Here is a 56,972-nt window from a genome sequence, read left to right on the forward strand (position 1 = left end):
GACGCAGGCGCAGCAGGTTATGGGCAGCAAACCGCAGGGTTCGTGCAGTGGTGGTTGCAGATTTTATCGTCATGGGAGATTCCTTGTGCAAAGGTTTACTGGAAGTGGCTGGTTAAGGTTGGGGCGCAGTCATCGTTAAAAATGCGTCCTCTAAGGAGCGATTCCGAATTGTGATGTTGCGCGCCGAGGTGTGGTTAAGGAGGTATCTTGCAAGCGCATCAGAGTCACTGGTTACCATGCGGGCGTAGTCGCCAGACTGGGAAATCTCGGTAGAAATCGGTAGCTCGTCTGTAGAGGGGACTGGCCCTGCGAACTTCGCCTCGACAATGCGCTGGGCCGAATGCTCGCGAAAATCCTGGGCGCTTGCATCCGCACGTAGTTTGCCTTCATGAAGGAGAATAATCCTTTGCGCAAAATTGTCCGCCTCCTCCAGATAGTGGGTGGCAAAGACAATAGTTCGTCCCAACTCTGCCTGGCGGCGCATGGTGGTCCAGAACTCGTGGCGAGCATTAGCATCCATTCCTGCAGTAGGCTCATCGAGCAAGAGAACGCGGGGATTGCCTAAAAGCGCGAGCGCGAATCGCACACGCTGTTGCTCGCCGCCAGAACATTTGCCCACCTTTCGGTGAAGGATCCGTGTGAGGTCGGCTTGTTCGGCTATATCCCTGACTGGCAGGGGATGCGGAAAGGTGGCGGACATCATCTGCAGGGTGTCCAGGACTGTGAGCTCGGGCAGGAGGCCGCCGGTTTGCAATACGGCACCGATTTCTGAGCCTTGGACGGCGGCCCGTGGGGTGCGGCCAAGCACGGCAATGTTGCCTGCGGTGGGGGTGGTGAGCCCTAGGATGAGGTCAAAGAGGGTGGTTTTACCTGCACCATTGGTGCCTAGGAGCCCTACGATCTCGCCTTGGGAGATACTAAATGAAACCTCGCTCAGCGCACGGACTGGCTCTGAGCCCCTCGTGGTGAAAGTTTTACTCACTCCGGAAACTTTTATGGCTGGTGTGTGTTTAGCCCTTAGGTCTGTCGTGCTCATACCTGAAAAGTATCCGGGGCCAGCCAGAATAGTGAATAGGATCTGTCATGAAATTTTCATGACAAGTGTCATGGTGCGATAGGCTGGGTGAGTGCTTACTACTCTCGCAGCGGCCGCTGGGCTATTTGTGGCCACCAATATCGATGACATTGTAGTGTTGTCCCTCTTCTTTGCCCGTGGTGCTGGGCACAAGGGTACAACTGCCGCAATTTTGACGGGCCAGTATCTCGGTTTCCTCGGCATACTGGTGGCCTCTTCCGTTGTCGGATTGGGCTTCAACGCCGTTATACCGACCGATCTCATTCGCTACTTTGGCCTCATCCCGTTGTTATTGGGCCTGTGGGCGGCGTGGCAAGCATTCCGAGGTGAGGATGACGATGAGGATATTTCCGGCAAAAAGCTGAGCACGCTGGCGGTCGCCGGAGTCACTTTTGCCAATGGAGGGGACAATATCGGCGTATACGTGCCCGTTTTTACTACCTCTACGCCGGCCGAAGTAGCAGTTTATTGTGCCGTCTTTCTTGCGCTTGTAGCCCCACTTGTTTGGGCGGCGCGGTTTGTGGCAACCCGGCCAGGAATCGCCGAAGCGCTGGAGAAGTGGGAGAGTGTGCTCTTTCCCGTGGTGCTCATTGCGCTGGGAATCGCGATTTTGCTTGCAGTATAAGAAAAACCAGCACCGTGTAGGTGCTGGCTGCTTTTTGTCGGGCTAACAGGATTTGAACCTGCGACCCCTACACCCCCAGTGTAGTGCGCTACCAAACTGCGCCATAGCCCGCCGTCGCACTGTGCGACTCATCTAGATTACATCAGTAGGATTCTACTGTGAAATTTGGGGTGTAACCTGCGTTAAAGCTCGCCGGTGGAATACACCCACGTACCGTCGAAGCGGCGGAACGAGGAACGTTCGCGCTGCGAACCGACAGCTGCTCCCTTATAAAACGCCTCAAATTCCACTACGCCGGAACTATCCATAAGGCCGCCGCCTTGGGTATCTAGGATATCGAGGCGGTAGAACCTAATGGGGGAGTCTGCCAAGTCGAGGGCCTCAGGTCGAGTGACAGGATCCCACGTGCGCAGCAAGTACTCCTCGTCGCCGGTAACAAAAGCGCTAAACCGGGAGCGCATGAGCGCTTCTGCGGTGGGCGCATTGCTACCGGCATGGTACTTGCCGCAGCACTCGCCGTAGGAAAGGCCGGTGCCACAAGGACAGCGGCGCGAGGAGTCATAAGCAGGCATTAGTGTGCGTCCACGATGGTGACGTTGCCTAGCATGCGCTCGACATCAGTATCCTTCGCGGCAGAGTGCAAAATTGATACCTCTTCCGCTGAGAGGTTACCGGCGAGTTCGATACGGCGCTCGAAGCTGGCAGGGCCGGTTTGGATGATGCTCACATGGACGTCGTCAAGCGCGAGCTTTTTGCCGGCCTCCTTGATTGCTTGGGTCGACGCCGCGGCGAGGGCAGACATAAGAAGGCCCTCGGCGGTAAAGCCCTTGCCCTTGCCGCCGTTCTTTTTAGTGCGGTCGGCGCTAAGGCTATGGTCATTGTGGCGCACGACCACGCCGAATTTGGTGCCGGTAGCCGGCTGCGCAACAGCGGCGTCGGTACCTACTTCTTCCGGCGTGTAATCGGGAACGATAAATTGCTCGGCCCATGCCCCGATGAGGTCCGCTGCACGAGCGGCCGTACCTTGCTTGGTGAGCAGGTGGTCGGCCTTGTCGAGGGAGACCAAGGACTTGGGGTAGCGCGTGAGGAGGAAGATATTCTGCGCATTATCGATACCCACGGTTTGGTCGATGGGAGAGTGCAACACCATCAAGGGCTTGCGTAGCTTAGGCAGATATTCCTCGGGGTTGGTATCTGCCAAGTCCTCCAAGAACTTGCGGGAGATGATGAGCCCGCGGCCGCCGAGGACGACTTCTACTTCACCATTGGCGTCGACCTCGCCAATCTTATCCGCGTAGTGAAGCACGGAGTGGGCTGGATCAAACGGGGCGCCGAGGGTAGCTACCGCTTTGAGGGACTTCATGGTCGTAGCTGCCTTCAAAGCGGCGGCTCCGCCCAGCGAGTGGCCCATCAGCAATTGGGGTGCAGAATAGTGTTCCGTCAGCCACGCGGCTGCGGCGTGGATGTCATCGACGTTTTGGCTAAAGGTAGTATCGCCGAATTCACCGGCGGACTGGCCCAGGCCGGGAAAATCAAAGCGCAGCGTGGCGATGCCGAACTCGGTGAGCTGCTTCGCGGTGCGGGCGGCACCAGGGGTATGGCGGGAGCCGGCGAAGCAATGGGCAAAGATGGCGTAGGCGATCGGGGGAGAATCCGGGAAGTCGATGGTTCCAGCCATCTCAGTACCCCGGCTCGAAGGCAGCTTTACATTGACGGATTGCATGAGAACTAGAATAACGGGCCTCTTTCCCGCAAGCCATACGAGGTTGACTACAGTCGATAGGAGCAATCCATTTAAGGAGGATGAGTCATGGGCGCGTTTGATTGGTTCTGGAAGGCAATGGGCTCGCAAAGCGAGCGTAATAATAAGAAATCCAAGGCCATCGTGGGTTCGGCAGACGAAGCTGCCCGGACATTGAGCCAGCACGATGACGCAGCTGTGGCCCAGGCCGCGCGCGATGCCGTTCAGTCCGGTGAGATAGTGGACAAGGCGCAGTTCCTCGCGGCCCTGGCAGTGGCCTGCGAACGCACCCTGGGCATGAACCCCTTTAACGTGCAATCACAAGCGGTCCTGCGCCTACTCACCGGAGACGTCATCCAGATGGCCACCGGTGAAGGCAAGACACTGGTGGGTGCCATGGCTGCCACCGGCTTTGCGCTGACCGGAAAGCGCGTCCATGTAGTTACCGTCAATAACTATCTTGCTGCTCGCGACGCCGAATGGATGCGCCCCGTAGTGGAGTTCTTTGGCCTGAGCGTTGCCTCGGTAACAGAGGGCATGACTCCGGACGAGCGCCGCGTTGCCTACGCACAGGATATTATCTATGCGCCCGTGAACGAGCTAGGCTTCGACCTGCTGCGCGATAACCAGATCACTGACCGTTCCCACACCGTGCAGGCCGCCGGGGATGTTGCCTTGGTGGACGAAGCCGACTCCGTCTTGGTAGATGAGGCCCTTGTGCCGCTGGTACTTGCCGGAAACCGACCGGGCGAAGCACCCACCGGACATATCACCAATGTGGTTTCCCACCTGCGCGAAAAGCTGGACTACATCATCTCTGAGGACGGCCGCACCGTTCAATTGACCGAAGATGGTGCGCGCCGTGTGGAGCAAGAATTGGGCATTGATTCGCTCTATTCCGAGGAGAATATCGGCACCATTTTGGTGAAGGTTAACCTTGCCCTGCATGCCAAAGCGCTGCTTATCCGAGACATTCACTACATTGTGGTTGACGGCAAGCTGCAGCTTATCGATGCCTCGCGGGGCCGCGTTGCCGACCTGCAGCGCTGGCCCGATGGCCTGCAAGCGGCGGTAGAGGCCAAGGAAGGCCTGGAAGTCTCTGAAGGTGGGCGCATTCTCGATACCATCACCTTGCAAGAACTTATGCGGCGCTACCCACTGGTGTGCGGGATGACGGGCACCGCGGTGGAGGCAACCGATCAGCTGCGCCAGTTCTACGGTCTGCACGTCTCTGTTATTGACCGCAATAAGCCGCTGCAGCGGTTTGATGAACAAGACCGTATCTTTGCGACGGTCGAAGATAAATCTGCCGCTATCGTGGAAGAAATCGCAGCCATCCACGCCACGGGGCAACCCATCCTGGTGGGCACGCAGGATGTCGCCGAATCGGAGGATCTGGCAGATGCACTGGGCAAGCGGGGCATTGAGGTTAATGTCCTCAACGCCAAAAATGATGAGCAAGAGGCGCGGATAGTCGCCGAGGCCGGAGATATCGGGCGCGTTACCGTTTCTACCCAGATGGCCGGTCGTGGTACTGATATCAAGTTGGGCGGCGCTAGTGAGGCCGACCATGACGCAGTAGCGGAACGTGGCGGCCTTGCGGTCATCGGTACCTCGCGGCACCGCACCGCCCGCTTGGACAACCAGCTGCGCGGCCGTGCGGGCCGGCAAGGAGATCCGGGGCTTTCCCTTTTCTTTGTCTCCTTGGAAGATGACGTGGTTCAGCAAGGCGGCGACGGCGAAACTGTCCGCGCCCAACCGGCGGAGGACGGACGTATCGAGTCCAAACGGGTCAGTGATTTTGTAGCGCACTGCCAGCGCGTGACCGAGGGGCAATTGCTCGAGATCCATGCCCAGACGTGGAAGTACAATCAGCTTTTAGCTGATCAACGCATCATCATCGATGAACGCCGAGCCAAGCTTTTGGATACCGATCAAGCCTGGCAGGAGCTTTCCCAACGCGCCCCAGAGCGCGCAGCAGAGCTGGCGGAGGTTCCCGAGGAAGCTCGCGTTAAGGCCGCACGCGAAATCATGCTCTATCACTTGGACCTTGCATGGGCCGACCATCTGGAGCTCATGGACGATGTCCGTGAGTCCATTCACTTGCGCGCTATCGCCCGCGAGACGCCGATCGATGAATACCACCGCATTGCGGTAAGGGAGTTTAAGGACTTGGCCCAGCGGGCCGTCGAAAAGTCGGTGGAAACCTTCCACACAGTGCTTATCGACGCCGCCGGGGCGCACCTTGATGACGCCGGCCTAGCCCGCCCGAGTGCTACGTGGACCTACATGGTTTCCGATAACCCCCTTGCGGGCAAGGGAAATTCCGTGCTGAGCGGTATCGGAAACATTTTCCGGTGAAATAAATCTCCACCAAAGGGTCGCGGACCCAAATAAGTCGCTAGTATTGTCATAAGTAACTCGTAACTAATCCCCGGAGGTAACAATGAGCGAGAACACCGGAACCCCGGAACCACAGGTAGAGACCACATCTGTATTCCGCGCAGACCTGCTCAAGGAGATGGAAAACGGCGCGAATGGCAACGAGACTGCCGTTGCCGGTACCGATAACCTGGCAGAGGGCCAGGCACTATTGGTGGTCAAGCGCGGCCCGAATGCGGGTGCCCGCTTCTTGTTGGACCAGGCGACTACCACCGCTGGCCGCCATCCCGAGGCGGACATCTTCCTCGATGACGTTACGGTATCCCGCCGTCACGCGGAATTCCGCAAGAATGACGATGACAAGTTTGAGGTAGTTGACGTCGGATCCCTCAACGGAACCTACGTGAACCGCGAGCCACGCAACTCCCAAGTGCTCGAGGTGGGAGATGAAATCCAAATCGGTAAGTTCCGTCTGGTTTTCATCGCTAACCAGAGCTAACTCTTTCGTAGACCGGCCGCGCTTCCTTTCTAGGAAGGGCGGTGTAGTCTACGTATGGCACGATAAGAACTTTTTCAGGACCCCTAAGAGATAGACACAGTGAGCGCAGCAGATTCTTCGGCAGCAGCAGTACGCCGTACCAGCCCCAAAGCTAAAAAGGCTAAGACTATGTCCATTGGCGTGGTTTTGGAGACGCTGAATCAGCAATTCCCAGACGTCACGGTGTCCAAGATTCGCTTCCTTGAATCAGAGGGGCTTATTAGCCCGCAGCGCACGGCCTCGGGCTACCGCCGCTTCACTCAAGAAGATGTGGACCGGCTGCGTTATATTCTTACTACTCAGCGCGATAACTATACGCCGCTAAAGGTTATCCGTGAGCAGCTAGAGGCCATGGATTCCGGTCAGGTCACCGCCATTGTTTCTGCGGGCCATGCCGAAACCCTCCTGTCCCCGCAGCAGTTTAAGGCCCCTGTCGTCACGCGCTTGACTGATGTAGAGGTAGCCACGCAGGCGGGGTCCAGTGAAGATGACGTCGCATCCTTAGTGAAGTACGGACTCATTCGCCCAGATGCTGCTGGGTTTTTCAATACCGATGACGTGGCTATTGTCTCAGCCGCCGTGGCCCTCAAGGCTTTTGGTTTCGGTGCCCGTGAGCTTAAGTCCCTGCGCAATAACGCGCGCCGGCAGGCTGACCTGATTTCCCAGGCCGCAGCTCCAGTGGCACACTCAAACTCTGATACTGCACACCAGAAGGCGGAAGAAATCTCCCAGCAGATGACCGCGCTCGTGGTGTCTTTGCATGCGACACTGGTGAAATCAGACCTACGTGACGAATACCAAGCTTAATACACCGTCATTTCCATCTTTGTGGGAGAGTGGTAGTCATGAGTGATGTAACCCTAGAGTTCCACGGAATCCACCAAGTCGGTCCTGAAGATGATGTCTGCGCATTGTTGCGCTGGCCAGAGGAAAACCGCTTGATCCCCGTGTGGATTTCTCCCATTGAGGGCATGCAATTGGCCGCCGCTTTAGATGGGCACCAGCCAAACCGGCCCAACTCGCACGACCTGATCTGCGAGATCCTTGAGGCAACAGGCGGGGTGGAATCCATAGACGTTGCCAACTACCACCAGGGAACGTTCATGGTAGACATTAAGGCTGCGAACGGCGAGGCTTATTATGCTCGGGTTAGCGATGCGCTAGCTGTATCCGAATTTTTCAATGTCCCCATTTCTGCCGAGGCGGAGCTCCTCGCGCAGGTATCCGTTTATGCCAGTGATGCGGATCTGAAAGAATATTTCGACTTGGAGATTTCTACCCCTTCTCAAGATGATTCGGAAACTGGCAGCGAAAGCGCGGAGTCTTCCACATCGGCATCAGGGAATGCGCAGGCAGATGCGGATTTCGAGGCCATGATGAGATCTTTGGGAATGGAAGAAAAGGATTTCCTTTCGGGGGATGATGAAGAAAAAAGTTAATGACACGCGTGTGACTAATGGTGACAATGTGGTTTTAGAAGTCTAAAGTTGTACTTGAAAGTTGAGCCGGCAGCGCTTGACGGGTGCATGCGCTTGGCTTTTAATTGATCTTTAGAACTTCCAACAAACCCCATTGGAGTAATTACGTGAGCATTATCGAGGACTCCCAGTCCGAATCCACCTACGTGCAGGAATCACTTTTTGATGTCGGACCTGATGAGGAAGTGGGCTACCGCGTGCCTATTGCCTGCCAGGTTGCCGGCATTACTTATCGCCAGCTGGACTATTGGGCACGCACCAACTTGGTCAATCCGTCCATTCGAACGGCACGTGGTTCTGGTTCCCAGCGCCTGTATTCCTTCAAGGATGTATTGGTACTCAAGATTGTTAAGCGCCTGCTAGATACCGGCATTTCCCTGCAAAATATCCGTTTGGCCGTTGAGTCTCTGCGGGATCGTGGTGTCAATGATTTGGCAGAGCTCACTCTCGTATCAGATGGCACCACCGTGTATGAGTGTCGTTCTAACGATGAGGTAATCGACTTGCTTGCCGGTGGCCAGGGCGTCTTTGGTATTGCAGTTCCTGGTATTTTGAAGGAACTGTCCGGCACCATTTCTTCTTTCCCTTCGGAACGCATCGAAGACTTCGCCGAGGACAACGTCGTCGGGCTCGACGAGCTTGCTGCCCGTCGCAAGCGCAAGAGCTCCTAGGCTTCGAACATAAGAATCCACCCTATTTCCCGGCTCACGGGGAAATAGGGTGGATTTTTGATCTCTAAACAACAAGCAGCCTACGTTAAGTGACCCCTCGGAACCTTGTATCTCTGCGCGTCGCCGGGCCCTAGCCCAAGGCGCTCCGATCCGGTTTTTAACACGGGCTCGATTATTGAAGTGCCACCTGTGCCTAGCTGTCGGTACCTTTATGGAGATAGAAGTAAAGGCACCGAACATAATTGTCCGGTGCCGAAGGAAAGGGCGGTTGGATATTAAACGCCTGCGGCCTTAGTTATAGCGCCAGTAAGCTTGGCTTCCTCCGCTGAGTCAACGGTGGTGAAACTATCGGCTGCGGACTTTAGAGCCGCATCCACGTTGCCTTCACCTACGTGCACGACACTGAGGGAAACGTCCTTCGAAGCAGCGTCCTTAAGTGCAGCCGTAAATTGAGCATCATCCATGTCTTGCTCGGTACCTGTAGTCACCACGAGCACCCGCGCCTTGTCGCCGCTACCTGCAGCTTGGTCGGCAGCGTTAGCTACAGCCGCTACAACAGCGCTACGCGTTTGTGGAACACCGCCGGTACCAAAGCCTCCGAGCGTGCCGGATACGGCATTGCCATCACCAAAGCCCAAGTTCTGGCGGTAGCCAACCGTTGCCGTCTCAGAGATGGGTGAAGAATAATTCCACAAGGACACAGCCCCGCCGTCAGCAGCTAGGTCAGACGCGGTGGTGCCCAAGGCCTGGGAGACAGGACCGTAGATGGGAGCCATTGAGGAGGAAGTATCCAAAAGAAGTAGGGTATTTGCAGCCATCGTTAGGTCGGGCTTGGGTTGTGCTGCGGAACTAGAAGCTGGGGCGGAGCTCCGTGGAGAGGAAGAACTGGTAGGCGCGGCGGAAGTGGGGACACTGGAGGTCGTTTTCGTGGTCATCTCCGTTGTAGCTTCGCTGCTGCTTTCAACAGCTGCGGGAGCAGCGGTATCGTCCTCATCGGCATTGTCCGTACCTCGCAAGAGGAAGGCCACCAAGGCGATGATGGCCAGAAGCGCGATGACAGCCACTGCAATAACCCATCCCGCTACCGCGAAGGTATTTTTCCCATTTGAATGCCGTGCCATGTGGTGTGTTCCTCCCAAGCAAACTGCCGTTGTTAGTGGCTTATTGTAGCGGGGCGAGTGCCTGATCTATCACAGCGACAAGCCTGGCTCGCAGCGGTTCGGCCTTCTGCGCCAGGGAACGCTGCCGAGAGACATATTCGGCTTTGCCTTCAGGGGTTTCGATGGGCACTACACCGAGACCCCAATCACGGCAGTCATAAGGAGAGGCCTCCATGTCTAGGATGCGTGCTTCAATCGCCAAATCTAGGCAGTCAAGGAATAGCTTGCCGGGAACCAAAGGGCCTAGCTTCCACGCCCATTTATAAAGATCCATCGTGACGTGTACGCAGCCCGCTTGGTCATTTGCGGGCTGGTCTTCGCGGTGCAGCACGGTGAGGTTAAGCGGACGAGCTGGTGGGGTGAAGAAACGGAAGGCATCGTAGTGGGAGCACTTAATTGAGTGTTCATCCACAACGCGGTTTGTGCCTTCTGCACCTAGGCGCAAAGGAAGCGAATGGCGCGGGGTGTCTGTGTGGTAAACCATCGCCCATTCGTGCAGGCCAAAGCAGTCAAAGTGGGCGGGGTTGCTTGCAGAGTGGCGAAGAAGATTCGAGATATAACGAACCGAGCTACCGCGGCGTTGTAGAAAGCCAGCCACATCGACGGTTACGCCGTCTGGGGTGGCGTGGTAGTCGCGCCATTCGGCGTGTGGGGGAGTGCCTTCTAGCGCTATTCCTACACCCGGGTGCCAACGCTTCAAGTGGGAAGGCCGGACGGGGTAGTACTCAAAGAGAAAATCGAAGACAGGGTGATAGCTGCCAGGGTGGCGGAAACGCTCTAAGCGGTCGGTGGCTTGCTTTTCGTGTTGTTGCAGCTGAGCTTGCCAATCATCCGGGCTCAAAGTGTGCACGAGGGCATTCCTCCTTGTCTTAGCGGCCGCGGCGACGGGTGTTTCTACTACCTGGGCGGCGGCGTTGAGATGGGGATTTCTTCTTTGCGGGCTTCGCTTGGTTCTGGGGCGTGGCCTGCCCAGGCGGGGGAAGGGCGGGACCATTCGGTTTGCGAGCACCCGTTACCTCCTTGAGTACAGGTGCACCTGCAGGATTATCGCGGCTAGAAATATCGTGCTCAGTAGCCGTGACCCCTGCTTTGTTAATAAGCGCTGATACTTCCTTGCGTTGTTCATCCATGACCAAAGTAACGACGGTCCCCGCCGCGCCGCCACGTGCCGTGCGCCCAGCGCGATGGAGATATGCCTTGTGTTCTGCGGGTGGATCGATATGAACGACGAGGGAAACATCCGCAACATCGATACCGCGCGCGGCAATATCTGTGGCAACCAGCACGGGGACGCTGCCATCGCTAAAGCCCTCGATGGCGCGGGTGCGCGCGCCTTGCCCCTTATCTCCATGTAGCGGATAAGCATTGATGCCAGCACGGCGCAGCTTTTTGACTTGCCTATCCACCCCGTGCTTCGTACGCATGAACATGATGGTTTTGCCCTGGCGAGCAGCAATTCGCAAGGCTACTTCATTCCGCGCCGGACGGTCACCGACGAAAAAGAGATGATGGGACATGGAGTCCACCGCAGCTTGAACCGGAGCAGTGGAGTGGACAATAGGATCGTGGAGGAATTGCTCCACCAGCTTATTGACGTCCCCGTCGAGGGTCGCCGAAAACAGCAATCGCTGACCTGTTGCTGGGGTCAACCGCAGGAGTTTGCGTACCTGGGGTAGAAAGCCCATATCGGCCATTTGATCGGCCTCATCAAGGGTGGTGATGCGGACCGCATCCAAATACAGCTTTCCCTGGTTTATGAGATCTTGGGCGCGGCCAGGGGTGGCGACGAGAACATCGACGGGGCGTGCCAGCGAGCGGATATGGTGATTGATATTTACCCCACCCACCACGGCGAGAACTCTCAAGCCAAGCGTTGCCGCAGGTTCATCAAGACGCTGGTAAATCTGGGTGGCCAACTCCCGGGTTGGCGCAAGAATGAGCGCACGGGGATGAGCGGGCTTGGAAGCACCCGTTCCGGCAAGGCGCGCGAGCATGGGTAAACCGAAGGTAAAGGTTTTTCCGGAACCGGTAGGGCCGCGGCCGAGTACATCTTTGCCCGCGAGGACGTCGGGAATCGCGGCGCTTTGGATGGGAAATGGTTCGGTGATGCCTTGGTCACGCAATACGTGCACTAGGCGCTGGGGTAAGCCGAGATCGGCAAAGGTAGTCATTGTTTACCCATACTATCGGCAGTAAGGCGGATCGCCGCATTCGTGTGGAAGCGCCTGCTAAATATGGGAAAGGGCCCCGAAGGGCCCCATCAAAGAAATACGAATCTAGTCGATTTGGGTCAAGCTGCGGTCGCCAGACCACTCGATGTGGAAGGCACCTGGCTTATCGGTGCGCTTGAAGGTGTGTGCGCCGAAGAAATCGCGCTGGCCTTGAATCAGGGCGGCGGGAAGGCGCTCGGCGCGCAGGCTGTCATAATAGGAGAGGGAAGAGGCAAAGACTGGGGCCGGTAGGCCCAGCTGAGTGGCAGCGACGACTACTCGGCGCCACGGATCGATGAGGTCTTCCAGCTCACCCTTGAAGTAAGGATCGAGGATGAGGGCAGGAAGGTCTGCATTATTGTCGTAGGCTGCGCGGATGCGATCCAAGAACTTGGCCCGGATGATGCAGCCGCCACGCCAGATAGTAGCTAGGTCGCGAGGGTCCACATCCCATCCGAATTCCTCGGATCCAGCCTTGATCTCATCGAAGCCTTGGGAGTAAGCAATGAGCTTGGCCGCATAAAGGGCGCGGCGCACGTCTTCAATAAACGCGGCTTTGTCCACGTCCAGCTCCTTGATAGTGCCGGCAGGCAGCTGGCCTTCTTGGGCAGCGCTGCGCTGCGCGGTGGAGGAGGAAAGCGCGCGGGCGAAGACCGATTCGGCGATGCCGGTAATGGGAACACCGAGCTCCAAGCCATTGATGGCAGTCCAGCGGCCGGTGCCCTTTTGGCCGGCGGCGTCTACGATGACGTCGACAAGCGGGGCACCAGTCTCCGGATCCTTTTGGGCCAAAACCTCGGCGGTAATTTCAATGAGATAGGAGTCAAGGTCGCCGGAGTTCCATTCGCGGAATACCTCTGCGATCTCGGCCGGCGCCATGCCTGCACCGTAACGCAGTAGCTGATAAGCCTCGCCGATGACCTGCATATCGGCGTATTCGATACCATTGTGGACCATCTTTACAAAGTGGCCGGCGCCATCTGGACCAATGTGGGTAACGCATGGAGTGCCATCAACATTAGCGGCGATGGACTCAAGAATCGGGCCAAGAGTCTCCCAGGATTCCTTCGGGCCACCAGGCATGATAGCCGGGCCATTGAGCGCACCCTCCTCGCCGCCAGAGATGCCAGCACCCACAAAGTGCTTGCCGCGGGCGGCTACGTCCTTCTCGCGGCGAATGGTGTCCGTGAACAGCGCGTTACCGCCATCAATAATGACATCGCCCTCATCCATGGCCTCAGCCAGCTGATCGATGACCGCATCGGTGGCCTTGCCAGCCTTAACCATGATGATTGCCTTGCGTGGGCGCTCCAAAGAAGCCACGAAGTCCTCGATGGTCTCCGAAGGCACGAAATTGCCTTCCTCACCGTGAGCCTCAATGAGCGCATGGGTCTTTTCAGGGCTGCGGTTGTAGACCGCTACGGTATTGCCGTTGCGGGCAAAGTTACGGGCCAAATTAGATCCCATGACCGCCAATCCCACGACGCCAATTTGAGCAAGTTCATTCTTATCAGTCATGCTGCCTATCCTACGTCACTGGGATGCGGTGCTGTCATCAATGGCTAGGCTGGTGGACTATGTCGGATACGCAGAAACTCAATGACTTGCTTCACCTCGCTCATACGCGGGTACTCACTGCAGAAGAATTGGCGTCACTTAATGCCCTCAATGGCGGCCTTGCGGAATTGATAGGGCTGCAATTTACCCATATAGGCCCGCGCGAGGCGCGTGCGAAACTGCAGGTTAAGCCCGAGCATCATCAGCCCTGGGGAGTGGCCAATGGCGGGCTGTACTGCTCCATTGCAGAAACCGTGGCCTCCATCGCGAGCGTGGTGGCTGCCGACGCCCCCGCAGTAGGAGTGAATAATTCCAGTGACTTTATCCGCTCTACGGGACAGGGGGAACTGGAGGCTGTGGCCACACCAGTGCAGCTTGGTGGGCGCACCCACCTGTGGAGCGTTGAGATGCGCCAAGGCGGGGAGCTCATTGCCCGCACCACTTTGCGCACCATGATTTTGCGTTAGCTCACCCGCTCGGCAGTAAAGGACATCCCGTGGGAGGATAGCCGTTCCAAATACGGCTCAGCTAGTCCGGTGGCCGGGGTAAGCACGCCTCCTGTGCGGTCAGAGTCGGCGCGCGATTCGAGAAGGCAGAGTGCAGCCTGGCTCAGCATCATGGCGGTAACCTCGTAGCCAGGGTCGCCTTGTGCTGAGACGGTTGCATGCCAGCGCTCGCCGTCCTCAGTCACGCCGTGGTGGCTGACTTGGAAATGCGCGCCTTCAAGCCCAGGCGTGGGCAGGACCTTTTCCACCACGGGGCGCAAGCGTGATTGGGTGCCATCAAAAAGCAGCTTGGTGGCGAGTGCCAGTCCATAGGCCCGTGCACGACCGGCTAGCCCAGTCCCTGCAAACCACGCTTCCTTATAAAACAAGCGCTTGCCCCACGCCCGCCCAAGCAGAGCGTTGGAGCGGCGCACCACGCGGGTATTAAACATGGACATGAAAAATGGACCCACCCAGCCCACGCCGTCGACTTCTTTGATTTCGAAGTCATTTTGGAGGCCGTCTAAGCGTGGCCCGGCCTTGGGATCCGGGTCTAGTGAGTAAGGATTGTGCAGGTTGCGGGCCACATCTTTATCCGCGTGCGCGGCATGCGAGACCTGCAGGGAAGACTCGATGGTGCCCGGTGAGATTCCGCCTTTGAGCTTGTCGACGACCATCTGCACCCGTGCAAACGGCTTTCCTGCCGCCTGGTAGAGATTGAGCATGCCAATATCCGAGGGGACGGAATCGAAGCCGCAGGAATGAACGATGCGCGCACCTGTAGATTCGGCCACGGCATGGTGGGAATCGATGCTGCGGCGAATAAAGGGAACCTCACCGCACAGGTCAACATAATCTACGCCATGGCGCGCGCAGGCGGCAACGACGTTATCCCCATAAAGGCTGTAGGGTCCGATCACGGTGATTAGTACCTTGGTATGTTCCACCATGTGCTCCACAGCGTCGGCATCATCGGCGGCGGCGATGGCGATGTCCCAGTGCTGATTGAGTTCATCGCGCAGCGCGGCTAGCACCGGTCGGTTCCGGCCGGCCAGAGTCACAGAGGGCGCGTTAATCGAGGCAAGGTAGCGCGCCACCAATTGCCCGACAAGCCCGGTGGCACCATAGACAGTGATATCGCTCATAGTATACGAGCGTACCGCAGTCTTTAGAGCCAGTGGTTCTTTCGGAACCAAGCCCACAGGCCCACAACGACCAAAATCATAATGATGATCGCCATGGGGTAGCCCAAAGCCCAATGCAGTTCCGGCATGATGTCGAAGTTCATACCGTAGATACCGGCCACCAGGGTGGGCGCAGCCCACATGCCAACGACCGCAGAAATGGTGCGCATATCTGAGTTTTGCTGCATGGTTACCTTGGCCACCGAGGCATCGATAAGCGAGGTAAGGCGCTCATCGAAGCTGGAGACCTGGTCTTTGACTACGAGCTCGTGGTCGTTGACGTCGCGCAGATACGAGCGCAATTGCTTAGAAATCAGATCCTTGTGGTCAGAAACCATGGATTTCAGTGCCACCGAAAGTGGGTCGATGGCATGCTTCATCTCCAGCACCTCACGCTTGAACATGTAAATGCGGTCCACATCAAACTTGAGGTTAGGGGTAAAGATTTCTTCTTCCAGCTCATCGACCTCAATGCTGATGAGACGAGAGATCTCCGAGTAACGGTCCACCATCATATCCAGGATCTTCCAGGCCATAGCCACTGGGCCAAGCTCCACCAGATCCTGCTCATCTTCCACCGTGTAGGCCAAGTTGGGAAGCTTTGCCCCGTGGCGCACGGTAATGATGAAGTTGGAACCCATGATCATCTGGATCTCACCGGTAGAAATGATCTGGCGCTTATCCGTTACTTCATCATGGTCGCGATAGTTCACGGAGCGGGCGACGACGAAGAGCTGGTCATCGTAGCGTTCGAGTTTGGGACGCTGGTGAGCCATAACTGCGTCTTCCACGATGAGTTCGTGGATGCCAAACTGTGAGGCTACCTTGGTCATCTGAGACTCATAGGGCTCGTGCAGGCCCACCCAGATAAAACCACGGCCATATTCTTCGATAGCTTCCAAAGCAGAGCTGGTGGAGTATTCACCGGGAAGCGACTCGCCATCAACAAAAACGCGGCAGTGTTCAATCGCGCGTTCCGGCGGTACCGGCAGGGAGGTGGGCTTACTTAGAGGCTCGGGTTTCTTGCGGCCCCTAAAGGGTGAAGGTACGGATGGCATCGTTTCAGCCTCCTTTGCGCGGTAGTGCGGACAAGTTCGCAAAAATTCGACGGCGATTTTATGCAGCGGGTAAATCTTACACCGAAGGCGGGTAATATAATCGAATCTATGCCTACGTGGAAAGAAGTAACCGAAGCTAATCCCGAGCACTCCCATAATTTTGCCCGCAAATGGAAGCTGCTTGCCGCACAAGGCAAGGACATCAATGGCGAGGCCCGGCTTATTGATGCCATGGTCGAGCGCAACTCCACCATCCTCGACGCCGGCTGTGGCACTGGCCGAGTCGGTGGCGAATTGCTTCGCCGCGGCCACAGCGTCGTGGGAGTCGACGTAGATCCCATTCTTATTGAGCACGCAGAGCACGACTTTCCGGACGGCCACTGGTTCGTTGGAGACCTGTGCGAGGAAGAGGTGCCGGAAGGCCCCTTTGATATCGCCGTGTCTGCCGGCAATGTGATGGGCTTTCTAGCAAAAGAAGGCCGCGAGCCCGCTTTGCGCAATATCTTTAATTCTCTCAAACCAGGTGGTCGCCTGGTCACCGGCTTCGGCGAGGGCCGGGGCTGGGAGTTCTCCGACTTTCTTGATATGGCGCAGAAGGTGGGCTACCGAGTCGACTTCACCTTCTCCTCGTGGGACATGAAGCTATTCTCGGAGCATTCCACCTTCCTCGTCGCCGTCCTTTCGCGTCCGGGGTCGGACCTTCTGGCCTAAAAGCGCCTATCGGCTTGGTCGAAGAAATCTACCTCATGGTGGCTCGCTGTGATGTAGGCGCGCTCGGCCCGTGTACGAGTGCGCTCATCCGCCCCGCTGAGAGCCTGCTCGACAATGTCGAGGCTGGCGCGGACTCCGTTGAGGAAGTCTTCACCGCCGTACATGGAAAGCCAGGAGTGATAGGGATGTTCTGGGGAATCGAAATCTGCGAGGTGTAGGCCTACCTCTGCATAAAGCCAGTAGCAGGGCAATACTGCCGCAGCGCCTACCACGTAGTCATCCGTATGAGTTGAACGGATAAGGAAGTCCGTATAGGCGCTAGTAACCCTAGAAGCTGCGGTAGTGATGCCCTCTTGGAGCCAGCCGCGGTGCAGCTCGGCCTCAACCGCCAAGCAATCATGCGCTCCTTCAGCCCAGTGCAGTCGCTGTGCCGCTGCAGGGGCTAGGCTGGCTAGGCGAGCCAAGGCCTTGGAGTAGGCGTTGAGGTACTGGGCATCTTGGTCGAGATAGAACCCAAAGGCTTCTTTATCCAAAGCGCCCGTTCCCAATGCCCGAATAAAGGGCAGAGCCTTGATAGCCTCCCAGTGATTTCCCGCCAGGTCCCACAGACGTTGCGTGTGTGGTCCGGCCGCAGGAACGCGGGGCTGCTCGACTTTTTCTGGTTCCTTCAAGCTGCCGGAAAGGTAGGGCTGTGGCAGGGTAGAGGCCGCCCGCATGAGGCGCTGCGAGCGGTGCAGGTGGTCCACGGGACCGTGCCCTTTGCCCACCTGGAGCGCATCCGCGTGCACAATGGCTTCGTGCAGCCAGTGGGTGGACCACGTAAGCGCTGCGGTGTGGCTATCGCCGGCTCCAAGCCGGGTAGCCAGAGCAGAGGAGAGGGAGCAACCTGTGCCGTGCGTATTCTTCGTGTCCACCCGGCTCGAGGAGACGCGGTGAACGGACCCATCCGGATTCACTACCGCATTGTCTGCGATATCGGAATCGAGGTGACCGCCCTTGACCACAACTGCAGTAGAAGCTTCCTTCGCCCATTGTTTAGCGGTGGCGATGGCCTGCTCGAGGTCGCCTGCCTCCTCGGTGTTGGTGAGAACAGCCAATTCTTTCAAGTTTGGGGTGATGATATCCACCCGGGAACACAGTTCTCGCACGGCCTGTTCGGCTTCCTGCTCCAGCAGCCTATCCCCGCTGGTAGCCACCATGACCGGATCCAAGACCACGGGAACATCCTCCGGCAGGCGACGTAGGAAATCTGCGACCTTGGCGGTAATGGCGGCGTCAGCAAGCATGCCAATCTTTACCGCGTCTATCTCCACATCGTCAATGACTGCTTCTAGCTGCTCTTGCAGAAATTCCACTGGCGGGACATGTACGCTGCGGACGCCCTGGGTGTTTTGGGCTACCAAGGCTGTTACCACATTCATGCCATATCCGCCCGCAGCAGCAATGGACTTTAGGTCAGCCTGGATGCCCGCTCCGCCCGTGGGATCAGTACCAGCGATGGACAGTACGCGGGGATAGATTCCCTTAGCCATGGAAAGCCTCCTTTAGTCGGGCGGCTGCTGCTGCAGGATCCTTGGCCGCCATGATGTCGCTGACTACGCAAATGCCGGCAAAGTCGCTTCCCGCCAGCTCGTGCGCGTTATGGTCTTTAATGCCGCCGATGGCGACGGAATCAATGCCGCGTTCCCGTGCGGCGCGGGCGAGGGCTGCTGCTGCATCTGGCCCCATCCCCGCCGGGGCGTTCTTCTTTGTGTTCGTCGAATACACAGGGCCGATACCGATGACATCCGGGCGGGCGTCATCCGAAATGGCAGCAAGTTCGGCGTGGTTGCCAATGGACAAGCCGATAAGTTGCTCATCGGACAGCATCCCTCGGGCTTCACGAAAGGCCATGTCATTTTGACCAATGTGTAGATGGCAGCCGAGTTTTGCTGCTACCTCCACGCGGTCATTGATAAAAAGCGGAACATTGCCGAGCACGGCCAGCAGCTCGCGGGCGGTGTGTTCAATCTGCTCATCACTAGCTTCCTTATCCCGCAGCTGGACGACGCTAACCCCACCGCGTACAGCTTCCTTCACGATGCGAACCACGTTTTCTCGCCCGCCTGCCAGATCTGGATCTGTGACAAGGTAAAGCGACCAGTCGATTGCCATTTAAACCCCTTCGACGTCTGTGAGCTTGATTAGTCCCTCGATGTCCGCCGTCGGGACATCGTAGAGCGCGTCCAGCCAAGCAACGGCAAAGGAGCCTGGCGCGTGGTGCTTTTCAGCTGCCACGCTGCCTGCGGCTCCCACGTGTGCGTGGGCCGCGATGATTGCTTCGAAAGGATCCTCCCACGCCGCCAAATATGCTGCGCAGATAGCACCGAGTGAACAACCAGTACCAATGACGTTTTGGAGCATCGGATGACCGGAGTGCAGGAAGGCAGCGCGCGTGGTTTCACCTGCGTGGACGATAAGATCGCGTGGGCCGGAAATGGCTACTACGGCGCCAGTGTTCTGGGAAAGCGCTAGTGCGGAATCTAACGCGGCTTCTACTTCATCAGTAGATTCGACGCCGCGGCCGCCCTGTCCGGTACCCGCGAGCGCAATGATTTCTGAAGCATTACCGCGGATCGCCCCTGGGCCAAGGGGCAGCACCTCATGCATGAACTCGGTGCGGTTGGAGAGACCGCCGGCACCTACCGGATCGAGTACCCAGGGGGTCTGTGCGGCATTCGCACCCGCGATGGCCTCGCGCATGCCGCCGTATTGTTCGGAGCTAGGCGTGCCACAGTTGATGAGAACACCGCCGGCTACCTGTGCAAAATCGCGGGATTCCTCCGGAGTATCAACCATCGCCGGGCTGGCGCCAACGGCCAGGAGGGCGTTGGCGGTGACGTTGGAAACGACCTTATTGGTCAAACATTGAATAAGTGGTGTGGACTCGCGCACGGCATCGTGCGCGCGGAGAAAACTATATCCCACAACTATCCCTTCGCTAGTTCTAACTGAGTGCAGGTTCGATGGGTATTTCTCAGCCGCACTGTGTGCGGCACCCCATGTTGCGTTTCTCAGCCTAACAAAGGTCACGGAAACTATGTGCGAAAATCGACGCTCCAGTGCCCAGTTGGGGTGGTGCTATCGCTATCAATGAGTCGCGACAGGAAAATAGAAAATCGCCGCCCTTGCCCTGCATTGAGGCAGGAGGGCGGCGATGCGGTCGAGGAGTAATTACTTCTCGTTCTTGTTAATGATGTTGCGCGCGATGCGCTGCTGAGTGGTGATTTCTAGGTTGCCGCGGTCGCGGGAAAGAATATTGGTTGCCCAGTTCACCAGCACTGCCAGGCGACTGCGCAGGCCAATCACATAAGTCAGGTGCAGGCCCAGCCATGCTACCCAGCCAGCGAAGCCACCAAACTCGGTCTTGCCTAGCTTAACGACGGCGTTGAAGCGCTTGACGATTGCCATGGAGCCCTTGTCAAAGTAATCAAAGGCTTCCTTCTCATTGGCGGTAGACTCCTCGTCCACCTTTGCCTGAATGAGCTTAGCGACGTGCGCGCCACCCTGGATGGCAACCTGTGCGAGGCCAGGCAGGCGGTTGAGGGAGATCATGTCACCGACCATGTAGACGTTATTGTGCTCGCCCACGGTCAGGTCCTCATTGACGGAGACACGACCAGCGCGGTCTGCCTCGACGCCAGCCTGCTCGGCCACCATCTTGCCCAGTGGGGAAGCAGCCACACCGGCGGACCAGATCTTGGTAGCACCCGTCAGGGTGGTCTCTTCCTCGGTCTTCATGTCCTTATAAGTGACGGTATCCGCGGTCACATCGGTCACCATGGCGTTGAGGTGAACCTGTACGCCTTCCTTTTCCAAGGTGCGCTGTGCCTTGCGGCCCAAGCGCTTGCCAAACGGCGGCAGTACCTGTGGGGCGCCGTCAAGCAAGTAGATCTTGGCGGAGGTGGTCCCGTAGTTTGAGTAGACATCGTTGAGGGTGCGGTTTGCTAGTTCGGCAATCTGGCCGGTCAGCTCGACGCCGGTTGGGCCAGCACCAACGATGATGAAGGTAAGCAGGCGCTCGCGCTCCGCTGGGTCATCGGTAAGCTCAGCCTTCTCAAACGCGGAAATGATCCGAGAGCGCAGCTCGAGGGCATCGTCCAAGGTCTTCATGCCTGGGGCGAACTCTGCAAAATGGTCGTTGCCAAAATAGGACTGACCGGAGCCCGCTGCAACCACCAGGGAATCATATGCGTAAGTGCGGGAGAACTCATCCTGCTCGGCAGTGACGGTCTGGTCAGCCAGGTTGATATCGGTAACCTCGGCGTTGACGAAGTGAACATTATCCTGATCGCGCAGCAGCTGGCGGGTGGACGGGGCCACCTCACCGGCGGAAATCATGCCTGTTGCTACCTGGTACAGCATCGGCTGGAACAGGTGGTGGTTCTTCTTATCGATGAGAGTGATTTCTACATCGGCGTTCTTTAGCTTCTGGACGGTGTTGAGACCACCGAAGCCAGCGCCAACCACGACAACGTGGTGACGGCCACCATTGGGACGATAAGCGGTATCAGTCATGGATTTATTGCGACCTTCCTCAAGAAAGCTAATGTTTTGTACCCATTCAGTGTAAACACTTCTAACAGAACGTGCATACTCATTGACTGATAAACTTCCGTGCATCGTTATTATTTTCGCGGCAGGAACCATTGCGCCTGTGCGGAGCGCCTAAGCCGAGGTGCGTGCCAAGCTGACTAAGGTAATTGCCGATAGTGACTTCCTCCGCCCACCAAGGAGCGCACCTGGCATTATGAGTTTTATCCGCCCCGAGCATTTGAGCTCCATCGATGCAGATTCCTGGCCCAATGTGGCTACAGTCCCTTCATCTCGTTGGCCTGGTTTAAAGGCTCGCCGTGCAGAGGCTGAATTTGCCAAGGCTTGCGATGACGCCGGATTGGAACTCGACTTGGAAGTAGAGGGCGGACCAGATCTCAAGGTCGGACACGATGCCTTGTTTGAACGAATCGCCGCCAGTGGATGGCTGGGGTTCGCAGAAAGCTTTATGGCAGGAGAGTGGTCCGTCAGCTCGTCCTCCCAGCTGGTAAAAGTGCTTGGGCGGTTGCTGGGGGTGGGATATCTTCCCAAGGCCAAGATGCTAGGCGCCGGCAATTCGGAGCCAGGGGAGTTGCCGATGGAGTTGGTCCGGCTCTATTCCGGTGATGGTTTAAGCCATGTGGGTGGCATCTTTTCTAGCGGTGTGCCGACGACCATTAGGGAGACAGTAGAAAGCTATAGCCCCAAGGCCGGCCGCAAGGAACCGAAAAGCCACTTCGTGGATGTCACGACGCTAAGCGAGCCCACGAGTGTGGACAGAGATGATTTGGGCGATGCCCAGCGTCGCGCCGCTGATTGGCTTCTCGACGTCACTCGCACCGGCGCCGGAACCCACCTATTGGTGTACCCAGCCGCTGGAATGCAGCCTGCCATGCGCGCAACCAAGCGGCGCGCAACGGTAGACGTATTGACCAGCGATGTAGAGCAGATAAGTCACATGCGTGAGGCGCTCGTGCTCGAGGGGGCAGATGATTCCATCCATGTGGAACGCATTCCCGGGGTTGTCCCAAATCCCAAGCAATGGCGCGGACACTATGACGCAATCGTCACCGTGGAAAAGATAGAACAGCTTAGCCCACAGGAGCGCAAAGAGTATATTCGCGCAGTCGACCGGTTCTTAACCCCTAATGGCCGGGCAGGAATTCAGTCCCTTGTGGCGACCGAAGCAATGACCGACGCCGGAAAGGCGTCGATTCAGGCCTTGCGTGCATATGTGTGGCCTGCACTGGACTATCCGCTTACCGCGGAGCTGCACCAGCTCGTCGATAAGAACTCGAACCTGCGCATCGTATCGGAAACACACGTGGGGACACACTACCTAGAATCTTTGCGTCAGCAACGATCCTTTTTTGATGGGCACCTGCGGGAGGCCGCGGCGGCTGGGTTCGACCCAGTATTCCGCCGCCTGTGGACCTTCCAATTTGCCCTCCGCGAGGCCTTAATGACGCTCGGAATGATTGACGCGGTGCAATTCGGATTGGCCCACCGCAACCGTGGGGGACGACGCTAGGCGGGCGGTAGCTCGTCGAAGTTTTTCATCAGGTCCGCGCTGGGCACAAAGAAGTTGGTGCCAGTAAGAGCGGTGGAGAAGTCTAGAATGCGGTCGTAGTTCCCCTCCGGCTTGCCGATGAACATATTGCGCAGACGTTCCATGACGTTTTCTGGATCCTTTGCATAGCCGATGAAGTAAGTACCCATCTCACCAGCAGCAAAAGAACCAAAGACCATATTCTCGCGGTAGATATCTTCCTCAAGGTCGTTGAGAGCAACGTGAGAATTGGAAGGCTTAATACCATCATCGAGCTCGATATCGTCAGCCTTGGTGCGACCAATGACCTTTTCTTGCTCTTCAGTGCTCAGCTCGTTCCACTTGTCGAGGTCGTGGATATATTTTTGTACGGTGACATAGGAGCCACGAGGGTAATCGGCGGCGTCGTCAAGCAATACGGTATCCAAAGCTTCCTCGGCGAGGGGATTGGCGGTGCCGTCTACAAAGCCGAGCAGGTCGCGCTGGTCAAGGTATTTAAACCCCTGGGTCTCATCGATGACCGTTGCAGCCTCACCCAGCTGATTGAGTACCTGGCGAGCCATTTCGTGGCACAGGTCATAATTATTGACACGGAAGTGCAAGAGAATATCGCCCGGTGTTGCCGGTGCCTTATGTGCGGCGTCAATAGCAGCAAATTCCTTGAGGTGTTCGGGCATAGGTGCGCTGGTCAAACGAGGCCACATGGAGGCGCCAATGCCGACTACGGTATAAAGCTCGCCGTCGTTATAACGGAAGTTTACGGACTTAAACAGTCCAGCGAACCCCGAAAGCATATCGCGGGTGGCTTGCTCGCCGCCATCCTTGATCTCAAGGACCAAGAAGAGCGTTGCGCGGGAAGGCTTATCTACTACATGCTGAATCGTCATAATGCCGATTTTACGCACCCTTAAGGGGCACAGAATGCTAGCGGGGGACAAATCGCGGGCAATGGAGATGCGGCGAAGAATTCATTGCGCGCGATTGCGCACTAGGGGAAATGGCACCCAGATAAAATGACATAATGTACATTATCGGACATTTATCCATTGTTGGGCAGTTCCTCATTTATACCTTGGCATACCTCGAGCCTTCTGGTCGGTCTTATCAGAATCCCCGCCTGCTCCTTTTATTGCGGCGATTATCTTCGCTCCGCCTTCTGCTGTGAAGCTCTGCTTTGCGATGTCGCGCAGTTACCGCGACACACTCCAGTGGCCACTGGTCCGCCAAGCTGGCTGACTAATCCTATTGAGGGCCGCCGGTATGCAGTCTGCCTCTGCGACGCCAGGCGCCTTAACTATTAAGCACTATTGAGCCCCTCCGTGCCACGGGCGCCAGCCATCTATGGCGTGTGGCTCCCGATGGGTGGCCAGACGGGTGGATTTTGGCAAAAATGCACCCCCACTGGAGTATGCAACCACACCACCATATAACGTCACATTGACGATATTCGGGGCAACTACCGCTCGCTTTGGATGTCTTATTTAACGATTACGGTAAGCACTCCACAGCTGCCATATAGTCAAAAGCGCCAAGCAGGCAGAAATCGCTACGATGACCCACATGTGTTGAACGGCTACGAAAATGGTAAAGCCGATGACTATAAGAAGGCGCAGCCACATAAACGGGATCATTTGGCGGGTGTTCATAGGCTCGTTCTTATTAGTCCTTCTTGAAGGAAATGCGAAGATTGACCTCGCCCTTTTCCTCAACCTTTGCGGCCAACATTTCCGGGGTTTCTACGCCATAATCAAGGCGATTAACTGGAACGGTGCCGCCGATGACGATGTTATCCCCGTCGCGGAGAACGTCAAAGTCTTGGGAAACCTCGTGTGTCTCATCCTTGATGGTCAAGTCACCGGTGAGCTTTACCGTGCCAATGGTGCCGTCATCTGGGACGTCGGCAAGCGAAGCGGGGTTGGTGAGCTTAAAGGAAGACTCTGGGAAAAGTTGCGTCTCAAAGAGTTTGGACTTCATATTTTGGTCGCGGACCTTTTTATCCGTAGACAACTCATCCATATCCACGGTGACCGTCGCGGTTTTGAGGGTGGAATCAGAAATTTCTGCTTGACCGGTTACCTCAGTAGTCGAACCAGATGTAGTGGTCTTTTCTGCAGGTAGGATCTCATTGAAGGTAAAACCAACCGAGGTATGATTATCAGCACGCCCCTTGGCAACCTGCCAGGATCCATCTAGTTCCGTAGACGCAGCCTTAGCTCCATCGGCGGAAATAGGCTCTGTTTTTACACCGGCGCCCTTGAGAAGCGAATACACCATAGGGCCAATGGCCACGGCGGTGAGCAATACAATGAGCACCACAAAGATGGTAATGACGAGCTTGCGGTTATAAAAAAGCTTTTTCATCTTCTATCGAAGTCCTTCTAGGCGTCGGGCCAGGGCTACAAGCTCTTCGCACAAACCGGCAAGCTCCTGCGCACTAGCACCTTCCTCCGCGGCGGTATTGATATCTTCTGCGGAACAACGTAGTTCAAAAAGTCCGTCGCGCAAACTTTCTGCCTTCTCCGGAGTAAGGATCACAGCGTTAGCGGGAATACCCGTGCCACTAACATTATTTCTTTGCTCATACGCCCGCTGTTTGCACGAGGCGCTGCAAAACTTCCGTGGCCGCCCTCTACCGCCTTGATCAATGTCCTTCCCACACCACTGGCAGGAACCGACGTTGCGTTCACGACTAGCTGTACGGATCACCCGATACACTTTAGTCCATTTTGGGCGGGCTGGGAACAAAGGCGCGAGGGTGTTCGTTATAATTAGTAGCTCTTAGGCGAAGTTTTGCTTCGCACTCAATCAGGGATCTCTTTGAAAAGGATGATGTTGCATGGCAGATCGCGTACTCCGTGGCAGCCGTATGGGCGCAGTCAGCTACGAAACCGACCGCGACCACGACCTCGCACCGCGCCAAATGGTGAAGTACCGCACCGAAGACGGCGAGATTTATGAGGTGCCTTTTGCGGATGATGCTGAAATCCCTGAGGAATGGATGTGCAAAAACGGCAAGCTAGGCCACCTTGTAGAAGGTGAAGGCGTTGAGTCTAAGCCGGCTAAGCCGCCACGTACCCACTGGGATATGCTGCGTGAGCGCCGCTCCATTGAGGAGCTGGACGAGCTCCTAGAAGAGCGCATTAACCACCTGCGCTCCCGTCGCCGTTCCGCAGCCCGCCTGCTAAAGGAGCAGCAGGAACAGCAGCAAAAGAACTCATAAGGTTCTGCCGCAGACAAAGGCCCGTACCTCCTTAGTTTTACTAAGGGACGGTACGGGCCTTTAGCGTTGAAGCATGGGCTACTTCTTCAACTGTGCAATCTGGTGCTTTGCTAGGTGAGCAATTTCCCCGGCGAAGTCAGATGCCCAGCCGGCGCCCTTGCGGGCCTGCACGCCTAGATCGTGAATGGAGCCATCCTTGACCTCACGATTGACCAGCTTGGATACGGCGCCGCCGAAATCCTGCAGCTGCTCCGTGCGGTGGGCAACGCCCCACTTGGTTACCTCCAGCAGGGAATCTTTCACGAAGGAACCATCAAGCTTGGACTCGCCGTATTCGCGCTCGGTGAAGGTAATAGGAACCTCGCGGACATCGAAGCCGGCCTTAACCGCGCGGAAAGCCAGATCCACCTGGAAGATATAGCCCGCCTTGGATAGCTCGTCGAAATCAATGGATTCGAGGAGCTCGCGGCGGAAGGCACGATAACCGGCGGTCATATCGGACAGACCAGCGCCCAGCGCCACGGAAATGTAGATATTGCCCAAACGGGAAAGGTACTCGCGAGAAGCCGGCCAGTTGACGGTCTCGCCGCCCGGAATATAGCGGGAGCCGATAACTAGGTCCGCACCCTTGTCTACCTCTTCGAGCAGCAAGTGCAGCTGCTCCGGCGCGTGGGAGCCATCTGCATCCATCTCGCACAGTACCTGGTAATCACGCTCCAAGCCCCACTCAAAGCCAGCGATATAGGCGCCTAGCAGGCCACCCTTGCCTTCGCGGTGGAGAACGTGGATATGGTCATCCTGCGCTGCGAACTCATCGGCCTTGTCGCCGGTGCCATCGGGCGAGTTATCGTCCACGATGAGGATATGCACCTCTGGGACCGCCGCGCGGACGCGTCCAGTAATGAGAGGTAGGTTTTCGATCTCGTTGTAGGTCGGGATGATGACCAAGGTCGAGGCTTCAAGCGTGCTCACAGTGTTTATGCTCCTACGTATGTATCTGTGCCGGAGCGGCGCGGGGTGCGTCGCAGGCGGTTTGTGCGCAAAGCTACCAGTGCGCAGACTGTTCCAATAATAACCATGAGCCATTGCAGGGGCGAACCAAACCTAACGGAAAAGGTCTCGCCGCTACGCAAAGGCAATTGCTCCACGAGAGCGGCCGGCGTGAAAATTTCCGTGGACTGGCTGACGCGGCCATCGGGGTGAACAATGGCAGATACTCCAGAGGTTGCCGCCACCACCACGGCACGGTCTGTCTCCATCGCACGCAGCCGGCTCATGGCCAATTGCTGGTAAGTCATATCCGAGTAGCCAAAGGTGGCGTTATTGGTTGGCGTAGTCAGCAATTGTGCGCCATTTTTGACCGATTCTCTAAAGGCGTTGTCGAAGGAGACTTCGTAACACGTTGCCACGCCTACCGGCACGCCCGCCATGGAAACCACACCTGGACCATCGCCGGGTTTGAAGTCCCCGGCAAGATCCACGTAGTCAGAAAATTTGGCAAAGAAATCCCGCATGGGCATGGTCTCACCGAAAGGCTGCAGGTACTTCTTATAGTGGTGGTCCCCTACCGCGTGGCCAGGGGCAAAGACCTGCATGGTATTGCGGGCGCCCACGTCATCGCGCGTAGCGGTGCCAACCAGAACGGGGGCATCAATCGCATCAACGGCACCACTGATTGCCGCGGCTGCCCTACCGTCATGGAAAGGATTGATATCGGATGAGTTTTCAGGCCAGATGACAAGGTCGATGTCCTTGTCGCGCGCGGCCAGCTTCTTCGTTTCAGCCACATGATTATTGAGAACCGCTTGGCGTTGCCCAGCAAAATCTAGGCCCATGCGAGGCACGTTTCCTTGGATTGCCGCAACCTTTGCTTCGCCAATAGTAGCGTCGTCTCGGTTGATGCCCAATCCTGCCACCGTCGCCGTTATTAGGGGCAGGATAGCTGCTGCAAGGGCGATACCCTTGACCGTCCAGCTGCGGTGAAACAACAGGGCGGCGATTCCGCAGCCACACAGTACTGTGGCGACGGTGATAAGCGAGGTGCCACCCCACGGCGCTAGCTTGGCTAGCGGCCCGTCGATTTGCCCCCAAGCCAGTTTGACCCAGGAAAAACCACCGAAAGGTAGAGAAGAACGCAGCACCTCCACCGCGAGGTAGACGAACGGGAAAACAATAAAACCGTACTTCCACCGTGCCACCGCGGCGCCGCCAAAGCCCAATAGGATGGCGTAAACCGCAAGCCATACTGCCAACGCAATATACGGTCCGCTTCCCACCAATTCACCGATCCAGGGCAAGGTGAGAAGATAGAGCACGAGTGAATGCGCTACCGCGAGTAGTGCGCCCAGACGGGCGGAGACGTGCCTAGTTCCCCAAGGCATCAAACTCACATAGAGCAAGCCCATGCCTGCGACTGCGGCCCACCACCAGCCGCGGGGCTCAAGGGCGGCATAAGTAAGCAGACCAGAAAGGCCCGCCACTAAAAGGCGGGCAAGGATAGGCAACACTAGCTCTTGCCGCCCTTAGTCTCGCCACCGGCAGGGCCAAAGTCATCCGGATCTAGGTTTTCAGTCCACCGGCGAATCTCTTCCTCATCCAAGACCTCATGTGGGCCAGCGTCCTGAGTACTCGGGTGCCCGCTGTGTGCGGCTTGTCCGCGGCCGAAGGAGCCAAAATCGCCATACGTGTCATGCTGCTGCGCCATCGGGGTTGCCTCGTAGATCTTGACACCCATATTCTCGATCTTGCGGTACAAAGACGCTGCCATAACTGTGCGGATGATTGCACGGGTGGGCGAGAAAATAAGTAGGGCGCCGAGAATCGTGGTTAGGAAGCCAGGCAAGGAGAGCAACATGCCGCCTACCAAGGTAAGACCTACGTTGCTGGCAGTCTTGCCCATATTGCCGCCGCGGACAACGTAAGTGCCGTCTCCTGTGCGCTCGACCTGCTTTCCCATCAAGCGCCGGACTTCAATGCCGGCGATGGACATTCCGAAAAACATGGTGACAAAGAGCGCGATTAGCGCCCAACCAACACCGATCCATGTGGATACGGCCCAGAAAGTCAGGGTTTCTGCGACCATGTAGAGAGCAAAATAGAAAACGGCATGGCCTCAGTTTAACGAGGCAGACTGAAAATGCGCTGGCAACACTCGTGAACTATGCTGCAGCCGCGGCAGGTTAAACTGGTGCGCATGTTTACTCCTGCGCTTTTCGACGCCCCTCAGTACGGCACGTGCACCCGCATCCACGTTGCCGGCGGCAGCACCCACGCCCCAGATTGGGCAACTTTGGCAGAATGCGCCAGTGCTTGCGCGGATGGATTTGTGTACATCGACCGGTTTTCTGCCATCGAGCTGCGCGGAATTACGGATGCGGAGGCGCTTAAGCGGCGGCTCCAGGGCCTGCATCTACATGCCGCCACGGTGCCGGTGCTGGCCTCACCCCTATCGGCAGCGGCCAAGCAGGCGGCCCAAGACATTGCGGCTGAACTGGGTGCGGTAGAAGGTGGGCCAGGTCTTGCAGTCATCGCGGAAGAGGATAACTTGCCCGCGGGTGCCGCTGGTGTGAGCTTAAACATCGACAAGGATGGTTCTTTGTACCTTGGGCGCTCCCCGCTTGTCGACACCCCTACTGCCCCACTTACCCCACACGCCGCCGCCCGTCATTATGAGGAAGCACTCCAGTGCGCGGAGGCCGAGGAACACACAAGCTCCGCCCTGGCAGAACCCGGCCCCATTGGCTGGCTGGATGAGCATCTGCCTGCGGGCATCGTTGATCTGGGCGCAGGCGTTCATAAAGGCGCAATTCCAGCCGAGTTTGCACAGCTCATTGGGCAGCTGGAAGTAGACATCACCGTCACCCCTTGGGGCGGATTAGTCTTTCACAATATCGCTGAGGGCGATGCCGAGGTGGTTCTGCGCGTACTCGCCCCGCGTGGATTCATCTTCGACATCAACTCCCCACTGCTCCGCGCACACTAGCAGGATCGCAGACTCTAGCGTGGCATGTGCCGCCAGATTGGGCGCGGCACGAGGCGCATGATCCACGCTAGGCCCTGTAGAGCTCTGGGGATCCAGATGGTGCGCGAACGCGGTCTCCCGCGCCGTGCATCGTGGTCTATGCAGCTGACCACGGCCTCGGCCACATCCTCTGGACGCACCGAAAGCGGCGCCGGTTTCATTCCTTCTGTCATGCTGCCAATCACGAAGCCGGGGCGTGCGGTAATGAGTCCTAGCCGACTGCCGTGCAGCTTGTCGGCCAAACCTTGACAGAAGGCGTCAAGACCAGCCTTGGTAGAACCGTAGACGTAATTCGCTCGACGGGCCCTCCACCCTGCGATCGAAGAAAACGCGATGATGTGACCGCGCTGCATGCGCTCAGAAACCAAGGTGAGCAGGGAAATCTGCGCCGCGTAATCAATTTTGGCGATGTCGACCGCGTGGGAAGCATCGCGTTCCGCTCGCTCCTGGTCACCCAGGATGCCAAAGGCTACAACCGCAATCTCCAGAGGTCCTGCTAGCTCTATCGCGCGATCGACAACGCCAGCATGGGACGGAAAATCTGCGGCGTCGAAATCAAGCAAGTGCACGCTGCGCGCGCCCGCCGCCCGCAACTGCTGTTCTCTACCGTCCATTCCATGGGTGCCACGAGCAGCGAGCACGATGTCCTTACCGGGAGCCACCCGCCGAGCTATTTCGCCGCCGATATCACTGCGGCCACCGAGGATTAGTACGCCAGCCATTTAACGGACTTCACGCGGAGCTAGGTTAAGGGACTCGTAGCCATCGCTAGTAAGCACCACGATATCCTCCAAACGCATGCCCCACTTGCCTTCCACGTAGATGCCCGGCTCAATGGAAAAGGCCATGCCTTCTTCCAATGTGAGGTCATTGCCTTCCATAATGAACGGCTCTTCGTGAGTGGATAGGCCGATGCCATGGCCAGTGCGGTGGACAAAGTTGTCGCCCCAGCCGGCTGCAGCGATTGCCTTGCGGGTAATGGCATCGATCTCTGCGGCGATGCTACCGGGGTGGGCTGCAGCGCGGGCGGCTGCTTGGGTGTCGGCAAGCACGGCATAAGCATCCTGAAAGTCCTGCGGTGCCTTGGAAACGTCCCCGCCGACCACGTAGGTGCGGGTGCAATCGGAGTGGTAACCGGAAGGCAGAGTGCCGCCGATATCGACGACGACTGGCTCGCCCTCCGCTAACACACGGTCCGAGAAACTATGGTGCGGGTTGGCGCCGTTCGGGCCCGAGCCGACAATCACGAAATCGATAACGGTGTGCTCTTGCAAGATGAGCTCTTCCAATTCCTGAGCCACCTCCGCCTCGGTGCGGCCCGGCTGGAGGAGTTTTGGTACCTGTGCGTGGACCGCATCGATGGCCTGGCCAGCCTTGCGCAGCTCAGCAATCTCAGCTTCATCCTTGCGGGTAAAAAGCTCCGCCAGCGCGTAGGTAGCCAACTGATAATTGGCTTGTGGGATTAGATCCTGAAAACGCAGGACGTGGTCTGCAGTCAGCGACTGCCCCAGGGCCACATTGTTTAGAGCAGCGCCTGCACCATCTAGTGCTAGCTCATAGGGATTATCGCCGTCGTTCCAACTCCTTAGCTCTACATCCAGCTCTCCTACTGGAGCCGCCTTGATATCGGTGATATCGGTATTAGGCGCTGCGATCCACGCATTGCCTTGCTGCGGCACGACCAAAACGGTAAGGCGCTCGTGCGAGGAAACCCAGGAGCCAGTGAGATAGGCAAAGTCTGGACCCGTACCGATGAGGAGTAGATCGATGTCCTTGTCCTTAGCGGCCTGTTGGGCGGCCTGCAGGCGCTGGGCGTAGACATCAGCGGAAAAAGTCTGAGTAACAGTCATGTCCCAGAGTCTACTCGCCCAAGCCGCGGCCTCTAGGCGCCGATGGCTACCACACCGCGCTGAATGGCATCGATAGCCCGACGGGCATTGCGCTGAATCTCGCCGTCATAACCGGTCTTCGCCACCTGCTGCAGGAGGTCAATGACCTGCCGGCACCAGCGGACAAAATCACCGGGGGTAAGTTCGGCGCCGGCTTCATTAGCGGCAGCCATGCAATAGCCCAAGGGGGCACCGGCTGCCCATTGGTGGACGGCCAGGGCGAAACCAGCCTCCGGCTCACGGGTAGGCGGCAGACGGTGGCGCTGCTCATCGGCGGTGAGTTCGGTATAAACGCGCCACGTGCCATTCATGGCATCGGCCATGCGCTCGGTAGCTGCTTCTGGCTGCCCACTGGTAGCCTTGCGGTTTTCGAAACAGCACAAAGAAGCAACGCCGGCAAGCTCGGCAGGATCCAGCTCATCCCAAATCCCGCGCTTCAAGCACTGTGCCACGAGCAGATCGGATTCGCTGTGAATCTTGGCTAGACGCTCGCCTTCCTCAGTAATTACGGGCGTGCGTTCGGAACCTACCCCGGTGAACTCGACATAGTCCATTTCTGCCAGAAGGTCAACGATGCGCTCGAAGGTGCGGCCCAAAGTATCTGTAGCCTTATTTACCTTGGACTGGAGCTTGTCTCGGTCACGCTCGCGCCGTGCGAGCTTTTGTGCCAAGCCCGCCAGCTGCTCGCGATCAGTAGCCGGCCACTCGTGCGCGGGATGAGCGCGTAGCTGATCGCGCAACTGCCCTACCCGCTTATTGGGCCGAGTACGGGGCTGCGACTTCATCCGCTTGGGGCGATCGAAGTGCTCACGGCGCAAGACATCCTGCACGTAACGGGTATTGCGCCGTGGGTTCTTGCGTACCGGCTTCGGCACTTTAATGCGCCCCACCTGAATGGGAGGATTATTGATCCCGGCGGCGTCGATCCGACCAGACCACCCAGATTCCGTGGTAATCCACGGGCGGGGATCCGCGGTCTGGTTAGCGGGCGTGACAACCGCAGCGAGAATAGGGCGCTTCTTGCCGGGCATGGCGATAACATCACCTAGCTGCAGACGCCCCAGAACCGCAATAACCTCTTGGTTGCGTTGGTTAGCGCTATCGATTTTGGACTGCTTTTCTTCAGCGCTGAGTTCGCGGCGCAGGCGGACGTAGTCCATCAGTACCTCGGCGGGATCTTCCCCGTCTTTGGCAGGAGGTGCTAGCGACGCCACGGCATCATCCAGCTGGCTGCGCAGCTCGCGTACTCGATGTTCCGCGCGCTCAATTTCACGGGTTTCTTCCACCACCGAGCCATCCGCTTGGAACTGGGCAAAAGACTTCTCTAACAACCGAAGAGAGTCTTCGAACCCAAGCATGCCCAGCAAGTTGATTGCCATATTGTAGCCTGGAGCGAAGGTAGAAATGAGAGGGTAAGTGCGGGTGGAAGCAAGGCCGGCTACTTGACGCGGATCCATGGCGGGGGCCCATTGCACGACTGCATTGCCCAAGGTATCGATGCCGCGACGCCCCGCGCGGCCAGTTAGCTGCGTGTACTGGCCGGGGGTGAGATCAACGTGGGCCTCACCATTGAATTTGATGAGTTTTTCTAGCACCACGGTGCGCGCCGGCATATTGATGCCGAGAGCCAAGGTTTCGGTAGCGAAGACGGCGCGGACGAGGCCGCGTACGAAGAGGTCTTCCACGATGTGCCGGAAGGCCGGCAGCATACCTGCATGGTGTGCCGCGAAGCCCCGGGAAAGGGCTTCGCGCCAGCGCTTGAAGTCTAGGACCTGTAGATCTTCTTCGGGGATACCTTCTACACCAGCATCGACGATTTCTTTGATCTGCTGCGCTTCTTCTTGGGAGGTAAGCACCATGCGGCTGCGCAGACACTGATAGAGCGCGCCATCGCAGCCAGCGCGGGAGAAAATGAAGGTAATGGCCGGCAGCATGTCTTGGGACTGGAGTACTTTCAGTACCTCCGGACGGCCCAAGGGGCGATAGCGATCCTGCTGGCGAGAAGCACCGGAGCGTCCCCTTCCCCTTCCACGGAATTCACTACGACCGCCGCTCTTGTGGCGGGCGCGTGCGCGAAAACCCTTGCCGGACTTATAGTCTGCGCGACCGTCGTCGGTATCGCCGGCCTCAAGGCGCTGGATTCTACGCTCTAGCTCGGCGTTGACTTGTCCGCCGGATTCGGGTTCGAAAAGCGGATAAATCTTACGTCCCAGCATCATCCACTGGTCGAGCGGAACTGGGCGGTGTTCGGAAACGATGACGGTGGTATCGCCACGCACAGTGGAAAGCCAATCGCCGAATTCTTCCGAATTGGACACTGTGGCAGATAGACCAATGATGGAGACATGGTCTGCCAGGTTGAGGATTACCTCTTCCCACACTGCGCCGCGCGAGGCATCGGCCAAAAAGTGGATCTCATCCATGACCACATGGGTAAGGCGATCTAGTGCTGCGGATTCTGCGTAGATCATATTGCGCAGCACCTCGGTGGTCATAACGACGATCTCTGCATCGGAGTTGATCGATACATCACCGGTGAGCAAGCCGACGGCTTCCTCACCGTGCTCTTCCACCAAGTCGTGATACTTCTGGTTGCTCAACGCCTTAATGGGAGTTGTATAAAAGCACTTGGTACCTCGGCTTAATGCCAGCGACACCGCAAACTCGCCCACGATGGTCTTGCCGGCGCCGGTCGGCGCGCACACCAGCACACCGTGCCCGTCTTCCACGGCTTGGCAGCCCTTAACCTGGAACTCATCCAAGGGGTATGGCAGGGCTGCAGAAAAAGAATCCAGATGAGTTTCAGTCATGACTCCCCAGGCTACCCGTGCCTAGAGGACATCGTCGAAAAAGCCGCCGCTGTTCGACGAAGTCTCGGTGCCGCCGGTGGTCCACGTCTGCGGCTGCTGTCGCTGTGCCTGCTGGACTGGTTGAGAAACCGGCTGAGAAGGAGCGGGCGAAGGGTGTACCTGGCTTGGCGCCGCGACGGGTGTAGGCCCGCCGACCGCTCCTGGTCCTGCGCCGAGCGGTGAGGCAGCCTCGTCGTCAAGGTCCATCCACTCAGGGCGCTGGCGTTGGACGCGCTTATCGTGGATGCGGCAGAACTGGAATGCAATCTCCAGGAGGAAGATTAAGGCGCCGGCGAGAACCAACATCGAAAAGGGTTCCTGGCCTGGGGTGACAACGGCGGCGAAAATCATCACGACGACAATAATGATCCGCCGTTTGTCCTTGACATGCTCATATTCCAGCACGCCAATAAGATTGAGCGACACAATGAGCAGGGGGATCTCAAAGCTGATGCCAAAGATGAGCAACAATGCCAAGAGGAAGTAAAAATAACGTTCACCTGTCAGCGCTGCGGTTTGATATTCGACACCGATGCCCATGAGGAATTCCAGACCAACGGAGAGGATGAAATACGCCAGCACTGCGCCGGCGAGGAACAAGCTCACCGCAGCGGTGAGGAAGCTCAAGGTGTAGCGTCGCTCGTTCTTATGAAGGCCAGGAACCACAAAGGCCCACACCTGATATAGCCACACTGGCGAGGACAATACCGTGCCCGCCAAGGCGCCTACCTTCAAACGCAGCAGGAGCATTTCAAACGGGCTGGTGGCTAAAAGACGGCATTCGCCATCCGCGCTGAAAGAGGCGCGCTTATCCGCTGGTAGAGCACAATAGGGGCCACGGAGAATCTCGCCAAGCGGGGAGATACCAAACGGAGCTTGTTGATACCAGATAAAACCTATGATCGCCCCGACGACCACCGCTAAAACAGCGATGATGACGCGGCGGCGCAGCTCCTGCAGGTGCTCCACCAAGGTCATTTCCCCGGTAGGGTTCTTCGGCTTACGGGAAAACCGCAGCTTCCCCTTCACGTTCTTGCTTGCCTTCGGGGCAGAAACAGGCTGTGACTGTGGCGACATCAGTGTGGCTCTTTCAACGCAAAGAAGCGAACACTTCCCTGCTACGCGGATTGCGAGGGCATATCCGCGCGCTGTAGAGGTGTTCGCGCAACGACGGGCTGGGGGCGTTTACTGCTGAGGGTTGGTGTGGTTCTGCTGGCCCGGCTGCATGTCTGGTCGGTTCCAGAATTCCTCATCGGACTGCTGCTTCTGGTTCAGCTGTGCCTGCGCCTGGGAACGCTGGGTATCCTCGGACTGCATCTCATTAACCTCAGATTTGAAGATGCGCATGGAACGGCCCATGGAACGTGCCAGATCCGGCAACTTCTTTGCACCGAATAGCAAGACGATAACGAGAACGATTAGGCCGATTTCCATAGGTCCTAGGCTCATGGAGAAACCTCTTTCAACTAGTGCGCCAGCATGCCGGGCAGCGGTACTTCCGGAAAATCTTCCAGCGGGCGGGCGCAGTTAACGGGCAAGTAACTGGCTATTGAGTATAGCCGCTCAAAGCGGTGTTTCCTCGTTCCGCAATGAGCTTAACCACGGATTGAGGAGCCACTACCCGCAACCTATCAGCTTGACCCAAGGCAAAGCGAATAAGCCAATCCACTGATCCCATAGGCATCGTTGCAGCTATTTCCCCATTTCCCAGGTCTTCGCCCAGCCGCATATCGTAGTACTCAGCCAGCCACGTGAATTCTTGGTGAATTGCTAATTTCACGGTGTCCGCGTTGCCCAAATTAAAGGGTGAAGCGGCATCAAAATCGAGGTCCTTCAGGTGCGGCTGCGCCTGCTCTTTTTCAATATGAGCGTTCCTAATGCGGTCGATCCGGAAGGTGCGATGGGCTTGCTTTGCTTCTTCCCATGCCGCCAGGTACGGCTCAGAATCAACGATGAATATGCGCGCCGGATCCACTAGCCTCTCGGATTCTGCATTAGACGAAGCACTCCAGTAGCGCAGCCGCACCCGCTTTCGTTCATTGACCGCTTGGGTCAAAAGCGCCTGAATATCCGTTTCTTCAGGGGCTGGAGTAGACAGCGAATCGTAGATAGCTGCAGTCTTTTCATCCATGATGCCGCGCAGTTTAGCAGCGGCGGATTCGACCGCGTGGGCATCGATAAGCCCCGGCATGGCCTGCAGGGACTCTAAGGTAAGGAGCAAGGCGCCGGCCTCGGTGGGGGTAAGGCGCAGAGCTTGGCTTAAGCCTTGATCATTGTGGATGGTTACCCCATCGCGGTAGCTGAAGCTGAGATCAATGAGATCTTCAGTATTGCGGCCCGTGCCGGAACAAAATAGACGATCGAGGGCCTCCTTCAGCTCACCGGGCTCCATTCCCAAATCCGTAGCCGCTTCCATGGGCGTTTTGTCGGGGTGATTTTTAAAGTAAGGAATCAGGTTCAAAGAGCGCACGAGCGCCTGGAGCTTTTGCGATGCATCGGCCATAGCTAGCGTCCTTCCTGCCGTTGCGCGGCGGCGCGCAGAAGAGAAATGACCTCCTGGCGCACCCCGCCAGGTTCGACCACCTGTACCTCTGGCGCGTACCCGGCCGCTGTGCGCACGAGCCAATCCTTATCCACGTTGCGCAGCATTACTGTGCCATCAGGCTGCTTCTCGCCCGCATCCATTAACTCCTGTGCCTTTCCCACCGGAATAATAAGCCGCGCGTCTACCTTTTCTCCGCGCTGCAATGCGCGCTCTACCAAGGCCTGCAAGGTCTCTGTTGGGACGGTGTGTTCTGCGGGATGATGTGAGCGTTTGATATCGGAGACACGAAGCGCACGAAAGACACGTGGGGCGCCGCGGTCCACATCGAAACCCACGATGTAAATGTGGCTATCACGGTTGACCACTCCCCAAGGATCCATCACGCGGCGTACTGGCTTAGCGGCCGGGTTTGCGCGGTAGGAAAAAGTAATGCGCAGTCGGTTGCGCACCGCAGCGAGGACAGAGGTAATAACTTCCGGGGCGAGGCGGGTGATGTCATTGACTGCTGTGTACACCGGCGCGCCGGAAAGGTTGCGCGAGGCGCCGCTGGCGGCAATCTTGGTCCACCCAGATAAAGAGAAATCGCTTAAGCCTCCCGTGGTACCCATTCCCCCTGCTATGCCTAAAACCATGGCCTCTTCCGGAGAAAATTCCACCGGCGGTAGCTGGTAACTACTCGCGTCAAGACGGTAGCGCGCGCCATCCTCACCACCGGAATGCACAATGGGCACCCCAGCGCGTTGGAGGGTCGCTATATCGCGCGCCAAGGACTTGGCAAAAGCCTCGCCCGACTTATCGCCGTACCCGGCAACGTGGCGACGAATCCATGCAGCGCTGCGATCAGGGCTACCGCCGGAGTTTGCCGCGCCTTGTAGCGCGAAGGAGAGGTTGGTGAGCCTTTCTACCGCCTCATCATGCCGTTTGGGCGTGGGGTTGTGTGCTGCCACGTGCTGTGTGTCTCCCTGATATGACTCTATGGTGGATCTAGCTGTGGTGTGAACGCATATAGTCTAGCAATGCATCGACTCGTTCATCGTGGGCAATGAAGGGATCCAAAAGTTCCTCGGTTCGCGGTTCGGGCCGATTGACTTTCAGCCGCGTCCAATCAACGGTGACATTGGCGCCACAGTTACGCGCGGTAGCCAAGAACTGGCCGCGCAGCGCAGCGCGCGTGGTCGCCGGCGCTGTGTCCATCGCGCGTTCAATATCAGAATCCTCAATCCAGCGATCGATAAGACCTTTGCGCAGCAGTACATGGTAGAGCCCGCGTCCAGGACGGATATCGTGATAGGTCATATCAATCTGGGCCAGCTTAGGGTGGTCCCACTGCCCACCGAGCCGCGCACGGTAGCGCTCAAGCAGGGCGAGTTTAATGACCCAGTCGATTTCCCTGTCCACTTCGGAAAAATCTTGGGTCTCAATGGCGCGCAGGGTGCGTTGCCAGAGATCAACTACGCGCCGCATTTCGGAGGTAGGGGTACCAGCGTCTTCCCTTTCTTCCAGCCATTGGCTTGCGCGCATACAGAGCTGCTGTTGCACCTCCAGCGCGGTGACTGATCCACCTCCGCTAAGTGGTAGTTCGGTCGATCCCGTCATATCGCGCGCAATAGCGCGGATATGGTGAATCGGCTTTTCGATCTCATATTTCGGCAGCTCAAATCCGGCCTCCAACATTTCCAAAATGAGCAGCGTTGAACCTACTTTCAGCGCCATAGTTGGCTCGGCCATATTGGAATCTCCCACGATGACGTGCATGCGGCGGAAGCGTTTGGAATCGCCATGCGGCTCGTCGCGGGTATTGATGATGGGACGCGAACGGGTGGTAGCAGAAGAAACGCCTTCCCACACCTGGTCCGCACGCTGCGAGAGCAGGAATTGGGCGGGCTTATCGCCCTTAGCGGGTTGGACCATGCCGGCGCCGCAGATGAGCTGACGGGTGATGAGGAACGGCAGGAGCTCAAGGCCCAAGTCCTTGAGGACCATATGGCGGCTGATGAGATAGTTTTCGTGGCAGCCGAAGGAATTGCCAGCCGAGTCCACGTTATTTTTAAAAAGGTACACCGCACGCGGGTGGCCCTCAGCGGCGAAAGTTTGCTCTGCTTGCTCGCCAAGCCGGTTGACAATGGCATCGCCGGCGCATTCATAGGCTAAAAGCTGGCTTAAACTATCGCACTCGGCGGTGGCTACCTCGGGGTGGGAACCGACATCGAGGTAGAGGCGGCTGGCATTGGTAGAAAAAATATTGGAGGAGGAATGCTCTTGGACAATAGGCCGGAAAAGCACGCGCGCTACCTCATCGGGGCTCAGAGTCCGTTCCTTCGAGCCCGCGCTGGTAGTTAGGCCATATTCTGTTTCAATGCCCATGATGCGTCGGGCAAAGACAGGGCGCTGGTCACTCACCCTTACTGCCCGCCCTTTTGGACATAGGAGCGCACGAATTCCTCGGCGTTATTTTCTAGTAGCCCGTCGATCTCATCGAGGAGTTCATCGGTGCCGGTTGTATTGATGCTGAGCTGCGTGGAGGTAAATTCCTCGTCGCCAGCGGAGTTATCGCCGCCATTACCGCCGGTGACCTGAGACTGGTGAGTGGACATAGGTGGGAAATCCTTTCTGTGGATCCTGCTTTAATTCGTGGTTGTTAATTACGGTACTCGGGGTGGATCCCGCTGTCAGTGAGTCTTTGGAGAAGATCCTCGACCGTGTCGGCGGCGTCAATCATCTCTCCACATTCAGCCTGAGTGAGACCAGTGGCGATATCCATGGGGACTGTGGCCCACGGTGCGTCGGTGCCCTCCCCTACTCGTACGGTGAGGCTTTGCCAGCTTGCGGCAATGATGTTCTCGCCGAATTTCTGCGTTACTCGGCCGCGGAAATAAGCGCGGGTGTCCTCCGGCGGACAGCTGGAAGCACGCTCAATTTCGGCGGCGCTAAAAAGCTGCCGCATCTGGCCTTTGCGCACTAGAGCGTGGTGAAGCGATTTGGCTGGGTCAATCTCCGCGTATTGCAGGTCTATGAGCCGCAGCTTGGGGTCGTCTGGATTGACGCCGCGGTCGAGATAGCCCTTAATCAGGCGATACTTTGCCACCCAGTCCAGCAGGTGTGCGGCCTGCATCGGGTCTTTCTCCAGTAGCGAAACTACCTCGTCCCAGGCCGCGAGGACCTTGTGATCGGTGGGTGTGCGTGGGGTGACGCGTGCGCGATATTCGGCAAGGAGCTCTAGGGCGGTGAGCTGGCGGGCGTCGGCAAGCGTGAGCCGATGCTGAAGCCTAAGATCGCGGCTCACGCGTGGGACTTCCGCCACAGCATCCTGCAGGCGGAGGTCGCTGAAGTCCACGCCCTCTTCGATGGCATCGAGCACCAGAGAGGTCATCCCCAGTTTGAGCAATGTAGACGTCTGCGACATATTCGCGTCCCCAATGATGACGTGGAGGCGGCCGAAGTCAGCATGGACCGCATGCGGCTCATCGCGGGTATTGATAATGCCGCGGTTGAGGGTGGTCTCCAGCGAGATTTCTTGCTCAATATAATCAGCGCGTTGGGAGATCTGGAAACCTGGCTCTTCACCAAACTCGCCGCGTCCCATGCGCCCGGCGCCGATGACTACCTGGCGAGCAACGAAGAAAGGGATGAGGGCCTGCGCCATGGTGTCGAAGTCCGTTTCACGGGAGTACTGATAGTTCTCATGAGAGCCATAAGAGGCGCCTTTTCCATCCACGTTATTTTTATAAAAACGCAGGGCTGGGCAGGGCTCGTGGTTGGCAAGAACGGACTTTCCTTGCGCGCTCAGCCCCGCCACGGCCGCAGCCGCTTGCAGGAGCGTGGCGTCCCCTGCGGCGTCATAAAGCGTAGCTTCCCAGGCATTAGTGCATTCCGGTGCGGAATACTCCGGGTGCGCGTGGTCAACATAAAAGCGCGCGCCATTAGCCGTGACCACATTGGCTACTCCGATGGCATTCGGGTCGACTACGGGCACCGTCTGGTAGCGCTTGAGATCAAAACCGCGGGAATCGCGCAGCGGGTGTTCCTCGGCAAAATCCCAGCGTGAGCGCGCCCCTGTGTGCATCGCGGCATAAGCTACTACCGCGTGAGTGGAAGAAATAATAGGTGAGTACTCCGGTAGCTCTGGGGTCGCAATTCCGTACTCGGTTTCGGTACCTACAATGCGGCTCATGCGCTCCTCCTTGTGGTCAATAACTCCACCCGTTCCACGCGGGCACCGGAATGGTCTTGGGAAATGATCTTGGTCCATTCCTCCGGGTTGGTGGAGGTAGGTACATATTCGGACTCGGCGCGCTCGGCTGCGATGGCATCGAGCAAGTGTTGCTTGGCGATGCCCTCGTGGTCCCCACCTGCCGCCTGCTCGCTGCCTGCACGCAACCGGAGAGCGTCCTTGATAGCCAGCTTTTTGGCCCGCGAGAGGATATTGGCAATCATTGCGCCGGAGACAAAGTCGCGGTAATGCAATATTTCCCGTTCCCCGCTGGAAAAGTGCAGCTGTACGAAGGGGCGATCGGCATAAAGCTCATCCACCGCGGCGATAATGAGTTCGTCCAACGCGCCCTGGTGCGGGACGGATTCGGTGAAGTGCCGGGCGAAAATTTCTCGGGCCCCCTGTTTATTCGGGCGGTTAACCCGGATCTTGATGTCAAGCCGGCCGGGGCGCATGATGGCGGGATCGATGAGTTCTTCGCGGTTGGTAGCGCCAATGACGATCACATTGGACAGGCTCTCAACTCCATCGAGCTCCGTGAGCAGCTGGGGAACAACCGTGGTTTCCATATCGGAGGACACACCCGAGCCACGAGTGCGGAAGATCGATTCCATCTCATCGAAGAAGATGACCACTGGCCGGTCAGCGCTGAGCTGGGCCAATTCGCGGGCCCGCTCAAAAATGAGGCGGATGCGGCGTTCCGTCTCCCCCACATACTTATTGAGCAGCTCTGGGCCCTTGATATTGAGGAAGTAGCTCGTGCCGTCGCTGCCTAATTGCTGGGCTAAAGAGTGGGCTACTGCCTTGGCAATAAGCGTCTTACCGCACCCTGGAGGGCCATACAGGAGCACGCCCTTAGGCGGCTGTAGCTCGTATTGGTGATAGAGGTCGGGATGGATAAACGGTAGCTCTACGGAATCGCGGATCTGGGAAATCTGCTCGTCCAGCCCGCCGATATCCTCATAGCGCACATCCGGGACCTCTTCCAAAGAAAGCTGGGTGACTTCAGTCTTTTCCACCTTTTCTAGTGCGATGGCAGCTTTGGGATCCACGAGTACTCCCTCGCCTGCCGACACCCGGGTATCCTCGCGCAGTGCTTGGGCTAGCAGCACTACCTTTTCCTCACCAGAGGAATTTGCCACTATCAGGCGGTCTTGACTGAGGCGCTCCACCACCGTTGCTAGCTCGCCTGTACGCTCAGGCGGGGACCCTTCCACGACCACGAAGCCATCGCCCAAGCGAACCTGCTGGCCGGCCGAGAGACTGCCTGGTTCCACGTTAGGCGAGACCTTAAGCTGCATAATGCGGCCATTGGTATAGACCTCCGCGGTGGTTCCCACCTCGCTGTGGTTCGGCGAATAACCTAGAAAAACACCGTAGGTCGATGCCGGCTCAGCCAGCGCGTTGAGCTCGGCAAAAAGCTGCTCCAGCTTCACGCGCGATTCTTTTAATAAGCCCGCCAACTTCTGATTGCGGGCGGCAAGCTGGCTTACCTGCCGCTTATAGTCCGTGGCTTCATCCATGCCCACTACTCTAACGCGGCGCGGGCAGCGAAAGAGGGCACTTCCGCTTTAAATTCTGGGCGTTAAAGCGGCCCTACTTCCGGGCACGGCGCTGCGGGCGTGGTGGGGTGACACCATCGGCCAGGCGGCGAGTCCAGATGAGGAAGGCGGTGTGCGCATTCATGCGGTGCTCTGGGCGGGTAGCTAGGCCTTCGACCTTCCATTCACGCACCAGCGATTCCCATGCCTTGGGCTCAGTGAAGCACTTGAGTTCACGAATGCCTTCCATGACCTTCATTAGCTGTGGCACCGTTGCCACGTAGGTCATAAACACGCCACCTGGGATGAGGAGATCGCGCACGGTCTCCAAGTGTTCCCATGGTTCGAGCATGTCGAGGATAACGCGGTCTACCGGCCCGCCCAGGTCTGCAGCGGTAACGTCTGCCAGATCACCAAGGCGCGGCGACCACCACTCCGGCTGCTCGCCAAAATATTCCTTCACGTTATCCACCGCATACTCAAGGTGATCATCGCGCACCTCATAGGAATACACATGGCCTTCTGGGCCGACGGCACGCAGCAAAGACATGGATAGCGCACCGGAACCGGCACCGGCCTCGAGCACGCGCGCGCCCATGAAAATATCGCCCTCTACCAAGATCTGTGCCGCATCCTTGGGGTAAATCACCGCGGCACCGCGCGGCATGGACAGCACATGGTCCACCATCAGGTGGCGGAACAGCAGGAAGGAGGAGCCAAGGGTGGACTCAATAACCGAACCCTCATCCATACCCACGATGTCATCGTGGTTAATTATGCCCTTGTGGGAGTGGAACTGGCCTCCCTCTTCAAGGATGACCGTGTAGTGGCGCCGCTTGGCGTCAGTAAGCTGCACGCGGTCGCCATAGGCAAAGGGGCCGGAATAAGCCATGTCTCAAGACTCCTCGAGGTTGCGATTACTATCCCACCAAGTATGCCTCAAGCGCTTGTGCAAGCCATACTTGGTCCCGCTCGCCCACCATTTCACGCGCCGAGTGCATCGACAGCATGGGCACGCCCACATCCACGGTGTCGATGCCCAAACGGGTTGCGGTGATGGGACCGATGGTCGATCCGCACGGCACGTCATTATTGCCCACAAAGCGCTGCACCGGCACGCCAGCCTTGTCGCACGCTGCTTCCCACAACGCCACTGTGGTGGCATCGGAGGCATAGCGCTGGTTGCCGTTGATCTTGGTCACTGGGCCCTTGCCGATTATCGGGTGGTGCGTGGGATCGTGCTTGCCCACGTAATTGGGATGCACCGAATGTGCCGCATCGGCCGACACACAACTCGAGCGGGAAAACATCTGGAAGCGTTCCTCCTCGTTAGCTCCCAGTGCCCGGGCCGTTCGAGTAATGACGTCCGCCAGAATAGGCCCGCCCGCACCGTAGCGGGAGCTGGAACCTACCTCTTCGTGGTCAAAGGCCATCATGACCAAAATATCCTTGCCCTGATAGTCCTTTGCAGCATTCTTCATCGCCGCCAAGGAGGCATGTACAGAAGAAAGATTATCCATGCGCCCGGCTGCAATGAACTGCTCTCCTGCCCCAAAGACCTCACCGCGGGCGGCATCGGCCGTAATCAGGTTGAAGGATGCAATATCCTGCTTGCCGACGCCCGCCTTCTCCCCCACTACCTGCAAGATCGATGCCTCTGGGTCACCGACGCTTAAGACAGGCTGCATATTGTGCTGTCGGTCTGGTTTGAACTCATCCTTGCGGTACAGGTGGATGGCCAAAGACGGCAGGCGCAGGACAGGGCCAGTATTTACCACATGCCGCGTGCCGTCCTTAGTCACAATCTGGCCAGCGACGGTCAACTCTCGGTCAAACCAGGTATGCAGTAGCGCCCCGCCGTAGACCTCTACTGCTACTTGCTGCCAGTCCGCCGCCGAAAAGTCCGGCGTGGGTTTGAGCACCAGGCCCGGCGAGTCCGTATGTGACCCCACGATGCGAAAACCAGAATTCTTATCCGCCTCCTGTGGTACATACCAAGCCGCTACCGCGCCACCGCGCACCATCACGTGGCCACCTGGTGCGGCCGACCATTCCTCACTCTCATCCTGTAGATCAAATCCCACCTCGCGCAATTGGCGGGATACCTCCTCCGCAGCGTGATAAGAGGAAGGAGAAGCGGCGATGAAATTAAGGAATTCTTCGGTATAACTCATACCTCCTAGCTTGCCACGAAACGCACGGCGATAGGCTAGATACACCATGGCTACTTCATCGACACCCCGCCCGCTTGCCCTGTCACCCTCGCGCGCTTCCGATTACAAGCAGTGCCCACTGCTCTATCGCTTCCGGGCCATTGACAAGCTGCCCGAACCCAAAACCATTGCACAGGTCAAAGGAACCCTAGTGCATGCCGTACTGGAAGAAATGCATAAGCTACCGCGCGCAGAGCGCACCTATCCTGCCGCAGTAAAGATGATTAAGCCCTCGTGGGCAGACATGACCGCAAAGGACGCGGAACTGCTCGAGCTCGTGCCAGAAGAAGACACCTATGACTTCTTCGTTTCCGCCAGAGAACTGCTCAAAGGCTATTTCCAGATGGAAGACCCACAGGGCTTTGATTGCCAAGAAACCGAGATGTACGTCAACACAGTTCTTCCCAATGGCGTTCCCGTTCGTGGCTTCATCGACCGAGTGGATCGCGCGCCGACGGGCGAGGTCCGCGTCGTTGACTATAAAACCGGCAAGAAACCACTGCCCCGCTATTCACAAGATGCCCAATTCCAAATGCGTTTCTACGCGCTAGTCTACTGGCGCATTCTAGGCACTATCCCCCACCAGTTGCGGCTTATGTACCTCAAGGTCTTGGACTCGATGTTTCTTAGCCCAAACCGAGAGGAGCTGGAGTACTTCGAGCGCGATCTCGGCGAGTTGTGGGCCAAAATTGAAGCCGATGGGCGCGCCGGGGATTTCCGCCCCAAGCCCTCCAAGCTATGTGGCTGGTGTGCCCACCAGGATCTCTGCCCCGAATTCGGCGGCACGCCGCCGCAGTATCCAGGGTGGCCTGGTTCCGCGGCGGATAACAAGGACTAGGTCCACGCGGCCTTAGAAAAGTCCGGAGATAGTGCCGTCCTTATCGACGTCTATGTTGTTGGCCGCTGGCTTCTTTGGCAACCCCGGCATCGTCATAACATTGCCGGTAAGCACAACGATAAAGCCTGAGCCGGTGCGCGGCAGCAATTCACGGACATGCAGCGTATGGCCTTCCGGCGCACCCAATTCAGATGCATCATCGCTGAAGGAATACTGAGTCTTGGAAATGACCACGGGTAGCTTGTCCCAGCCATTGTCCTGGATGTACTTCAGATCTTTAAGCGCCTTTGCTCCATACTCCACGCGGTCGGCGCGATAAATCTCGCGAGCAATGGTCTCGATGGAGGCTTCAATTCCTTGCTGCGGATCGTAGAGCTGCTTGGCACCGCCCTGCAGGTTCTCCAGCAAGGTCTCTGCCAGCTTAGTCGCACCTGCACCGCCCTCGGACCAGACGTTGGCTTCTTCCAAGGCCACTCCAAAGTCCTTGGCCCACTGCCGCATAAACTCGCGTTCCGCCTCCGTATCCGACCAAAAGAGGTTGAGCGCTACCACTGGCTTGATACCGAATTTGCGCAGATTTTCTACGTGGCGCTCAAGGTTGACAATGCCCGCCTTGAGCGCATCTAGGTTCTCTTCCGTGAGCTTATCTTTGGCTACTCCGCCGTTGTATTTTTGCGAACGAATGGTGGCAACAACAACCGCACCGGCAACATCCAGATCGCCAAAGCGTGCCTTGATATCGACGAACTTTTCCCCGCCCAAATCGGAGCCGAAGCCAGCTTCGCTCAGGACAATATCGCCGAATTGTAGAGCGGTTTGAGTTGCTAATAGGGAGTTGCAACCGTGGGCAATATTGGCGAATGGTCCACCGTGTACCAAGGCTGGTACCCCGCCGAGGGTCTGTACGAGGTTCGGATTAAGGGCATCACGCATCAGTGCCGTGAGCGCACCTTCTGCGTTCAGGTCACGCGCGGTAACAGGGCGTTGATCGTAGGTGAACCCGATGGTGATATCGCCAAGACGTTTCTTCAGGTCTTCAAGGTTTGTGGCCAAGCACAAAATGGCCATGATTTCAGAAGCGGCAGTAATGGTGAAACCGGTTTCAGCGGGTACGCCGTGGGCTGGGCCGCCCAGTCCAGTGACCACGTTGCGCAAGGCACGGTCGTTGACGTCCATGCACCGCTGCCACGTTACTCGTCGTGGGTCGATACCCAACGCGTTTCCTTGATGTATGTGGTTATCAATGATGGCGGCCAAGGTGTTGGTTGCGGAGGTAATCGCGTGAAAATCCCCGGTGAAGTGCAGATTGATGTCCTCCATGGGCACAATCTGTGCATAGCCGCCGCCAGCCGCACCGCCCTTAATGCCCATCACTGGCCCTTGGGAGGGCTCTCGCAGGGCAACTATCGCTTTCTTGCCCAATTGGTCTAGGGCATCGGTCAAGCCGATGAGAACGGTGGATTTTCCCTCGCCGGCAGGGGTAGGTGATACGCCGGTGACAAGCACCAGCTGGCCCCGGTTTTCCTTGGAATAGTCAACCTTGGTGATATCTACCTTGGCTTTGGTGGTGCCGTAGGGAATCACGGCGTCGGAAGGAATGCCCGCCTTGGCGGCAATCTCCGTGATCGGCTGCAGTTGGTGGGCTTGGGCAATTTCAACATCGGATAGCTGAGTAGTCATGGCCTAAGCCTACCGAGCGATTGAGTTAAATAAGGCTCATTTAGACAAGAAAGTGAAATGAATTAAGTTGCCCGCTGATGCTGCAACCAAAAAGGCGCCCTGAAGGGCGCCTTGGAGATGGTTTTAACTTCCTCTAGTTATAGGAGGACGAAACCGAATGCATAGCCCAAGAGAACCGAGAGCACGATGCTGACCGTACCTGGGATCAGGAATGGGTGGTTGAATACGGCCTTGCCGATACGAGTCGAGCCGGTATCGTCCATCTCCACTGCTGCCAACAAGGTTGGGTAAGTCGGCAGGATAAACAGAGCGGACACCGCCGGGAACGCAGCGACTGCGGTAATGGGGCTTACTCCCAGGGCAAGGGCTGCCGGCATAAGGGCCTTGGTCGTAGCGGCTTGCGAGTACAGCAACGCTGCAGCGAAGAATAGCACCACTGCGAGCAGCCACGGCGAAGATTCAATAACGCTGCCAGCCATAGACTGAATATCGTCCATGTAGTGGTTGATAAGGCTGGTGCCCAGCCAAGCCACGCCCAGCACACAAATACATGCGGACATACCGGACTTGAAGACCGGCGTATTCAAAACATCTCCAGCCGGGACCTTGGTCATCATAACGATGATGGTGGCAGCGGTGAGCATGACCGTCATAATGGCTTCATTACGTGGAAGGGTCGGGTCGGCGATAAGCCCCACCTGCTCCGAGGTCAGGGTGGCCCACGCCATCACGATGATGATGGCTACCAAGAACACGAGAACAGAAGCCTTGGCACCCTTCTGCGGAGAGTAGTTCCCTGCGCCGAGTGGTTCCTTGACCAGGCCTTGTGCCTTGCGCTCCAAGTAAACCGGATCATCTTCAAGCTCTTTGCCAAACTTATTAGCTACCCAGGCAGCTGGGAAGATAGACAGGAATGTCGCCGGAATAACGACCGCCAGTACCTGCAAATAGCCCACCCCAGTCGGCTCTAGCAGGCTAGCGAGCAACACCACGGCTGCCGAAATGGGCGAAGCACAGATTGCCATCTGAGAGGCAACTACCGCGATGGATAGCGGGCGTGAAGGACGAACCTTACCCTCTTTAGCTACCTCGACGATAACCGGCAAAGTAGAAAACGCAGTGTGCCCGGTGCCAGCGAGAACCGTCATTAGCCACGTCACAATTGGCGCGTAGAACGTGATCCGCTTTGGGTTTTTGCGCAGGAACTTCTCTGCAATGTGCACCAAATAGTCCATACCGCCAGCTCGCTGCATTGCTGCGATAGCAGCAATGACGGTCATGATGATGCCGATAACATCGAAGGGGATATCTTCCCTAGTAATGGGAACACCGGTGAGACCAAGCGCCAACACGCCGAGGCCGCCGGCCATACCGATACCAATTGATCCAATTCTCGCACCCAAAACGATGGCCGCGAGAACGATGACTATATGAACAATAACCATGGACGTACTCCATACGCTCTCTATGCAAACTATGGGCACGCATCTCCATAAAGAGTGCATGCCGTCCTCAACATCTTCTATTTTGCACCCGCTGTGGTGATTTATTCATTCAAAGTGCCTGTTTGTGTTGATTCCCACATAAAATAAGGATTCCGCTATAAAATGACCGGTATTCTAAGACGCATCGTCCCTGTATAGGAGAATAAAAGATGAATGTGAATAGTGCCCCTTCACCATGCACAAACCCCCGCAGCCTCCGCCTGCTTTACTTCCATGTGAAGTAAAAGTGGCGGCAACTGCGGGGGCCTACTCCGCGGGCACTATACCCTGCTGCTCCTAAAGCGCTGTGGGCTTAGTCTTCGTCAATGAAGAGCTGGCCTCGGAACTCTGGGTGCATGAGGTTTTCTACGGACAGAACCTTGTTCAAGGTTGCTTCATCCAGCAGGCCCTTCTCGAAGACGAGTTCCTTGACGCCCTTGCCGGTCTCCAAGGACTCCTTAGCGATCAAATCACCATTGTGGTGGCCGATGAACGGATTCAGGTAGGTGACGATACCAATGGAATTTTCTACGTAGGCGCGGCACACATCCGCGTTGGCGGTGATGCCCGTGACGCACTTTTCGTGCAGCGCATCGACGGCGTTGCCCATGATACGAATGGACTGGAACAGTGCTTCGCCGATGACCGGCTCCATGACGTTTAGCTGCAGCTGGCCTGCCTCAGCGGCCATGGTGACTACGTGGTCATTGCCGAAGATCTTGAAGCAAGTCTGGTTGACAACCTCCGGGATAACCGGGTTTACCTTACCCGGCATGATGGAGGAGCCAGCCTGGCGGGCTGGCAGATTAATCTCAGCCAGGCCAGCGCGAGGGCCGGAGGACAGCAGGCGCAGGTCATTACAAATCTTGGCGAGCTTCATCGCTGCGCGCTTAATGGTTGCGTGCAGCAGCACGTAAGCACCACAGTCAGAGGTTGCTTCAATGAGATCGCGTGCGGTCTTCATTTCCAAGCCCGTAACCTCAGACAAGGCTGCTGTGACCTGGTGGCGGTAGCCGGCAGGAGTGTTTACGCCGGTGCCGATTGCGGTTGCACCCAGGTTGATCTCCAGCAGGCGGCGCTGAGCATCGCGCAGCAATGCTTGTTCCTCGTTCAGGTTATTGGCAAAGCCCTTGAACTCATCGCCCAAGGTCATCGGAACAGCGTCCTGGAGCTGGGTACGGCCCATCTTCAGGATGTCCTGGAATTCATTGCCCTTGTCCTGGAACGCGGCGCGCAGGCCATCCATGCGCTCAATGAGGTGGTCAACCGCTGCATGCAGACCCAGGCGGAAACCGGTCGGGTAAGCATCGTTGGTGGACTGGGACATGTTCACATCATCATTGGGGTTGATGATGTCATAAGAGCCCTTCTCCTCACCAAGGTATTCCAGAGCGAGGTTGGCAACGACCTCGTTGGTATTCATGTTCAGCGAGGTACCAGCACCACCCTGGAAAACGTCCAGTGGGAACTGGTCCATGCAGCGGCCCTCTTCCAGGATCTGGTCACAAGCCCAGATGATGGCTTCGGCCTTCTTCTTAGGCAACACGTGAAGGCGACGGTTTGCCATGGCAGCCGCCTTTTTGACCTGGACCATGCCGCGAATGAAGTGCGGGATGGTGTTGATGGTCACGTAAGAAATCTGGAAGTTTTCCATAGCGCGAACGGTGTGCACACCGTAGTAAGCGTCCGCTGGAACTTCCAAAGAGCCAAGAAGGTCGGTCTCGGTGCGAGTCTTCTTGCTGGAATTCTTAGGTGCCTTCTGTTCGGCCACCTTCTGCTGTGCAGCGTGAGTGGAAGTATCAGCTTCCTTCTTCTTCACGTCCTTTGCTGCAGACTTGGTGTCCTTTTCTTCTTTCTTAGAGGACTTTGCCATGATGGCTCGGCTCCTTTGCCTGTCGAGACTTATATTCGGATGAGTAACCTCAAGCGCTAATGTTAGCCACGACTGAATCTATTTGGGCCGACCCAGAAAATTCGCTCCCCCTAAAAGCGGGCGATGCGTAAATCAGAAGCCAAGATCGCCTCTGCGCCGAGTTGGGAAAGCCGGTCCATGACTTGGTTGGCGTTTTTCTTGGGAACCATCGCGCGCACCGCCACCCAGCCCTCACGCGCCAAAGGTGAGACCGTAGGACCGGTTAACCCGGGAGTAGTACCAGCAGCCGCATCGAGATTGGATTGCGCGATGTTGTAATCGATCATCAAATAGGTGCGAGCGTGCAAAATTCCCTGCATGCGGTCGAGCACCACCTGCTCTTCTTCGCTAACTTCTACCCCTGTGCGCTTGATTACTACGGCCTCGGACTCAATGATCGGCTCGCCGAACGGCGCCAACCCTTGTTGGCGCAAGGTAGTACCAGTTGACACGACATCAGCAATGACATCGGCAACGCCTAACCGGATGGAGATCTCTACCGCGCCGTCTAGCCGAATAACATCGGCCTCAATTCCATGCTCGGCAAGGTTCGCACGGACAAGATTGGGGTAAGAGGTCGCGATCCGGCGACCATCCAGTTGAGAGATATCCCACTCCTCCCCCTGCGGGGCTGCATAGCGAAAAGTAGATCCTCCAAACCCTAATGGCAGAACCTCATCAAAGCTCGCCTTTGAGTCGAGAGCTAAATCGCGACCGGTAATACCCAGATCCAAAACACCGCGGGCAACATAGATGGCGATATCTTTGGGCCTTAAGAAGAAAAACTCAACCCCGTTATCCGCATCAACCACGTTGAGTGTTTTGGAATGTCCACGCCCCTTGTAGCCGGCCTCTGTAAGAATCTCCACGGCGGATTCTGACAATGAGCCTTTGTTCGGTACAGCAATCTTTATCATGTGGATCCTTCCGTCCCGTGGGGCGCTGTTTAAAGGTAGTTGTAGATGTCTTCTGGGGTAAGCCCCCGCTTGAGCATCATGACCTGAATCCAATAGAGCAGCTGAGACATTTCTTCTGCTAGCTCAGCATCAGACTGATACTCTGCGGCGATCCACACTTCCCCGGCTTCTTCGATGATCTTTTTGCCTATGTGATGCTCGCCTTTATCCAATGCGGCAACGGTGCCAGAACCAGCGGGGCGCTGGGCAGCTTTTTCGGATAATTCAGCAAAAAGGTTCTCAAAGTTCTTCACGGCTACCTATTGTTCCACAGGTAGTTAGGGAATGTAGTAAAACCCTGAAGTCCTACCGCTATTCCGAAATCTTGCTAAACCACTCATAGACCTCGGAGGCCCGGGCACCGGCGAGGTGCCGCGAGTTGCGGAGCTGGGAGACCTCGGTGACCTCCGGCGGAACCTCCACCTCGTCATCTTCGGGCAAGCCGATGACTACACAGCCAGCATCAACTGCGGCGCGCATTCCGTTGGCGGAATCTTCAAATACCAAGCAATCTGCGGGCTTAGCTCCGATGCGGCGGGCCGCTTCGCGGTACATATCCGGTGCAGGTTTCCCGGCAGGCACTTCATCCCCGCAAATAGTATCGACAAAGTACTGCCACCCCAACGCGCTAATGGCGGCATCGGCGACGTTGCGCTCGGTATTAGTCGTCACCATCATTGGCACGCGATCCGCCTTCAGCTCATGCAGCAACGCAGGAATGCCAGGGAAAATCTCCAGCTTGCGAGCGAAAAGACCTTTGACATAGTCAAACATCCGAGCGCGGTATCGATCGCTGTCACCGGGCCGCAGTGTCACCCCCGCATTATCTGCGCAAATCCCCAAGGTCGTCTCAAAAGTCGCCCCCACAGTGGCAAGGCGCTGGGTGGGAGTTAAACGCTTCCCCAGGAGCTCCGAGAGATAGAACGTTGCCTCCGCCCAAAGCGGCTCCGAATTGGTGAGCGTGCCATCCATGTCCCAGAAAATGGCGGCGGGCTTTGTCAGACCAGAAACGGCATCGGGGTGCTGCACGAGAATAAAACTAACTTTCTCTTTAAAAAGGCTGTGGGGTGAAACCGACCATGCGCTAAGGGCACAGAAGTAAGCGCCAGGCTGCGAATATGCCGCGGGCCGGCGCTCAAAAAGCGGGAGGACAAGAACTAAAAGTCTAGTTCTGGAATGTGCGATAGAGCTTCGTCATCTGCTCCAGTTGCCGCGCAGGCATTGTAGATAAGCTCAGATAGCTCTTCCTTCTCTTCCGGCTCGAGGACAGCGTCGTGCTGGGCACGATTAAAATCGGCCAACGCACGAACGGTCTTGGACAACACGGTTACCAGCTGCGGGCCATCTGGATCATCCGGAAGGGCATCCAGCCCATCGAGCATATTCTCAAGGTGACCGCGCAGCTCCGGAAGCACGCTGGCATCAAACGGAGCCTCCCAGAACTCCTTTTCCTCCTCTTTGAGGTAATCGCCGGTGGCAAAGGACTTCAGATCACTTATGAACTCATCTACGGTGGGCTGGAAATCGGCGCGAATGCTCATGCTGTAGATACTGCCCTATCTTGGCTAAACCTGCACGCCGAGGAGTGAATTTAGTGCAGTGCGAACCAAATCGCCCGCTCCTTCTTCGTCTGTGCCTCGCTCAGCCTGCGACCACTTATCCACAGCAGCCAGCGCCGCCGGGGTATCGAGGTCATTGGCGATCGCCGCGCGCAGCTTGGCGACGACCCCTTGTGCCCCCGCCATGCTTCCTGGCGTAGCCACTGCTTCCCGCCACGCGGACAGACGGTGCTTTGCCTCTTCGAGCACTTCATCCGACCAATCCCGCTCGTCGCGGTAATGCCCAGCGAAGACGCCGAGACGGATAGCGGACGGCTCCTCGCCTGCTCCTACTAACTTGTGGACGAAGACGAGGTTGCCCAAGGACTTAGACATCTTGACCCCGTCGAGGCCGATCATGCCTGTGTGTACATAAAACTTTGCCATGCGGTCCACACCCAGGGCCGCCTCGGCGTGGGCGGCGGAAAATTCGTGGTGAGGGAACTTCAGGTCGCTGCCGCCACCTTGAATATCAAAGGTCGAACCTAAACGATTGGTGGCAATAGCGGAGCATTCAATATGCCAGCCCGGACGGCCAGGACCAAAGGGCGACTCCCAAGCGGGCTCTCCCTCGCGGTGAGCGCGCCAGATGAGTGCATCAAGTGGGTTCTTCTTTCCTGGGCGGTCTGGATCGCCGCCACGCTCGGCAAAAAAGGTCTGCATCTCTGCCGCAGAATAATTGGACTCGTATCCAAATTGCGCAGTGGCCTCGATGGAGGCGTAGATGTCTGGGTGTTCGGGATCATCTACGACGTAGGCCGCACCAGCGTCAAGAAGCTTCTGGACCATCTCCACGATTTCATCAACGGCCTCCATGGCGCCGACATAATCTTGCGGCGGAAAGACGGAGAGCAACTCCATATCGGAGCGGAAAAGGTCAGTCTGAGACGTACCAAGCTCGCGCCAATCCACGCCATCGCGTTCGGCGCGCTCAAACAGTGGATCATCGACATCGGTGATGTTTTGTACGTAGTGGACCTTCTTTCCGGCGTCCAAAAAGGCGCGGTAGATAAGGTCAAACGTCAAGTATGTCGCGGCATGGCCCAGGTGGGTGGAGTCATAGGGCGTAATGCCACACACGTACATGGTGGCGGTATCCCCTGCGACCTCTACGGGAGCGATGGTTTGATTCGCGGAATCGTACAAGCGCAGCTGCGCCGCATCACCGGGCACAGGGCGGAAAGAAGGTATTGGCCAAGATTGCATAGCCACCATAGTAACGCGGTGCTTGTTAAAGCGGCTGTAGGACTCCCAATGCCAAGAGAAGCATTACCAGTACACCAACGGGTATGCGGTATGCGGCAAACCACGAGAAGGAGTGGTTACCTACAAACTTCAGCAACCATGCAATGGAGGCGTAACCCAAGGCAAAAGCGATGCCAGTGCCAACCAAAAGCTGCAGACCGGTAGCGGATTGGCCGGCTGCGGGGGAAAAGGCGTCGGGAAGCGAGAAAAGCCCCGAAGCTAGGACTGCTGGAATGGCAAGCAAAAAGCTAAAGCGCGTGGCCACCTCGCGGTCCAGCCCTAAGAACAGACCACCAGAGATGGTGCCGCCGGAGCGAGAAACGCCTGGGATGAGTGCCAAGCACTGGCACAGGCCCATGACGATGGCGTCTTTCATAGTCAACTGCTCAAAGCCACGCTCTTTTTTCCCCAACTTTTCTGCGGCGATAAATACAAAAGAGAAAACAATCAGCATGGCGGCGGTGATCCACAGGTTGCGCAGGGCTCCGCGGATTGCATCTTCGAAGGCGTAGCCGATGATTCCAATAGGAATAGAGCCAACGATAACCATCCAACCCATGCGCCAGTCCTGGCCACGAGAGGATTTATCGGTCCAGCCGCGGAACCAACCGGTAAGTATCTGCCAAATCATGGGAGCAAAATAAACCAGCACCGCTAGCTCGGTGCCAAGCTGAATGACTGCGGTAAAAGATGCGCCAGCATCCTTGCCCCAAAAAAGTTCGGAAACAATGCGCAGGTGACCAGAGGAACTAACCGGAAGGAACTCGGTCAGACCTTGCACGATGGACAAAACAATGACCTGTGCCCAAGAGACGGCGTCTGTTGCGGTATTTGAAATCACCCGCTTCACACTACAGCGGAACAAGGCTTCGGGTTTTTATAACGCGCGCTGTTAGGATTAGGAGTCGTGAAATCTCAATCCGGCTCCGCACTGATCTTTTCTAGTTTGCTGGCGCTTAGCGCCACCGCACTGGCCGCCTGCCAGCCCGATGTGGGCGTGGGCGCCGATCCGGAAACCGCGGTCAAGGGCAATGCCACCCCGGCGGCCTCCCCTGTCAAGGCGGACCCGGAGGGCACCGTCGTAGACCTTAAGGAAGACATCACAGACCTTGCTGCTGTCGATAACTCGCTTGCGGTGCGCACTAAGGACCAGCTCCTTATCGGCAGCCAGAAAGAGTTTGCGGGCCATAAGGCAACTGCTTTAGACATTTCTGCGGAGTGCGGTGATCTAAGTTCATCGTCGTCGGGCTTTGTACTGGCCTGCCCGGAAAAGGTCCTGCTCATCGATCCCTCCTCCCCGGATTCTCGCGAGGAGGTCCGTATGGAGGAGGAGACTCCTGTTACTGCTGCCACCCAGCTTTCCAGCGGCGAGATCTTTGCTACCTCAGCCGATTCCAGCACCGTTGGCATTTATAAAGACGGCAAACGCGAAGGTGACATCGAGGTCGAAGCCGGCTCGGACCAGCTACTAGCCGTGCCCAATTCCACGGGTGACGATGGAGTGGTACGCATTCACCGCGAGGATTCCACCATTCAAAACGTGGATTGGACTAATGATCGCGCGGGCGGTCGACTGCGCATAGGCCAGGGTGTAGGAAGCATCGCGGTGGGCGACAATGGCGTTGTTCTTGCCTCCGATACTGAGGGCGGACGCTTGGCTATCTACACTTCCGATGATGTCGTTCGCCTGCACCAATACGGCAACGTCAATGGCACCCCATGGGGCGTAGCTTGGGACAAGGAGCACAATCTGGCGTGGGTCAGCGCCACAGATA

General features: G+C 57.2%; 56 protein-coding genes and 1 tRNA gene (2 of these 57 running past the window's edge). 13 read left to right on the forward strand and 44 right to left on the reverse strand.

The features are described 5' to 3' along the window. Window positions 1–73, reverse strand: the 5' portion of a protein-coding gene (locus tag ACP8J1_RS05790; RefSeq protein WP_005329537.1) for a hypothetical protein. The gene continues 719 nt to the left of window position 1, outside the view; only the first 73 of its 792 coding nucleotides appear in the window; the start codon lies at window positions 71–73; the stop codon falls past the left edge of the window. A gap of 39 nt (window positions 74–112) precedes the next feature. Then, window positions 113–1,036 (reverse strand): ABC transporter ATP-binding protein, encoded by a 924-nt coding sequence (locus ACP8J1_RS05795; protein ID WP_023021592.1) that lies wholly within the window; start codon window positions 1,034–1,036, stop codon window positions 113–115. Window positions 1,037–1,127: 91 nt separating this feature from the next. Here ACP8J1_RS05795 and ACP8J1_RS05800 point away from each other — a divergent pair, with 91 nt between their 5' ends. After that, entirely contained in the window at window positions 1,128–1,700 is a 573-nt protein-coding gene (locus ACP8J1_RS05800; RefSeq protein WP_023021591.1) for a cadmium resistance transporter, read from the forward strand. Window positions 1,701–1,737: 37 nt separating this feature from the next. Here the strand turns inward: ACP8J1_RS05800 and ACP8J1_RS05805 are convergent. The 3 genes from ACP8J1_RS05805 to ACP8J1_RS05815 all read right to left on the reverse strand — a co-directional run bounded on the left by ACP8J1_RS05805 (window position 1,738) and on the right by ACP8J1_RS05815 (window position 3,423). Then, window positions 1,738–1,811, reverse strand: a tRNA-Pro gene (locus ACP8J1_RS05805). A 71-nt stretch (window positions 1,812–1,882) separates the two neighbouring features. Next, window positions 1,883–2,272: a YchJ family protein gene (locus ACP8J1_RS05810; protein ID WP_023021590.1), complete on the reverse strand. Its 390-nt coding sequence runs from the start codon at window positions 2,270–2,272 to the stop codon at window positions 1,883–1,885. Further along, a complete protein-coding gene (locus ACP8J1_RS05815) occupies window positions 2,272–3,423 on the reverse strand; it encodes a bifunctional alpha/beta hydrolase/OsmC family protein (protein ID WP_023021589.1) in 1,152 nt (383 codons plus the stop codon). Before ACP8J1_RS05815 ends, ACP8J1_RS05810 begins: the two co-directional genes overlap by 1 nt. A gap of 87 nt (window positions 3,424–3,510) precedes the next feature. On the opposite strand from ACP8J1_RS05815, the gene secA2 reads away from it, so the two are divergent. From secA2 to ACP8J1_RS05840, 5 genes are all read left to right on the forward strand, one after another. After that, window positions 3,511–5,802 carry an accessory Sec system translocase SecA2 gene (gene secA2, locus ACP8J1_RS05820; RefSeq protein WP_023021588.1) on the forward strand — a complete coding sequence of 764 codons (2,292 nt, stop codon included), beginning with the start codon at window positions 3,511–3,513 and terminating at the stop codon, window positions 5,800–5,802. A gap of 85 nt (window positions 5,803–5,887) precedes the next feature. Next, a complete protein-coding gene (gene odhI, locus ACP8J1_RS05825; RefSeq protein WP_023021587.1) occupies window positions 5,888–6,322 on the forward strand; it encodes an oxoglutarate dehydrogenase inhibitor Odhl in 435 nt (144 codons plus the stop codon). A gap of 99 nt (window positions 6,323–6,421) precedes the next feature. Beyond that, the gene (gene ftsR, locus ACP8J1_RS05830) at window positions 6,422–7,168 is read left to right on the forward strand and encodes a transcriptional regulator FtsR (protein WP_034655346.1); all 747 of its coding nucleotides are present in this window, start codon (window positions 6,422–6,424) and stop codon (window positions 7,166–7,168) included. A gap of 38 nt (window positions 7,169–7,206) precedes the next feature. Beyond that, complete coding sequence (locus ACP8J1_RS05835) at window positions 7,207–7,800, forward strand: bifunctional nuclease family protein (protein ID WP_486697320.1); 594 nt, start codon at window positions 7,207–7,209, stop codon at window positions 7,798–7,800. A gap of 146 nt (window positions 7,801–7,946) precedes the next feature. Then, complete coding sequence (locus ACP8J1_RS05840) at window positions 7,947–8,510, forward strand: MerR family transcriptional regulator (RefSeq protein WP_023021584.1); 564 nt, start codon at window positions 7,947–7,949, stop codon at window positions 8,508–8,510. 275 nt (window positions 8,511–8,785) lie between these two features. Here ACP8J1_RS05840 and ACP8J1_RS05845 read toward each other — a convergent pair whose 3' ends face one another. From ACP8J1_RS05845 to gndA, 4 genes are all read right to left on the reverse strand, one after another. Beyond that, the gene (locus tag ACP8J1_RS05845) at window positions 8,786–9,631 is read right to left on the reverse strand and encodes a hypothetical protein (RefSeq protein WP_023021583.1); all 846 of its coding nucleotides are present in this window, start codon (window positions 9,629–9,631) and stop codon (window positions 8,786–8,788) included. A gap of 40 nt (window positions 9,632–9,671) precedes the next feature. Further along, window positions 9,672–10,520: a hypothetical protein gene (locus ACP8J1_RS05850; protein WP_023021582.1), complete on the reverse strand. Its 849-nt coding sequence runs from the start codon at window positions 10,518–10,520 to the stop codon at window positions 9,672–9,674. Between the two features lie 19 nt (window positions 10,521–10,539). Beyond that, the gene (locus ACP8J1_RS05855) at window positions 10,540–11,841 is read right to left on the reverse strand and encodes a DEAD/DEAH box helicase (protein WP_023027850.1); all 1,302 of its coding nucleotides are present in this window, start codon (window positions 11,839–11,841) and stop codon (window positions 10,540–10,542) included. Window positions 11,842–11,946: 105 nt separating this feature from the next. Then, on the reverse strand, window positions 11,947–13,398 hold the full coding sequence (gene gndA / locus ACP8J1_RS05860) for an NADP-dependent phosphogluconate dehydrogenase (RefSeq protein WP_023021580.1): 1,452 nt from the start codon (window positions 13,396–13,398) through the stop codon (window positions 11,947–11,949). A 59-nt stretch (window positions 13,399–13,457) separates the two neighbouring features. On the opposite strand from gndA, the gene ACP8J1_RS05865 reads away from it, so the two are divergent. Next, window positions 13,458–13,904 carry a PaaI family thioesterase gene (locus ACP8J1_RS05865; protein ID WP_023021579.1) on the forward strand — a complete coding sequence of 149 codons (447 nt, stop codon included), beginning with the start codon at window positions 13,458–13,460 and terminating at the stop codon, window positions 13,902–13,904. Here ACP8J1_RS05865 and ACP8J1_RS05870 read toward each other — a convergent pair. After that, window positions 13,901–15,067: a saccharopine dehydrogenase family protein gene (locus ACP8J1_RS05870; protein WP_034655349.1), complete on the reverse strand. Its 1,167-nt coding sequence runs from the start codon at window positions 15,065–15,067 to the stop codon at window positions 13,901–13,903. The genes ACP8J1_RS05865 and ACP8J1_RS05870 overlap by 4 nt on opposite strands. 23 nt (window positions 15,068–15,090) lie before the next feature. Further along, a complete protein-coding gene (locus ACP8J1_RS05875; RefSeq protein WP_023021577.1) occupies window positions 15,091–16,164 on the reverse strand; it encodes a magnesium and cobalt transport protein CorA in 1,074 nt (357 codons plus the stop codon). 108 nt (window positions 16,165–16,272) lie between these two features. Between ACP8J1_RS05875 and ACP8J1_RS05880 the strand changes: the two genes are divergently transcribed. Continuing rightward, window positions 16,273–16,875 carry a class I SAM-dependent methyltransferase gene (locus ACP8J1_RS05880; protein ID WP_034655351.1) on the forward strand — a complete coding sequence of 201 codons (603 nt, stop codon included), beginning with the start codon at window positions 16,273–16,275 and terminating at the stop codon, window positions 16,873–16,875. Here ACP8J1_RS05880 and ACP8J1_RS05885 read toward each other — a convergent pair. The 4 genes from ACP8J1_RS05885 to ACP8J1_RS05900 form a co-directional block, all read right to left on the reverse strand. Beyond that, on the reverse strand, window positions 16,872–18,407 hold the full coding sequence (locus ACP8J1_RS05885) for a bifunctional hydroxymethylpyrimidine kinase/phosphomethylpyrimidine kinase (RefSeq protein ID WP_486697326.1): 1,536 nt from the start codon (window positions 18,405–18,407) through the stop codon (window positions 16,872–16,874). The two genes, ACP8J1_RS05880 and ACP8J1_RS05885, sit on opposite strands and share 4 nt — an antisense overlap. Beyond that, entirely contained in the window at window positions 18,400–19,029 is a 630-nt protein-coding gene (gene thiE / locus ACP8J1_RS05890) for a thiamine phosphate synthase (RefSeq protein ID WP_023021574.1), read from the reverse strand. Before thiE ends, ACP8J1_RS05885 begins: the two co-directional genes overlap by 8 nt. Next, a complete protein-coding gene (gene thiM, locus ACP8J1_RS05895) occupies window positions 19,030–19,842 on the reverse strand; it encodes a hydroxyethylthiazole kinase (RefSeq protein ID WP_302518295.1) in 813 nt (270 codons plus the stop codon). Between the two features lie 246 nt (window positions 19,843–20,088). Further along, on the reverse strand, window positions 20,089–21,432 hold the full coding sequence (locus ACP8J1_RS05900; protein ID WP_023021572.1) for an NAD(P)/FAD-dependent oxidoreductase: 1,344 nt from the start codon (window positions 21,430–21,432) through the stop codon (window positions 20,089–20,091). Between the two features lie 232 nt (window positions 21,433–21,664). Between ACP8J1_RS05900 and ACP8J1_RS05905 the strand changes: the two genes are divergently transcribed. Beyond that, window positions 21,665–22,978, forward strand: a complete 1,314-nt coding sequence (locus tag ACP8J1_RS05905; RefSeq protein ID WP_023027851.1) for an SAM-dependent methyltransferase — start codon at window positions 21,665–21,667, stop codon at window positions 22,976–22,978. Here the strand turns inward: ACP8J1_RS05905 and ACP8J1_RS05910 are convergent. The 4 genes from ACP8J1_RS05910 to ACP8J1_RS05925 form a co-directional block, all read right to left on the reverse strand. Next, the gene (locus ACP8J1_RS05910) at window positions 22,975–23,883 is read right to left on the reverse strand and encodes a Dyp-type peroxidase (RefSeq protein ID WP_486697331.1); all 909 of its coding nucleotides are present in this window, start codon (window positions 23,881–23,883) and stop codon (window positions 22,975–22,977) included. The genes ACP8J1_RS05905 and ACP8J1_RS05910 overlap by 4 nt on opposite strands. A 594-nt stretch (window positions 23,884–24,477) precedes the next feature. Continuing rightward, entirely contained in the window at window positions 24,478–24,642 is a 165-nt protein-coding gene (locus tag ACP8J1_RS05915; RefSeq protein ID WP_023021569.1) for a hypothetical protein, read from the reverse strand. 13 nt (window positions 24,643–24,655) lie between these two features. After that, entirely contained in the window at window positions 24,656–25,357 is a 702-nt protein-coding gene (locus ACP8J1_RS05920; protein ID WP_302518292.1) for a YceI family protein, read from the reverse strand. Between the two features lie 3 nt (window positions 25,358–25,360). Beyond that, the gene (locus ACP8J1_RS05925) at window positions 25,361–25,702 is read right to left on the reverse strand and encodes a hypothetical protein (protein ID WP_034655353.1); all 342 of its coding nucleotides are present in this window, start codon (window positions 25,700–25,702) and stop codon (window positions 25,361–25,363) included. Window positions 25,703–25,832: 130 nt separating this feature from the next. Here ACP8J1_RS05925 and ACP8J1_RS05930 point away from each other — a divergent pair, with 130 nt between their 5' ends. Next, window positions 25,833–26,216: an RNA polymerase-binding protein RbpA gene (locus ACP8J1_RS05930; protein ID WP_023021567.1), complete on the forward strand. Its 384-nt coding sequence runs from the start codon at window positions 25,833–25,835 to the stop codon at window positions 26,214–26,216. Between the two features lie 78 nt (window positions 26,217–26,294). Here the strand turns inward: ACP8J1_RS05930 and ACP8J1_RS05935 are convergent, their stop codons facing one another. Genes ACP8J1_RS05935 through ACP8J1_RS05945 form a run of 3 tightly spaced genes read right to left on the reverse strand, consistent with a single transcriptional unit; the run spans window position 26,295 to window position 29,298 of the window. Next, a complete protein-coding gene (locus ACP8J1_RS05935) occupies window positions 26,295–27,188 on the reverse strand; it encodes a polyprenol monophosphomannose synthase (RefSeq protein ID WP_023021566.1) in 894 nt (297 codons plus the stop codon). Between the two features lie 5 nt (window positions 27,189–27,193). Continuing rightward, window positions 27,194–28,723, reverse strand: a complete 1,530-nt coding sequence (lnt, locus tag ACP8J1_RS05940; protein ID WP_023021565.1) for an apolipoprotein N-acyltransferase — start codon at window positions 28,721–28,723, stop codon at window positions 27,194–27,196. Further along, on the reverse strand, window positions 28,723–29,298 hold the full coding sequence (locus ACP8J1_RS05945) for an FxsA family protein (protein WP_486697335.1): 576 nt from the start codon (window positions 29,296–29,298) through the stop codon (window positions 28,723–28,725). Before ACP8J1_RS05945 ends, lnt begins: the two co-directional genes overlap by 1 nt. 111 nt (window positions 29,299–29,409) lie before the next feature. Between ACP8J1_RS05945 and ACP8J1_RS05950 the strand changes: the two genes are divergently transcribed. Continuing rightward, window positions 29,410–30,198: a precorrin-3B synthase gene (locus tag ACP8J1_RS05950; RefSeq protein ID WP_152687336.1), complete on the forward strand. Its 789-nt coding sequence runs from the start codon at window positions 29,410–29,412 to the stop codon at window positions 30,196–30,198. A 14-nt stretch (window positions 30,199–30,212) separates the two neighbouring features. Here the strand turns inward: ACP8J1_RS05950 and ACP8J1_RS05955 are convergent, their stop codons facing one another. From ACP8J1_RS05955 to ACP8J1_RS06015, 13 genes are all read right to left on the reverse strand, one after another. After that, complete coding sequence (locus tag ACP8J1_RS05955; protein WP_023021562.1) at window positions 30,213–30,959, reverse strand: SDR family oxidoreductase; 747 nt, start codon at window positions 30,957–30,959, stop codon at window positions 30,213–30,215. Further along, on the reverse strand, window positions 30,960–32,087 hold the full coding sequence (locus tag ACP8J1_RS05960; RefSeq protein ID WP_023021561.1) for a M24 family metallopeptidase: 1,128 nt from the start codon (window positions 32,085–32,087) through the stop codon (window positions 30,960–30,962). Between the two features lie 32 nt (window positions 32,088–32,119). Continuing rightward, on the reverse strand, window positions 32,120–34,936 hold the full coding sequence (locus tag ACP8J1_RS05965) for a DEAD/DEAH box helicase (protein ID WP_023021560.1): 2,817 nt from the start codon (window positions 34,934–34,936) through the stop codon (window positions 32,120–32,122). Between the two features lie 21 nt (window positions 34,937–34,957). After that, window positions 34,958–36,052, reverse strand: coding sequence for a twin-arginine translocase subunit TatC (tatC, locus tag ACP8J1_RS05970; protein ID WP_023021559.1), 1,095 nt, complete (start codon window positions 36,050–36,052; stop codon window positions 34,958–34,960). A gap of 108 nt (window positions 36,053–36,160) precedes the next feature. After that, window positions 36,161–36,424 carry a Sec-independent protein translocase subunit TatA gene (gene tatA / locus ACP8J1_RS05975; RefSeq protein WP_023021558.1) on the reverse strand — a complete coding sequence of 88 codons (264 nt, stop codon included), beginning with the start codon at window positions 36,422–36,424 and terminating at the stop codon, window positions 36,161–36,163. A gap of 97 nt (window positions 36,425–36,521) precedes the next feature. Then, complete coding sequence (locus tag ACP8J1_RS05980; protein ID WP_023021557.1) at window positions 36,522–37,478, reverse strand: helix-turn-helix transcriptional regulator; 957 nt, start codon at window positions 37,476–37,478, stop codon at window positions 36,522–36,524. A gap of 2 nt (window positions 37,479–37,480) precedes the next feature. Next, a complete protein-coding gene (locus ACP8J1_RS05985; protein WP_023021556.1) occupies window positions 37,481–38,467 on the reverse strand; it encodes a helix-turn-helix transcriptional regulator in 987 nt (328 codons plus the stop codon). 37 nt (window positions 38,468–38,504) lie between these two features. Then, on the reverse strand, window positions 38,505–39,884 hold the full coding sequence (gene pafA / locus ACP8J1_RS05990) for a Pup--protein ligase (RefSeq protein WP_193393080.1): 1,380 nt from the start codon (window positions 39,882–39,884) through the stop codon (window positions 38,505–38,507). A 38-nt stretch (window positions 39,885–39,922) separates the two neighbouring features. After that, entirely contained in the window at window positions 39,923–40,114 is a 192-nt protein-coding gene (locus tag ACP8J1_RS05995; RefSeq protein WP_023021554.1) for a ubiquitin-like protein Pup, read from the reverse strand. 44 nt (window positions 40,115–40,158) lie between these two features. Next, window positions 40,159–41,691, reverse strand: a complete 1,533-nt coding sequence (dop, locus tag ACP8J1_RS06000) for a depupylase/deamidase Dop (protein WP_023021553.1) — start codon at window positions 41,689–41,691, stop codon at window positions 40,159–40,161. Beyond that, window positions 41,688–43,253, reverse strand: coding sequence for a proteasome ATPase (gene arc / locus ACP8J1_RS06005; protein WP_023021552.1), 1,566 nt, complete (start codon window positions 43,251–43,253; stop codon window positions 41,688–41,690). Before arc ends, dop begins: the two co-directional genes overlap by 4 nt. Before the next feature lie 73 nt (window positions 43,254–43,326). Then, a complete protein-coding gene (locus tag ACP8J1_RS06010) occupies window positions 43,327–44,163 on the reverse strand; it encodes a tRNA (adenine-N1)-methyltransferase (protein WP_023021551.1) in 837 nt (278 codons plus the stop codon). Window positions 44,164–44,191: 28 nt separating this feature from the next. After that, window positions 44,192–45,445, reverse strand: a complete 1,254-nt coding sequence (locus ACP8J1_RS06015; protein WP_023021550.1) for a M18 family aminopeptidase — start codon at window positions 45,443–45,445, stop codon at window positions 44,192–44,194. Window positions 45,446–45,491: 46 nt separating this feature from the next. Here ACP8J1_RS06015 and ACP8J1_RS06020 point away from each other — a divergent pair, with 46 nt between their 5' ends. Beyond that, window positions 45,492–46,322, forward strand: coding sequence for a RecB family exonuclease (locus ACP8J1_RS06020; RefSeq protein WP_023021549.1), 831 nt, complete (start codon window positions 45,492–45,494; stop codon window positions 46,320–46,322). Window positions 46,323–46,334: 12 nt separating this feature from the next. Here ACP8J1_RS06020 and ACP8J1_RS06025 read toward each other — a convergent pair whose 3' ends face one another. From ACP8J1_RS06025 to ACP8J1_RS06065, 9 genes are all read right to left on the reverse strand, one after another. Beyond that, the gene (locus tag ACP8J1_RS06025; protein WP_023021548.1) at window positions 46,335–48,002 is read right to left on the reverse strand and encodes a formate--tetrahydrofolate ligase; all 1,668 of its coding nucleotides are present in this window, start codon (window positions 48,000–48,002) and stop codon (window positions 46,335–46,337) included. A gap of 137 nt (window positions 48,003–48,139) precedes the next feature. Further along, window positions 48,140–49,447: an anaerobic C4-dicarboxylate transporter gene (locus ACP8J1_RS06030; protein WP_023021547.1), complete on the reverse strand. Its 1,308-nt coding sequence runs from the start codon at window positions 49,445–49,447 to the stop codon at window positions 48,140–48,142. 352 nt (window positions 49,448–49,799) lie between these two features. After that, window positions 49,800–51,359 (reverse strand): aspartate ammonia-lyase, encoded by a 1,560-nt coding sequence (gene aspA / locus ACP8J1_RS06035; RefSeq protein WP_023021546.1) that lies wholly within the window; start codon window positions 51,357–51,359, stop codon window positions 49,800–49,802. 110 nt (window positions 51,360–51,469) lie between these two features. After that, window positions 51,470–52,315 carry an ATP phosphoribosyltransferase gene (gene hisG / locus ACP8J1_RS06040; protein WP_023021545.1) on the reverse strand — a complete coding sequence of 282 codons (846 nt, stop codon included), beginning with the start codon at window positions 52,313–52,315 and terminating at the stop codon, window positions 51,470–51,472. A 29-nt stretch (window positions 52,316–52,344) separates the two neighbouring features. Further along, complete coding sequence (locus ACP8J1_RS06045; protein WP_023021544.1) at window positions 52,345–52,608, reverse strand: phosphoribosyl-ATP diphosphatase; 264 nt, start codon at window positions 52,606–52,608, stop codon at window positions 52,345–52,347. Window positions 52,609–52,666: 58 nt separating this feature from the next. Next, complete coding sequence (locus tag ACP8J1_RS06050) at window positions 52,667–53,383, reverse strand: HAD family hydrolase (protein WP_023021543.1); 717 nt, start codon at window positions 53,381–53,383, stop codon at window positions 52,667–52,669. 128 nt (window positions 53,384–53,511) lie between these two features. Then, a complete protein-coding gene (locus ACP8J1_RS06055) occupies window positions 53,512–53,895 on the reverse strand; it encodes a hypothetical protein (protein ID WP_023021542.1) in 384 nt (127 codons plus the stop codon). A 24-nt stretch (window positions 53,896–53,919) separates the two neighbouring features. Then, entirely contained in the window at window positions 53,920–55,158 is a 1,239-nt protein-coding gene (gene mshC / locus ACP8J1_RS06060) for a cysteine--1-D-myo-inosityl 2-amino-2-deoxy-alpha-D-glucopyranoside ligase (protein ID WP_034655822.1), read from the reverse strand. A gap of 25 nt (window positions 55,159–55,183) precedes the next feature. Beyond that, window positions 55,184–56,038, reverse strand: coding sequence for an undecaprenyl-diphosphate phosphatase (locus ACP8J1_RS06065; RefSeq protein ID WP_034655355.1), 855 nt, complete (start codon window positions 56,036–56,038; stop codon window positions 55,184–55,186). Window positions 56,039–56,104: 66 nt separating this feature from the next. On the opposite strand from ACP8J1_RS06065, the gene ACP8J1_RS06070 reads away from it, so the two are divergent. Further along, window positions 56,105–56,972: the 5' portion of an NHL repeat-containing protein gene (locus ACP8J1_RS06070; protein ID WP_023021539.1), read on the forward strand. It continues 179 nt past the right edge of the window; the window shows 868 of its 1,047 coding nt (coding positions 1–868); it begins with the start codon at window positions 56,105–56,107; its stop codon lies beyond the right edge, outside the window.

Source organism: Corynebacterium sp. LaCa_205 (assembly GCF_057458085.1).

Coding starts and splice junctions, on each gene's coding strand:
- ACP8J1_RS05795 (WP_023021592.1), bottom strand. CDS start 1,036: ATGAGCACGACAGACCTAAGGGCTAAACACACACCAGCCATAAAAGTT.
- ACP8J1_RS05810 (WP_023021590.1), bottom strand. CDS start 2,272: ATGCCTGCTTATGACTCCTCGCGCCGCTGTCCTTGTGGCACCGGCCTT.
- ACP8J1_RS05815 (WP_023021589.1), bottom strand. CDS start 3,423: ATGCAATCCGTCAATGTAAAGCTGCCTTCGAGCCGGGGTACTGAGATG.
- secA2 (WP_023021588.1), top strand. CDS start 3,511: ATGGGCGCGTTTGATTGGTTCTGGAAGGCAATGGGCTCGCAAAGCGAG.
- odhI (WP_023021587.1), top strand. CDS start 5,888: ATGAGCGAGAACACCGGAACCCCGGAACCACAGGTAGAGACCACATCT.
- ACP8J1_RS05835 (WP_486697320.1), top strand. CDS start 7,207: ATGAGTGATGTAACCCTAGAGTTCCACGGAATCCACCAAGTCGGTCCT.
- ACP8J1_RS05845 (WP_023021583.1), bottom strand. CDS start 9,631: ATGGCACGGCATTCAAATGGGAAAAATACCTTCGCGGTAGCGGGATGG.
- ACP8J1_RS05855 (WP_023027850.1), bottom strand. CDS start 11,841: ATGACTACCTTTGCCGATCTCGGCTTACCCCAGCGCCTAGTGCACGTA.
- gndA (WP_023021580.1), bottom strand. CDS start 13,398: ATGACTGATAAGAATGAACTTGCTCAAATTGGCGTCGTGGGATTGGCG.
- ACP8J1_RS05865 (WP_023021579.1), top strand. CDS start 13,458: ATGTCGGATACGCAGAAACTCAATGACTTGCTTCACCTCGCTCATACG.
- ACP8J1_RS05870 (WP_034655349.1), bottom strand. CDS start 15,067: ATGAGCGATATCACTGTCTATGGTGCCACCGGGCTTGTCGGGCAATTG.
- ACP8J1_RS05875 (WP_023021577.1), bottom strand. CDS start 16,164: ATGCCATCCGTACCTTCACCCTTTAGGGGCCGCAAGAAACCCGAGCCT.
- ACP8J1_RS05880 (WP_034655351.1), top strand. CDS start 16,273: ATGCCTACGTGGAAAGAAGTAACCGAAGCTAATCCCGAGCACTCCCAT.
- ACP8J1_RS05885 (WP_486697326.1), bottom strand. CDS start 18,407: ATGGCTAAGGGAATCTATCCCCGCGTACTGTCCATCGCTGGTACTGAT.
- thiE (WP_023021574.1), bottom strand. CDS start 19,029: ATGGCAATCGACTGGTCGCTTTACCTTGTCACAGATCCAGATCTGGCA.
- ACP8J1_RS05900 (WP_023021572.1), bottom strand. CDS start 21,432: ATGACTGATACCGCTTATCGTCCCAATGGTGGCCGTCACCACGTTGTC.
- ACP8J1_RS05905 (WP_023027851.1), top strand. CDS start 21,665: ATGAGTTTTATCCGCCCCGAGCATTTGAGCTCCATCGATGCAGATTCC.
- ACP8J1_RS05910 (WP_486697331.1), bottom strand. CDS start 23,883: ATGACGATTCAGCATGTAGTAGATAAGCCTTCCCGCGCAACGCTCTTC.
- ACP8J1_RS05915 (WP_023021569.1), bottom strand. CDS start 24,642: ATGAACACCCGCCAAATGATCCCGTTTATGTGGCTGCGCCTTCTTATA.
- ACP8J1_RS05920 (WP_302518292.1), bottom strand. CDS start 25,357: ATGAAAAAGCTTTTTTATAACCGCAAGCTCGTCATTACCATCTTTGTG.
- ACP8J1_RS05930 (WP_023021567.1), top strand. CDS start 25,833: ATGGCAGATCGCGTACTCCGTGGCAGCCGTATGGGCGCAGTCAGCTAC.
- ACP8J1_RS05945 (WP_486697335.1), bottom strand. CDS start 29,298: ATGGTCGCAGAAACCCTGACTTTCTGGGCCGTATCCACATGGATCGGT.
- ACP8J1_RS05950 (WP_152687336.1), top strand. CDS start 29,410: ATGTTTACTCCTGCGCTTTTCGACGCCCCTCAGTACGGCACGTGCACC.
- ACP8J1_RS05955 (WP_023021562.1), bottom strand. CDS start 30,959: ATGGCTGGCGTACTAATCCTCGGTGGCCGCAGTGATATCGGCGGCGAA.
- ACP8J1_RS05960 (WP_023021561.1), bottom strand. CDS start 32,087: ATGACTGTTACTCAGACTTTTTCCGCTGATGTCTACGCCCAGCGCCTG.
- ACP8J1_RS05965 (WP_023021560.1), bottom strand. CDS start 34,936: ATGACTGAAACTCATCTGGATTCTTTTTCTGCAGCCCTGCCATACCCC.
- tatC (WP_023021559.1), bottom strand. CDS start 36,052: ATGTCGCCACAGTCACAGCCTGTTTCTGCCCCGAAGGCAAGCAAGAAC.
- tatA (WP_023021558.1), bottom strand. CDS start 36,424: ATGAGCCTAGGACCTATGGAAATCGGCCTAATCGTTCTCGTTATCGTC.
- ACP8J1_RS05980 (WP_023021557.1), bottom strand. CDS start 37,478: ATGGCCGATGCATCGCAAAAGCTCCAGGCGCTCGTGCGCTCTTTGAAC.
- pafA (WP_193393080.1), bottom strand. CDS start 39,884: ATGGGCATTGAAACAGAATATGGCCTAACTACCAGCGCGGGCTCGAAG.
- ACP8J1_RS05995 (WP_023021554.1), bottom strand. CDS start 40,114: ATGTCCACTCACCAGTCTCAGGTCACCGGCGGTAATGGCGGCGATAAC.
- dop (WP_023021553.1), bottom strand. CDS start 41,691: ATGAGCCGCATTGTAGGTACCGAAACCGAGTACGGAATTGCGACCCCA.
- arc (WP_023021552.1), bottom strand. CDS start 43,253: ATGGATGAAGCCACGGACTATAAGCGGCAGGTAAGCCAGCTTGCCGCC.
- ACP8J1_RS06010 (WP_023021551.1), bottom strand. CDS start 44,163: ATGGCTTATTCCGGCCCCTTTGCCTATGGCGACCGCGTGCAGCTTACT.
- ACP8J1_RS06015 (WP_023021550.1), bottom strand. CDS start 45,445: ATGAGTTATACCGAAGAATTCCTTAATTTCATCGCCGCTTCTCCTTCC.
- ACP8J1_RS06020 (WP_023021549.1), top strand. CDS start 45,492: ATGGCTACTTCATCGACACCCCGCCCGCTTGCCCTGTCACCCTCGCGC.
- ACP8J1_RS06025 (WP_023021548.1), bottom strand. CDS start 48,002: ATGACTACTCAGCTATCCGATGTTGAAATTGCCCAAGCCCACCAACTG.
- ACP8J1_RS06030 (WP_023021547.1), bottom strand. CDS start 49,447: ATGGTTATTGTTCATATAGTCATCGTTCTCGCGGCCATCGTTTTGGGT.
- aspA (WP_023021546.1), bottom strand. CDS start 51,359: ATGGCAAAGTCCTCTAAGAAAGAAGAAAAGGACACCAAGTCTGCAGCA.
- hisG (WP_023021545.1), bottom strand. CDS start 52,315: ATGATAAAGATTGCTGTACCGAACAAAGGCTCATTGTCAGAATCCGCC.
- ACP8J1_RS06055 (WP_023021542.1), bottom strand. CDS start 53,895: ATGAGCATTCGCGCCGATTTCCAGCCCACCGTAGATGAGTTCATAAGT.
- mshC (WP_034655822.1), bottom strand. CDS start 55,158: ATGCAATCTTGGCCAATACCTTCTTTCCGCCCTGTGCCCGGTGATGCG.